A 53,225-nucleotide genomic window follows, 5' to 3' on the forward strand; every position below is an offset into this window, starting at 1 on the left:
CCCGACCACGGGTTCTTCGGCACCCTGACGACTTGCCCCGAGCGCGACCGGCGCAGCGTGGAGGTCTGGGTGCTGGCCGCGACCCTGATCGCCAAAGCGATCCGCGCCACCACCGAAGAGGAAATGATCGGCATCCGCGATTTTCTGGACAGCCGCATGGGTCGCCATTTCGCAGATGATGTCGTCGGCAACATGGTGGGCTGTAAGATCGACAGCGAGACCGCGATCAAATCCGCGATCCGCAGATGGCAGGACTGGCGCATCTCGCGTCAGACTGAGCGCGACGAGGGCATCCCCGAGGGCCTGCCCTATCTGACCGGCTGGGTTCAGCATTTCGCCGTCGCCGCAAGCATGGCCGAGAGCGACTGACGCAACCCCGAAATCCCCATCACGACAGGAGGCACAGATGCCCAAACTGACCGACACCCAGACCATCATCCTCAGCCGTGCTGCCACACGCCCCGGTAATCTGGCCATGCCACTGCCCGAGGGACTGCATGGCGCAGCCGCCAAGATGGCCGTCAATCGCATGATCACCAATGGCTGGGTTGAGGAGGTCGATGCCGACCTGCGCAAAGGCGAGCCGCTTTGGCGCGAAACCGGCGATGGTCACGGCACCACGCTGATCGCCACCGAAGCCGGGCTGGCCGCCATCGGGATCGAGCCAGTCGCGGCTAGCGCCGTTGCCAGCGCGCGCAAAGGGAAGCCGCAGATGGTTGCAGAGCTCGCGCCGACGACAGTGACCAGCGACACGCCGAAACCCGTCGCCATCCGCGCTGGCACCAAGCAGGCGCAGATCATCGCGCTGCTGCAGCGGCCGGAGGGCGCATCCATTGCCGAGATTGTCGAGGCGACGTCGTGGCAAGCGCACACCGCGAGGGGGGCAATTTCCGGAGCGCTGAAGAAGAAGCTGGGGCTAAACATCAATTCCACGAAAGAGGAAGGTCGTGGATCAGTTTACAGGATCGGGTAAGCGCCAAATTGTCAGGCGACGGCTGCAAAACCCTCTGGCCGGAACCTCACCATTGCGTCAGGGCCGCGCGGATCAAGATCGAACAGAGCGGGCCGTGCATTCAGATAGCTGCGCCAGGTCTTTTCCGGCAATGTGCTGATCTTGATCCCATACGCCACATGCATTCTCGGGGCGAGATCAGCAATGCGCATGCCAGCCCCCTTCTTGCTGTGTTCAGCAATCATGGCCCGGATTTTCAGGTCCATATCCGCGATACCTGATTGCGCTTTGGGCACCAGTTTCACTGTCGGTTTCGCGCCCAGTTCGACAAAACTCGAACAACTTGCCCTGAACATATGCGGCGCTTTCGCTTCACCAACACCGATCACCTTGGCACCGAGTTCGCGCAATCGCACCGCAAGATGCGTGAAATCGCCATCCGAGGACGCGATGATGAAGCGTGTTGCCGTTTTTGCATGAACAAGGTCCATCGCATCGATGGCCAGCAGGATATCGGATGCATTCTTGCCCGACCCGGCATGGACCAGCCTATACCCGATGGCACCGTGCCAGTCGGAGGCCCGCTGCGCGTCCAGATAGGCCCGCACGACAATCGGATCACCGTGCTCTTTACTGATGCCAAGGATGGCCGCGCCGTTCTTTCCGCTGATATTGTCGCCGTCCACAAGAACTGCCACTGGCTGGGTCATCTCACGCACCGTCTTTCGGGGTTTTCATCCCGTTACTGCAGGAATGCGCCCAAAATTCGGCGATATGCCGATTTCTCAGCCCTCAGACTCGTCGACTTCAACCCGATCCGCGACCTCGGGTGAGATCAGCCCGGCATGAAACGCCAGCAGGATCAGTTTCGCGTCCAGTGTGTCGCCTTCGTCCATCGCGGCCTCCACACGCTGATCCGCGCGCCCGGCTTCCTCGGAGCTGTTGCTGTCGGCGAATTGCTCATGCCCGAGGATGCAATAGGCCAGCAGCTGCGCGGCATCCGCGAAAGCGGCTTCCTGCGTTTGCGCGGCGGCATGCCTCTTCGTCAGCTGAATCACGGTCAGTTTGACAGGTTCCGGCACGATCAGAGGATGCAGGCCCGCAGCCCGGAGCGCATCATCCAGCGCGCGCATTGCGGTCGAGCGACCGAGGAACATGTCGAAAAAGCGTATCATGCCCACGTCAATATCAGGTCTCGCGCAGGGCGACATCTGCATTCTGGCTGACCACTGCATCACAAATGCGTCCAGCGTTCGAACAGCCTGCGCAGTGCGTAGCCCCGGATCAGCGAGATCGCGGTGAAGATCGCGCCCAGCGCCATGTTCTCACCAAGGCTGGGATGCAGCCCGAACCATGGAAACACCACGATCTGCGTCGCGACCGCCAGCGCATAGCCCACGGCGACATTGGTGATGGCCTCGATCAGTGACATGCGGCGCGACTGACTCACATTACCGGTCCTGTGATCTGTAATTCCTCACGGTGTACCTTGGCGGTCTCTGTCGCCTGCAGGTCATTGAGCACGCGTGCCGAGATCCTGCCGACATTCACAATGATGCAGGCGCTCCTGTTCGGCGTGATCAGGAGTTCATCGTATTCGGTGTGGCGCAGGAACTCACACGTGGTCTCGATGTTGAAATGGTCATCACTCGGGCGGATAAGCCAAAGCACCCCAGCGCAGTCGTCCGGCGCGTCAATGCTGCCCCGCAGAAACGGAGACAGGTGTTCTTGCACCTGCCCAAATGCGATGGACGGACCAAAGCCGAGCCTGCGCAAGTCCTGTGCCACCGCAATTGCGACTACGTCTCTCCAGCTGTACCAGCGCGCCTGTCCCGGCTTCGGCGTGTTTTCAGGCCGAAAGTCATTTCGAGATATGGCCTGGTTCAGGTCCGCGCGCGTGATCGGAATGATCCGTATGAGGTCGGCGTTTCGCCAGATCGGGGTGTCGATGATCATTACTGTTTTGTCTCGTTGCGATTTTCCAATTGCGCCTTTCGCCCGGTCGCCATCTCCCACCGCCGGACGGCGACGTCGCAATACACAGGATCCAATTCTACCGCGAAACAGCGCCGCCCGGTGCGTTCCGCAGCGATCAGCTGGGTGCCGGAGCCGCAGAAGGGCTCGAACACCAGGTCGCCCGGATCGGTGAATGCCACCAGCACCGCCTCGACCAGCGCCACCGGAAACACGGCTGGGTGCGATCCGGCCGCGCCCAGCCCGCCCTTGTGGCGCATGATGCGGAAGACGCTGTCCGGAATGCGGTGGCTCTGGATCGCGTTGCCGGTGCCCGTCTTGGCGTGGACCGTGCCGTCGGCCCCGCGCAGGCCGCCGCCGCCAAGGGTTTCGCCCGCGTGCTTGGATGGAACGGTCTTGTGCGGTTTGCGGGGCGCGCGGTTGAAATGGAAGATGAACTCGTGCGACGGGGCCAGGCGTCCATTCCAATCGCCTGGCAGGCCGGGCCCCTGATCCCACACATACCAGCCGAAGCGCCGCCAGCCCTGCGCGCGCATCCAAAGGGTCCAGTCCTCCCAATAGGGGATCCATTCGCCGTCGCGATGGACGAGGCCGAGGTTGACCAGTAGCTGAGCATCGGCGCTGACCGGCGCTGTGGCGAACACACCCTGCATCAGCGCATCCCAATCGCCCACCTTCTCCTTCGCCGCGCCATAATCGCGCTGCTGCGCATAGGGTGGGGAGGTGAAGAGGAGCGAGGCCTGCGCCCCGACCATCAGGCGCGTAACTACCGCCGGGTCGGTGGCATCGCCGCAGATCAGGCGATGGTCGCCCAGCGCCCAGATATCACCCGGTCGCGTAATCGGTTCCGCCGGGGGCTCGGGGATGGTGTCGGCCGTGTCATCGTCAATCGGCGTGCGATTGTCATCGGCATCGTGGAGCAGCGCGTCCAGCTCATCCTCGGGGATCCCGATCAGCCCGAGGTCGAAATCCTCGGCCAGCAACCCGCGCAGTTCCTCCAGCAGCAGCGCCTCGTCCCACCCGCCCATCTCCGTCAACTTGTTGTCTGCGATGCGATAGGCGCGGCGCTGCGCCTCGGTCAGATGGTCCAGCACGATGACGGGCGCCTCGGCCAGCCCCAGCTGTGCGGCAGCAAGGACGCGGCCATGGCCTGCGATCAGCTCGCCGTCGGCAGCGACGAGGCAGGGGACGGTCCAGCCGAACTCGGCCATGCTGGCGGCGATCCTGGCAACCTGATGCGCATCATGTGTCTTGGCATTGCGTGCGTAGGGTTTGAGGTGATCCAGCGGCCAGAACGCGATCTGGCTCGGGCGCAGCTGCATCGTCATGCCGCCAGCCGCTTTGATTTCAGGGTGGCGAATGTCTCGCCGGTCTCTGCCAGCACGGCGTCCTCGCCGGTGAAGGCCTGCCAGCGCTCGATGGCCACATCGACATAGGCCGGGTTCAACTCGACCCCGAGACAGACACGGCCTGTTGTCTCGGCAGCAATCAGCGTTGTGCCGGATCCCATGAAGGGTTCATACACCGCCTGCCCGGGGCTGGAATTGTTCAGGATCGGGCGGCGCATGCATTCGACCGGCTTTTGCGTGCCATGCACGGTGTCGGCGTCTTGATCCCGATTGGCGATCTGCCACAGCGTCGTCTGTTTGCGGTCTCCGGACCAGTGGCCCTTGCCCTTGGCGCGCACCGCATACCAGCAGGGTTCGTGCTGCCAGTGGTAATCGCCTCGGCTGAGGACCAGCCGGTCCTTGGCCCAGATGATCTGCGACCGGATCACGAAACCCGCCGCCAACAGGCTGTCGGCCACGGTCGCGGCGTGCAGCGCGCCGTGCCAGACATAGGCGACGTCGCCCGGAAACAGAGCCCATGCCTCGTGCCAGTCGGCGCGGTCGTCGTTCAGCACCTTGCCGGTGCGTCTCGTCTTGGCCGCGCCAGCCTGGTTCCGCCATGAGGGGTCATACTCGACGCCATAGGGCGGGTCGGTCACCATCAGCAGGGGGCGCACATCGCCCAGCAACCGCCCGACCACATCGGCGGAGGTGCTGTCGCCGCAGATCAGCCGGTGCGGCCCCAGCTGCCACAGGTCGCCCGACACCGACACCGGCGTGACCGGCAATTCGGGCACATCGTCCTCGCCCTCGACAGGGCCATCGCCGCCCAGCGCCTCGGGGTCTCGCAGCAAGGCGTCGAGGTCATCATCGCTGATGCCAAGCAGGGTCAGGTCGAAAGCCTCGGCCAACAGCCCCGCGATCTCGTCGCGCAGCATAGCCTCGTCCCAGTCGCCCAGCTCGGTCAGCTTGTTGTCCGCGATGCGGTAAGCGCGACGCTCGGCTTCGTCCAGATGCGCCAGACGAATGACCGGCACCTCTGTCAGCCCCAGCATCGTGGCGGCCAGCACCCGGCCATGGCCCGCAATCAGTTCACCATCGTCGGCCACCAGGCACGGCACGGTCCAGCCGAACTTGGCCATGCTGGCGGCGATCTTGGCCACTTGGTCGTCGCCATGCATCTTGGCATTGCGGGCATAGGGGCGCAGCCGGTCGATCGGCCAAGTCTCGATCTGGCTCGGCGCGAAGACGAGGTCCATGGGGCGGGGCTCGGAATCTGGGGAGGGAAAATGAAAAACGCCCGCGAGGGATATCCTCCGGGCGCAACTCTTCGATGATCAAGGGATAGGTCAAGGGGGCTAGAAAAGTCAAACCATTTTTGTGCCTGGAATCAATACCTTCCGGCAAGTCGCCGTACAGGTGGCTTCCTGAGGTGGCTTTGGTGGCCACTGGATTCCGCCGGATGGATTCCCTGGCTTCCAGAAGGAATCCACCTTGGCCAGCGGCGTGGTCGTATAAGCTTCTGATATTGAGTCAGAATTTTCGGCATGGCTAACGGGGTGGATTCCAAGTGGATTCCCCGGTGAAAAGGCCAGACGCTGGAAAACTTGCGCGCTCAGCCCCCCCGTATACGGATCCGGCCCAGGAGGAACCATGGGAGGGGTGACGTTCTACGGCCGAGGCTGTGTGGGAACTCTCGGCAAAAACCACTGTGCGGTGCGATGGGCTTGGAAGATGTGCTTTTGCTTAACTGGGCGCCCCCAACCCGCCACGCGCGTGCGTGTTAGAGCTTATCAGGGTGTTTTGACTGGTTTTGGGGCGATTTTCACTCCATCAGACGGGGATAGGCGCCATCAGCCGCTTGATCCCGACCAGGGCGATCATGCGCTTGATGTTATAGGCCAGCACGTTCAGCGCCATCTCGGTGCGCACGTTCTTCAGTCGGCGCATCAGGAAATGGGTGGTGCCCATCCAGGCCTTGATCGTGCCGAAAGGGTGCTCGACCGTGCTGCGGCGCAGGGTCATCGGATCAGTGGCACTGCGCAGACGGTCGCGCATTTCGTCCACCAGATGCTCGTATTCCCACCGGGTGACCCGGCGCTCCGTGCCCGTGGTGCAGCGTGATTTCACAGGGCAGTGTTGGCATTCGTTGGTCCAGTAGCGCGCGACCTGAAGCCCGTCCTCCTCCGCGCGTGTAGCGGTAGGTCAACTCGTCCCCTGTCGGGCAGATATAGACGTCGCGCTCGGCATCATATTTGAAGTCAGCCTTCACATGCATGCCCTTCTTGCGATTGCCCGAGGTCGCGGGGCGCGGCATGGTCACCGCAATGCCCACCTTGTCGCAGGCGACAATCTCGGCACCACTGAAATAGCCCTTGTCGGCCAGAGCATGCAGCTTTTCGCGCCCGAGCGCATCCTTGGCCGCCATCGCCATCGGGCTGAGCTGGTCACGGTCGAACCCCTTGTTGGTGACATCATGGGTGACGATGATGCGGGTTTCAGTGTCCACGGCGCATTGCGCATTGTAGCCCACCAGACCGCTGTTGCGCGCGCTGGTGGCCATGGCGCGAGCATCGGAATCAGTCAGGGAAATCTGGCCATCCGGCACATCGACCAGCGCCTTGTCCATCTCCTTGAGTTTCTTGATTTCCTGCTTCAGCCGCCCATATCGCTGCGAGAGGTGCATGACCTTCTCGGCCCGCGCCTCGCCTTTTTCCTGCCGGTCGATGCGCACCATCTCGGTGATATAGCGTTCGACATCGGCCTCCAGATGCGCAAGGCGGTTGGCGATCTTGCCCTTGGTGAAATTCTTGTCGCGGTTATTCTTCGCCTTGAACTTGCTCCCGTCGATGGCCACGCACTCACCCTTCAGCGTGCCGATCCGGCGGCACAGCTCCACAAATTGCACGCAAGTCTTGCGAATGGCCCCACCGTTGTCGCGCCTGTAATCGGCAATCGTCTTGTGATCCGGCACCAGCCGCCCGAGCAGCCACATCACCTCGGCATTGCGCCCGGCTTCCCGTTCCAGCCTGCGGCTGGACGGGATGCGATTGAGATATCGATAGATGAACAGCTTCAGCAGCACTGACGGATGGTATCCCGGTCGCCCTGTCCGCGCATGCGCCGCGCGCGTGAACTCAAGGCCAGCCAGATCAAGTTGGTCGACAAACAGATCGACCACTCGAAACACGTGATCCTCGGCGATCCAATCCTCAAGACGGTCAGGAAACAGCGTCACCTGATCCCGATCAACCCCTTCAATGAAACCTGACATACATGCACTCCCGCGATACAGGAAGCATACCACATCTGGGTGTTTTTACACAGCCTCGGCCCATAGCAGACCCGATAAGACTGAATTGCTGCGACTGCAATCCGGGTTTCGGACACTCGCTGCAGCTGAATACTTACGGCAGTCTCACACTGAGCGGCACTACATTCAGAATCCTCTTTTAGATAACTATCGACTCGGCGATTGGCTTTTGTCATGGGGGGCGAGGTCGTTTGCTGCAGAGCAGAAATACCCTAGTAAACAAAGCGCCCATCAAGTTTAACACAGTAGGCGTTCAGTACCCTGTGCCCATCGATTTCACGAACACCTGTTGAATACTCGGGGTTGTAATAGGTTGGCTGAGTATAATAGACGCCCGTTTGGTTTGGATGGTGAGAGTACTTTGCCGCATAAAGTGCCATCGCCAAGGAGACTGGCTTCGGTCCAAATGGAGCAAGTATTAGACCTTGTTCACCGTGTTCTCCTATGCCCAGTAGTGCTTGGTATACTTCAGGTACATTAATCCCATCAACCCTTGTAACTGAAAGCCGACCGGAAGCGGGGTTGGGGAAAATACCTCTGATGAAACGCCAATTCCGAGCTACCCGGTCAGCTTCAGCAGGAAAAGGAAACAGGAAATTCATTTGAGTCTCATCAAAACGCCCCGCGTCCACAAGATCAGGTAGACCCAGCGGCTCATAGCCAATACCAACGACAACTTTTCTATTATTTTCATCTCGAGGAGAGATGCGAAATCCTGGCAGAGCTTCCCAAGGGTCTGGGTTTTCAGCCAAAGGTTTCTGAGAATAAGTGCTAGGCTCTCCATAGGTGAAAACAATGTTTCGCGGCAAAGCAAACTCGCCAAACAACAACTTCGTAAGGAAGAAGTAAACCTTCTTTGGAAGTGAGGTGATATCAATAATGAGGTTTCTATTGCCAATCCTGTTCAGGAACTCACGCAAAACCCTCTCATAGCCTGAGAAAGGATCGATCAGGCCGTGCACGGTGATCGATTGATCTTGAAAGTCAAGGCCAATTATGAATGCTCGGTTGTCGGCTGTCTTTTGCTTAATTTCATTTGTCGATACAGATGGTGGGTCAATGATCTCGAATACGAGTTGTGGGCCTGAAATATCCAACTCATCAAGGCAATTAAAGACAGCTCGGCAACGATATTCGTGAGAGCAACACGCGATCAAAGACCACTCCGACCCGTGTTGGCTCTCTAGAAGCTGATCAAATCTGCCCCATGGCCTGAATTCGCCGTGACTTCCCAACATGCGTTTAACTTACTCTTCGAATGGAAACTGAAGCTGATCTGTGTCTCGCCGCTCTTGACGGGCGCGATGAATTGTTTTCGCTTCCACGCTGATTCCGCTCGTCACAACACCCGATTTCTCCATCCAAGCAGAAATTTCTCCAATCTTCGCGTAGTATGGTTCTTTTGTATGTGCAGCAGGAATCTGAAAATGTGGAGAAAGGATTGGCGAGAGATACCACTTTTCACTTTGACCACGAGATCGCGACTTAGGGGTGTGTGAGCGACTCTCCAACACTCCGAATGCAACACAGTCCGAAAGAAAGTCGTCTATAGCAGGTTCATCTTCAACACTCCTTAGTGGAAGCGTAAACCCGTTGTTCCCCGGGTATGACATGTTTCGATCATGAATCAACTGCTCCCTAAAAAAATTACCAAGCTCATTTATGAACCGATTGCGATCATCCCCTCCCTTTGGCTCCGCCTTGATTTTTCGAAACCAGTAGTCACTCGCTGAGTTGATCCCCAGCGTTTGGGTAAGCGGATTAATGTCATTTGGAAGGTTGAGTGGCCCATCATCGAGAGATCGTAGAAGCTCCGCCCAAACAAACTGGCACATGCTGAGAAAGGTCAGAATATTCCGACCTGCCAGATTCACGATATCGCCAGAGCCGTACCAGACCATTTTTTGTCCGCAGGATGAAAAGACCTGCAAGAGGGCTTGCTGTTTGCGCTCTTTCTTCCACCATTGGCGAGACGCCCAAGGCTCTTCAGCAACCTCGCCAGCCGATATCTCTTGCTTCTCCGAGTTCTGGCGAATCCACGCCTCACCCAATTTTGCAGAGATCGGGTCTCGTTTTGCGATGTCGATCAATACGTCCCTTATCTCTCGGTCAAAAGGTACGGTTCGTGAAACGACATTTGCCCTACTTTTCGTGATGAACTTCTCCACCTTCATTTCTGGTGTGGCGCGAGGACCAAAAAGTTGCCGGACGGCCCTCTTGGCTACATTGCTATAACCCGCTTCCAGCAATCTTCGTCGCAAGACATCGTCACAAAACTCCGGGAACAGTGAAACGCGATTCTCTCTTCCTTGAAGTAAATCGTCTAGGTTAACGACATTCACTTCTCTCATTTCTTCGACGGTCGCGCTTCCTCTGAGGCTATGGATACCTTTATCCAGAGAGTACAGCCTGGCGCCTACTCTGTAGGAGACACGATCATCCCTGTTTCCCAACATCTTCCAAATGACCCGTCTGAAAACAGGTCGTCTGGATTCGGATATGTCTTGTTCTAAATCCATCAGGTCTTCAAACTGATCGATCGTAACAAGAACAGGGACATCACCGGGGAGGATACCGACATTCCGGAGACAATCTGCTGCTACAGCGATCGGTTCTCCTGCTCCAGTTTTTGTTCGAGAGAACTCTTCTGGAAAGTCAGAATTATAGTTCAAGAAATTCTCATACTTCCTGATCCTGACTTCAATCACATTTTTGAGTCTTTCAAAAGTGCTAACGCCGTCAAGAGCGCCGTGCCAACAAGCGTCAACGGCCAGGCGAACTGCAAACTTGTCCAATAGCGTGGAGTGAGTATTTAGTCCAATCTTAGACGCCAATAGTTCTCCGTTTGACGAAAAGAGCAGCTCAATTTTCTCAAGCAGATCTGATACAATCCAATAATTTAGGAAGTCCGCAAAGTACAATCCAATAACTCTCTCATTTCCTTCGGGGACGCCCTCAATCGCTCTCTGTCCAAATAGAAGGGCACCGCTGGACCTGAGAGTAATGCTCGCGGACACGAAGCGTGAACAGTGCTGGGGCAGAGGCCACTCACGATCATTGTTGAGATACTCAATAAGCACTTGCGGTTCGAGCAAATTGAGTAGCGCGGATTTTCCAGAACCTTGCAGGCCACAAAGGACGACATTACCGGGTTCAAACAATCTTTGGACCAAGCTTTCTTTGAGGAGTACGGGGCTGAACAGACTCACAAATTCACTCGCAGAGATCGACTCCGTGCGGTACAAGCTGTTGAAAGGATTTAGAGAGTTTTGCTTCATACCGGCAACCGAGAGCTTCTCAAGAATAGTGGCTGCCAAGAGTTTTCTCTCCGTTTATGTATCGCTGGGACTGAGTTATCTGGACAGTTTGTGTAGGGTACTATGAAACCGCCAGTTTGTCGGTAACCAAATGGCCCGTACTCTTGCGGACCTCCTTCTATTAGCGGATGAATCTTCTCCAACAGTCTCCTAATCCTCGGGAAGTCTGGGTGCTCTCCTGCGACGGCAGTGGGTGAAATAAAGAACCGTTCGTCAAACTGCATTACTGGACTATAGCTAAAGTGATTCGCGGCATTGCTTCTGATGCGCGCTTCTCGATCGCCCTCAGGGCAGATAAACAAAGGACACAGCAAAACGTTGACGTCAGGACCCAAAGACACCGCGAGGTCTACGGCATCGAGCATTTGAGAACCTGAACCCACAAAGTCCTCAAGGAGAACCAAGTTCCTTCTGCGTAAATTGCCATTATTATCTTCGTCTAAAACTTCTCTACGGAACGTGGCGGCGTCCCAGTTCGTAGTGTTGCCTTCCCATTTATAGCGCAAAGCTTCAGTTTGGATCAGATTTGTCGTGCAGAACGCACGGATACCAAAGCTGTCCGTGACCTCAGTATATCTGGTCGCCGCTAGTTCAAATTCTAACAATTGATTGGCATTGCCTTGAAATGGATTGATGTTCGCCACCCTCATCAACCACTGCATAATGTGCTTACTGTAGGCGGTTCGATATGCTGCCTTTTGTTCTGCGCGTCCTATGAAAAAAAGGTGCGAAAGTAAGCGATACAAGCCTTTTCGGTCAGGGTCGTTGTTAAGGTTTCCAATCCAATAGGCTAAACGAGTCCCAAAATTTGCGTGGCCACCATGCTCCGTAACTTCGTACTCATGGAACAATTCCTGCTCCAAGTACTCCAAGTCTCGTTTTAGTTCCTCGATGCCATCTGTACCTTTAGGGTCTTCCAAGCACCAGCGTTGCAAAACTTCTCTGAATTCCACCCTAGTCACATCGCGGCCCAACTTTTACTGATAGCCCCCGCAACTAGCTTCGCAAATTTTGGGGGGACTGCGTTTCCGATCATCCGATACTTGGTTGTCTTTGTTCCATCAAATTTGAAAGTATCACAGAAGCTCTGTATCCGAGCCGCTTCACGCACAGTAAGCCCGCGATTTTGCTCTGGATGCAGGAAGTATCTCGGTTGTCCGAAGCGGGTGTCAACGGTTGGCGAAACGTCATCCCACTTCAGGCGACGGAACTTTCCATTGAACGTATTCCGAAGATCAATGAGATCTTCTATTCTTCTCAGGTAGCCTTTTTGCATTAGGGCTTGGACGACGTCATGGGTATCAGCCCCGAAAAACTGTGTGAGATCAACAAGTGACACTGGGTCAGCGTCTCCGAAATCTCGCGTTCGGTTTTGTCGTCTTAGCTTAACGATCGTTTCCAGAAGTTTCACCTCGTGACTGCTTACCGCCCCAAATACCTCCGGGATGTCCCAAGTGTGAACTGACGACAAACCACTCCTTACATTTGACAGCTTTTGCCCTGGCGCGATTTTTCGAGCGATCAGGGCGTCGGTCGAGTTTTCGAGTAGTGGTTCCGGATCGAAGTCACACGCTTCGTGAACACCGTTAAGCACGTCTCCGATTGAACGACGTTCTTGGCATGGAATCTGCAGAGAGATGTGGGCGGATGACCGTACGGCGAGAATTAATACTCGCACCCGTCTTTGAGCAATCCCATAGTCCGATAGCCTGTAGACCGACGATGATACTGAGTACCCGCCTCCTCTCAGCAGCTCGACAGTTTTGTCAAAGTGTTTGGAGTTCTTTGCACTCAACAATCCTCGAACGTTCTCAATCACCACCACTTTTGGCTTCGCCAAAGTTGCGATTCTCGCAACGTTCCAGACGTGATCGTTGCGTTTGTCGTCAGGATTGTTAGGGCCAGCAGTTGAGAAGCCTTGACAGGGCGGCCCTGCTGCAATGATATCAGCCCCCTCGAGAAGAGGAAGATGCTGTTCACCAAAGGTAGCCAAATCCATGCATTTGGTCTTTGTGCCGATGTTCTTGGCCAAGACATTTAGGGCAGCTTGATCGTGGTCGATGGCACAAACACCTTTCAAACCAGCGTCATGGAAGCCTTGGTCAAGACCACCACAGCCGCTGTAAAGGCTTGCATAGCTTATTTGTGTACCATCTAAGATGATTGTCTCTTTCCGTTGTCTGCTGATGAAGGAAGCTTCTGTCTTCAACAATAGCTGCTGAACTAGCTGATTTAAACAGCTATTTTCGAGTTCTTGGCTCTAAAATTTGGAGCTCGTAGAGGTCATAGGCTATCCGCATAGTCGGGTTTGCTAGCATTTGAAATCATAACTTCAGCGGGTGGAATGGGTCCGCTTTGGGCCATCAGTCTAAACCCTTCGCATCTGCGGCGAACTTCCGCTTTCCCGCCCGCTATCACTATCATCACAGTACTCTCCTATCGACCAAATTCAAAAAGCTAGCCAGATCTATCAGCCATGCCTGCTGCGGCTCGCGGTAGGTATCATGCAGCGCAGCTGGCAAGACCAGCTGAAGTTGCGACGCCTGCATCTCGTTCGTCTGCGCCTCAGAGATAGCCGGCTCCAGTGTCAGCAAATGCTTTGGCGATATCCTGTCGGCCTCTGCCAGCACCTGTCGCCATCGATCCTTGCAGCTGGTCTTGACGGCCAGCATAGTCAGTTGTGTTGCCGGAAACTCCGGGTCGGCATACTCAGCTTCACCTGGAAACAGAAAGTCTGCGGCGTTGCGTTTTTCTGTCGTGGCCTCGCGGCGATAGCGCACGTCATGTGCCCTCAGGATCGCCTCAACATGATGGCCGAACGCCCAGCCCGCGCGCGACTTGCGCCGGTTCTGCACCGACAGCGAGAATGACAGAAACCCATCGACATCGACCGTATCACCATCGCTGAAGCCTTCAGTCAGCCGCCCGGCTACGATGCGCCGCTCAAGGCTGCGAAACAGCGCCTCTTCATGCTCCATCCAGGCGATAAGCGCGGCATCAGGATCCCCACGCGGATCGATGCCCTTCAGTGTCTTGCGCGCGAATGCAGAAAACTCCGCAGTGCCAGGAAACTTCAGGCCATAGCGATCAACCAGCCTGTCCAGCGCATCTGGTTCAGGCTCTTCGGGCTCGATCCCGAGCTCGCCGAGGATGAATTTCGCCGCAAGGTCGATGTCGCGGCCGCCATCGGCTGGCAACGCGCGTTGATTGAGTTCGTAGCCGTCTGTCAGGCTCAGTCCGAACAGCCAGAGCAGTTTCTGTTCGGTGCTGCTCCCCGCCGGGCAAAGGATCGCCAGCACTCTGCGTTCAGCGGTCATGCACAGAAACAGCGTATCCCCGTCGCGAGCGCGGTGGACGACCGGTTCTGCTGCTGCCGGGTAATAGAGGCGATACTCAGGACCCCGGTGTCCCTTGCCGCGCCGGCTGTCATACCACGTGCCATGCAGATCGAGTCGGTCAGGTTCCTCCTGTTCGTCATCCATCCAGATGTAGGTGACCGGGACCTGCTCTTTCTCCGACGGAGTTCCCAGGAACACGCGAAACGCATCCACCCCCTGAAACTCGTGCCCGCGCGAAACAGCCGGATCGATTTCGGTGCCACGCAGCACTTTGGCGCCTGCGCCTTCGAAATACTGCGAGAGATAGCCACGTGCCGCCATTCAGTCCCCTTGGCCTGTGGCGGCGCTGTGCCCGCCCAGATCAAGTACACTCTCGCCCGAACGCAGCCAGTTCGCAACAGCTGCAATCATCGTTGCGGGCTCAAGGCGGCCCCGGCCTTTGATCGCACATTCCCAGACAACGCCAGTGCGCCATCCTGTTTCCTGCAGCGCGGCGATGGCGCGCTGATCACGGGCGATATTCGCCCCGATCTTGTCGCGCCAGAACGCTTCGCGCGTCTTTGGCCAGCGGAACAGGTCGCAGCTGTGTCCGTGCCAGAAGCAGCCATTGACGAACAGGACCGCCTGAAGCTTCGGAAACACCATGTCGGGTCTGCCGGGAAGATGCTTGCTGTGCAGCCTGTAGCGAAATCCCAGCGCATGAAGGTCACGCCGCAGCACGAGCTCTGGCTTCGTGTCGCGCCCGCGGATCGCTGCCATGTTCCGGCTGCGCGTTTCCCTGTCGTGAACGTCAGCCAACTTTGTCGAGCAGACGTGTTCCGGTGCCAGCCAGCTTCAGAATATGCGGTCGCATGATGCGCGACACCTCGGCGAAGACCGGAACTGCCACCGAATTGCCGAACTGGCGATAGGCCTGTGTGTCGGAAACGGGGATCCGGAAATTCTCGCCGTAGCCCATCAGGCGCGCGCATTCCCTTGGGGTCAGTCGGCGCGGATTGCGACCCTCTCCCTGGCTGACCAGAATTTCCGAGCCATCCTTGTAATAGCGGGCTGAAAGCGTGCGGGCGATGCTGTCGCCGTCGACCAGACCAAAGCCAAACCCGTTTCCTTTCGCGCGGTGCTTTGCTGCATATCCCTGCAGATAGGCCCAGAGCTTGTCGGTCAGCGTGTAGCGCGGGTCGACCGCTGCATCCGGCCCGACGGTAAAATGGCTTTCGGGTGCCTCAGAGCCATTCTCCGGATGCAGGATATCGCGCATGCGCCGATGGCCGCGTGGTGGAATGATCATGTCATCGAACGAGAACGGCACGTCCTCCCGAAACCCGACCATGACGATACGCTCACGGTGCTGCGGCACGAAATGCGCTGCATCGATGATCCGGGTATGCAGCTTGTAGCCGAGCTCGTCTTCGAGCGAGCGCTTGATCACAGCAAAGGTCTTGCCCTTGTCGTGGCTTTTGAGGTTCTTCACATTCTCCAGCAGGAAGGCAGCTGGCCTGTGATGCATAAGGATGCGCAGCACATCAAAAAACAGCGTGCCCTGCGTCTCGTTCAGAAACCCGTGCTTCCGATTCAGCGCATTCATTTTTGACACACCGGCGATCGAAAAGGGCTGGCATGGGAATCCCGCTACGAGCACATCATGCGCAGGGATGTCGTCTGCATTGACCAGACGGATGTCACCTGCTGGCTCGCGGTTGTCCGGAAAGTTTGCCTGATAGGTGGTCCTTGCAAACCTGTCCCATTCCGAGGTGAACAAACAACGGCCGCCTGCCTGCTGCATGGCCAGTCTGAGCCCGCCAATTCCGGCAAAGAGATCAATGAAGGTGAAATCACCGCCCGGGAGCTGTGCCTGCCGCGCGGCTGTTTCCTGGCGCAAAAGGCGCAGAACGCCCTCGCGCGGGGTTTCCTCGCCGCGCTTCCACCGATAGATGTGACCCTCGGAATATCCGAGTTTTTCGGCCGCTTCTGCGACGGGCCATCCTACCTGCTGCAGCAGTGTCGCGAATTCCGTCATATCAACCGTGGCTCCTGCTGGGGTATCGCCCAAGCCCTGGGCCGATTTCTGACATATTGCGCAGGTTCGTCCCAAATGGCAAGAACAATCCAAAAACATATGCTCATGATCGGCGATTTGTGTGAACTGCCGTAAGGCCGGGACGATGCTGTCATCTGAGGCCATTGCGCGGAGCACCTCCGGACGATTGGCCGAGCCATGGTTGCGATTTCGGCATCGCAGCCGAAATCTCCACATCCCGCAGCATCCGCCCCTCGATCAGCCCGTCCCGCACCCAGCCCAGCGCTTGCCACCAATCCTCATAGGCGCGCCGAGCCCCATCGATCTGCTTCTGATCCGGGGAGAACCGCACCGGACAGGCGCGCACCTCGACACTGCGCCATTTGCCCTTGATCAGCACGCGCTCGTGGCCGACGACCTCACTGGTGGCGCGATCCCCATGGCGATTGCGCTTCATGTCGACCGGCAGGCAGCGCGGCACTGCACCGGGCATCCAGTCCGGTGTCAGCCCGGCGCGCGCCAGTTCTGCCAACCGGATGGCCATGCGCTTTCCGCCCAGATTGTCAGGGACCCCGGCAACGGTTGCTGCGATCACCTCGGCATCTTCATGGACGTAGCAGCCGATCTTGTGCTGCCCGCCATCGACCTTGCAGCCCAGCGCGGCGCGTTGCAGCAGGACGTATTCGAGGCCGAAGCCGAAGCCTTCTTCTTCGATATCCGAGGGGGGCGGTAGCTCGAGCTGGGCTTTCTCAATGCGAAATGCCCATTCCAGCGCCTGCTGCACGCTCATGGCCCGTTTCGCCTTGCCGCGCGCATGCGCGCTGGGCGTGGACATGCGGGTCAGTCTGCGATCGATCCGGCTCATCGCACACCCCGCGCGCGCAGCCGCTCGACAGTCACCAGCCCCCGTTCCAGCATCGCGTCGCGGATGCTGTTGCTGATGGTGTTGGCGGGCAGGAAGCGGTCAGAATTGACCAGTTCGGCATAGAAGGCGGCTTTCTCGTCGGCGCTGGGCATGGGGCCAGGACTACGGTTTTTTTGCCGGGACCGGCCTGCGGTGTTCGCTGACCCGTTCATGGCAATCCTTGCGCCAGTCTGCTTCAGGCGCTGCGAAGCCCTCTGCATGGCGCGGTCGAGCGCCTTGGGCCCATCGGGTGGTTCAGGATGGGTGCGCCGCGATTCCCCGGCCACTTCGATGATTGCAGCCTCGTCGAGCCCCAGATCGTCGCGCCAGCGGCGGACATGCTCGCGCGGTGGCCAGCCTTGCCACCAGCCGGGCAGGCTCGTGGGGTCGAGGCCCAGCGCCTTGAGCAGCTCTTCGAAAAAATCATCCGGGATGGCCTCGCGCGCCCGCGCGTCCTCCTCCTCCTTTACTGGTTTACTTAAAGGTTCCCTTACAGGGTTAGTGTCCGGATTCCGGACACGGCTTTCGGCATTTTCCGGACACGGGTCGGGGGTAAAATCGGACACGGGTCGGGCCGCACACCCGTGTCCGGAATTGAGACACGGCTCTGCCATATCCGGTGTTTCAGCGTCGAATGGCCCAATATCTGCGACGCCTGCGGCATCATCTGCATGTCCATGTCCGGTTTCCGGACACGGGTCTGGCGCATGCGGTGTGAAGCCCGGCTCGAAGCCCAGAATGTAGCGGGTGGGCATCTGCCGCTTGGTGACGGGATGGATGCGCGGGACGCGACGCAGCAGGCCGGCCGCTTCCAGTTGACCGATATGCTCGTTCAGCGTCGAGCGGCTGATCTCGCAATCATGGGCCAGCCGCTCCTGCGAGGGGAAGCAGCCGTAATCCGGGTTGAACCGGTCGCAGAGATGCCAGAGCACGATCTTGGTGGTCGGCTTCAACCCGCGCTGCTTGATCGCCCAATTGGTGGCCTCGTGGCTCATGGCGCAGGCCTCCCAGATTGGCTGACCGCGCGCTGACCCGCTCCGGGCTGGACGACCCGTGTGGTGAAGCCATGATCGGCCAGCGCTCCCAGCGCGTCATCGAGGCTTCGCACCAGCGCCCAGCCGTGCCCCTGCGCCAGAATGGCATCGCGAAACGCCTCCTGATCCGGGCTGAGCCTGCCCTTGAGGGATTTCAGCTCCAGAAACAGCACGCGCCCATCGCAAAGCACCATGAGATCGGCAAAGCCCGGATGCACGCCCATGCCGACAAGGATGGCCTGGCGTTTCGCGCCGCGCGGGCCGGGTTCGGTCACCTCATTGGCGCAGTGGTGGATGATGGCCGTGCGGGGCAGCGCAAAGCGCAGGGCTTGCACGACTGACCGCTGCAGATCGGCCTCAGGTGTGCCGCGCCGTTTCATCGCCGGTCCTCCCGGTCGTGCCGGTGACGCCCAGCGCGCAGGGGCGATCTGGCATCGAGCACGACCAGCAGGATCCGCGCATCCTTGCGTTCTTCTTCGGTCTCGCCATGAAGGGCGAGCACATTGCAGGCGAGCCGGATCAGGTGATCGGAATGGTTCACCACATCGGCCACGACCACGCGCGCCTCGCGCAGCCGTTCGCGGGTCCAGTCCTGGCGCGCCTGTTCGCGCTGGCGGTGCTTGCGGTAGGGCAGGGGAATGGTCATTGACGTGCCCCCCGGCGCGTGTGGCCCTGATCAGCACCTTCGAGCTTTTCCAGCCAGGCCAGCACTGTGCTGCGCCGGTAGTAGATTTTGCGCCCGGCGCGCACGCAGGCCGGACCGCGACGCGCATTTGTCCAGCGGCGCAGCGTTTCCTCGCAGACGCCCAGTTCCTCGGCCAGCTGGCTGCGGCTGATCCAGCCCTGCAGCAGGCCGCCTTTCGCGCTGCCAGGGGATGAAGCGGGTGTCGGATCCGGTCGTGTCATCGGCGCTCTCCTGATTTGGGCCCGGGTCGGGCGATGTCGTCAGGCATCTCAAGCACAGCGTCAGGGGTGGCAGGGTGGCAGTGACCGGCAGTGACACAGGGGGGCGTTGCCACCCCCGTGCCACCCCTTGTTTTATTGAGTTCTCGTGATTTCTCGCCGCAACGCGGCAGGATTTGCAAACTCTGCAAAGTCATTTCTGGTGCTGCAGCACGCAGGCCGCCGCGCCACATTCGGGCACATTCGCCAGCTTACAGCGAAGCAGGCAGGCGCGGGCGCGCTTTTGGGCCACATTCAGGGGGTGGCAGGGGTGGCAGTGACCGGCAATGGCGTGCCGGTTTGCGTGCCTGCCTATGATTTCATTGAGGTTTTGATGGCTTCGGCCAAATCGGGCGACAAAGCCCCAGCTACGGCTGGTACCGCGCTCTTGCAGTTGGTGCGCGCGAAGCCGCAGCTTCGCGGCAAATCTCCATAAAACAAGGGGGTGGCACGGGGGTGGCAACGGGCGGCCAAGACACTGCCGGTGACTGCCACCCTGCCGGATTGGCAATCAGATAGCCTTGATAGTGTCGCGAATCTACGCGTCATGGACAGGGAAAGGAGATGCGCCGATGCCCAAGCGAGTGCGATTGACCGAGAAAGTCCTGCGCGATGCCATTCCTGTCGAGGGACGCGATTACCAGATCTTTGATGATGACATTCGTGGCTTTGCCGCCTGCATCTATCGGGGTGGAGGGCGCGCTTTCACCTTCGACTACCGCTATGCAGGCCGCCAGCGCCGCATGACTTTCGCGCGCTGGCCGGAATGGTCAGTTGCGGCCGCGCGCGAGCGCGCGAGGGCATTGCGCCGCGATGTCGATCTGGGGCGTGACCCATTGGCCGAGCGTGACCTGATCCGCGAGGCTCCGCGCATGCAGGATCTGATTGATCGCTATCTCAGCGAACATGTGGTCCGCCTGGCTCCGGTCAGCGTGGCAGACCAGAAATCCATGATGGAGAAGATGATCGCGCCGCATTGGGGGCGCAAGCTCGTTACGGAGATCACCCGCTCCGATGTCGAGAAGCTACTGGCAAAGGTTGCAGAGGGTCGGGCAAGGCCGCACAAAACCAAACCCAATAACCGCGCGCGCAAGCTGCAGGGTGCAAAGCCCACACCCGTGCGCGCCAATCGCGTTGGCGAGGTGCTGCGCAAGATGTTCAATCTCGCCATCGACTGGGGCATGCGTGAGGACAACCCGGCCAATGGCTTCTATCGCCGCCCCGAGACCCCGCGCGAGCGCTTCCTGACAAAAGAAGAGATCAACCGCCTCGCTGCGGCACTGGACGCAGATGAGGATCAGCGTGCTGCAGGTATCATCCGCATTTGCATGCTCACGGGCGCGCGCGTAGGCGAAGTGCGCCAGGCGCGGTTTGAGCAGTTCGATCTGGAACAGGGCATCTGGACGAAGCCTGCAGCCACGACGAAACAGCGCAAGCTGCACCGCGTGCCGATTTCTGAGGATGTCGCGGCTATCGTGCGGCAGCGCAGGTTGCTGGTCCCGAAACGCAGCCCCTGGCTTTTTCCCGGTGACGTGCCGGGTCAGCCGGTGAAGGAAATCCGTCGCTTCTGGATGCGGGTGCAGAAGGCAGCACAGATCGAGGATGCCCGCATCCATGATCTGCGCCACACATTTGCATCGCTGCTTGTCAGCGGTGGGGCCTCGCTCGAAATGATCGGCAAGCTGCTGGGGCACACGCAAATGCAGACCACATTGCGCTATGCGCATCTCTATGATGCCCCATTGCGCGCAGGGCTCGATGCTGTCGCCAGCATGGTGCGCCCGAAGCTGACTGTGGTGCCGAAATCTGATGATGATCGCAAATCCGCATGACGCCGGGTTGCACGTCAGGATTTCATCTTTTTCTTCAGCTCCTGCCAGAGCGGGGTGATCCGACGCCGGATCGAGCGTTCGTCGGGCACATCATCCCCATTGGAGTTCAGGACAAACCATTCCTGCATTTCGGCCACCAGCGCGCTTTGCGATGCCGGCACGCCATGTTCGTGCAGGTGGAGGGCCAGCGCCTGCAGCATACCCTCCCAGTCATAGGGTGAGCTCGATCCGCCTGCGGCGACCAGACGGCGTAGAATAGTGTTCTGATCCTCAAAGCGGTAGACTTGTGCGCCAGCGAGCAGCAGATCCGCGATATAGACCTCGACGCCATCTTCTGGTGCTGTCACCAGGCGCCAGTCGGGGTGGTCGGGCGGGCGCATGCGTCCAAGCCGGATGGTCTTCGGGGCCGTGCAGCAGCGGCGAAACACGGGCAGGATGTCGAAAGGAGCGATGACCACTTCGCCGGCCATGATCTCGTCCCCGACGCGCACAGGCGGGATGCCGGTCACAATGTCGATCTTGCCTTTGACGGCCAGGCCCGCAATGTCGGCGATGGTGCATTCCCATCTGACAGCAACTTCCTCGATCGTGAAATACTCTCGCTGTGGTAGTGTCATTCCAGTCAGGTCCTTATTCCATGTCTTGACAGCCCCATGACCGCAGGGTCATGGGCGGGTGTTCTAGCCAAGTCTGCCGGGTGTTCGCGTTAAGATTGCGAATCGCTAAAATGACTCGTGCTATGGTTTATTATGGCTTACCCTCTATGGCAGGAACTGCCGTAGTTGGAGCGATTTCATGTCATTTGGAAAAAGTCTGGATTTGATGCGTCTGGCCGAGATGGCGGCCGGTCGGCGCAAGGGGATCTGCGTGAACGATATCGTGAATGAATTCGATGTCAATCTGCGCACTGCCCAGCGCATGATAAGGGGTCTGGAGCTGGCATTTCCCAGCCTGGAGCACACCGACGGCCCGGATCGGCGGCGCTACTGGAAGCTAACCGATCCGCGCTTCATCCACATGCAGGGGGTGCGCGACACAGAACTGGCCGCGCTCGACAAAAGCATTCGTCGCGCCATGGGGGAGGGGGCAGAGCAGGATGCGAAGGCGCTGGCTTCTCTGCGCGACCGATTGATGGCCGCTCTGCCATTGCGGCAGGTCGCGCGCACCGAAATGGATGCAGAATCCTTGCTGATGATGCAGGGCTATGCCTGCAGACCGGGACCGAGAGTGAAATCGCATCCGGAGATAATGGGGGCGATATCGCAGGCCCTGAAAATCCCCTGCACGATTAAGATCGTCTATCGCAGCGCCAGAGACAGTGAAGGGCGCGAGCGGGAGTTAGAGCCCTGCGGCGTCCTGCTGGGGATTCGCCCCTATCTGGTGGCGCGGGATCTGGGCAACGGGCGCGCATTGCGCCGCTACCGCATCGACCGGATCGAGAAAGCGGGCATAACCATGCAGGCCTTCAAGCGCGATCCGGATTTCGACCTGAAAGCCTACGCTGCGCAATCCTTCGGGTCATTCCACTCTGATGCTGAACACACCTGCATCATCTGGCGTTTCGCGCCCAGCGCGGCCGGGGCGGCGCGCGAATTTCTGTTTCATCCGACGCAGGAGCTGACAGATGAACCCGACGGCAGCCTGCGCGTCGAGTTTACTGCATCCGGCTGGGTCGAGATGGCCTGGCATCTCTACCAATGGGGCGATCAGGTCGAGGTGATCGCGCCGGAACCGCTGCGAGCGATGGTTGAAGGGTATCAGCGCGGGGATCTGGGGGTTGTGCCTTGATGTGGGCGGGAAGGTTATGAGCAACCTTGTCGGCTCTTGGCGGATGGTTGCGCCTAGACGCGTCATTTCTCAAAACGGCCGTTCAGCCAAGGCGCAGCGACGGGACAAAAGCCCAGAGCGGACTTCCTTGTCCTTCTACGTCTTCAAGCATAAGCTCCTCACGGAGTATTGTACAATGAATTGCAGGAACACCGCATGGAACCAGCGACCAGTTCGCCTCTAGCTTTGCCTTCACTCGATGGAGTCTTCGGCTGGATAGTCCTTACCGTGCTGGGCCTCGCGACAGTCCTTTTTGTATGTGACTCGGTGGGTTTTCTTCCACGCTGGCTACAGCGATACGTCTATCGGAACCGGTCGGCACAGACGATTGACGTTCTCAAAGAACTTGGGTTTGAGGTCGAAAAAGTAAAGCGCGAAAACCGGGCAGCTAAAGTTACCGAGCGGCGATCAGCGGATCAGTTGGAACTGGCGGCGAAGAGCCTGACAGGACCAATAACAATTCGAAAAAGGTTGATGGTGGGCCGTGTAGATGCAGTGGAGACAAACTCGTTTATCGACCTCATGGGAGCGTCGTGTGAGCCGACAAAGGCGATCCAAGCCGCTCAGCTACTTTCAAGCCACTGGAGAAACCTGATCGGAAGTGCGGGAACACAGGACATTCCAGATTTTGACTTTGTGGTAGCACCCAAGGCCGGTGCGCCATTTATCGCGTATGAGTTTGCGAAGCTACATCAGAAACCACTGGTGCTGCACAACGAGCAGCCAAAGTTTCAATCCGACGAACCGGAATTCGCAGCCGTCTTCGATGCCGCTGACAAACCAAAGGCCGGCGCAAGAGCCCTTATGGTCGACGACAGCACCACTGGTGGGCGCAAGGCGGTGAACACGATTCAGCACCTTCGGGGTGCTGGATATGCAGTCTCTGACTTTCTGGTTGTGTTTGAGCCGCTAACGAAGAAAGTGATCGGACGAAACGCAGCCGAGAGACTATCTATCATGGATGTGCGCCTACATTCGATCATCAAGACAGAGTGACTAGTTTGAAGATTCTCATTACAGGAGCCTACTCGACTGGAAAATCCACGCTCATAGCCGTTGTGTCCAAGAGCCTTGAGTCCAGTGGAATACCAGTTTTTGTCTTATCCGACTCATCGCGCGAGATTAATTTCCCTCTTAATCGAGAGCAGGGGCACGACACCACACTTTGGCTCTTGTCCTGGCAGATTTCAAAAGAGCGTTTGTCAAAGAGCCTTGGTGCAAGTTATCGGGTCGTTTTTTGTGACCGCGGAGTACCTGATATTCTCGCCCACGACCTCGAAGCGCGCCGCCGGGGCCAAGAGCTTCAGAGTGAAATCGCCCTACAAGCAGCGCTAAACTGGTGCTGCAGTTATGATTTATCTTTCTTGTCCACGATTGATGAAACGATACCAGTGCAGGAGGACGGAGTGCGAGTGGCTGATCCAAGTTACCGACGTCTGATGGGAGAATTCGCTGCGCAAACCGCTGCGTATCTCACAACTTGTCAGACGCTACCTTTGGCCCTTGAAGATCGGGTAACTTTTGTCAGGTCTCGAATACTTAGCGCGTTAGGATATAGCGAAGGCGCCTAGTTCTTCGACGCTTCGTTCAACTTCTGCACAGATTTCAGACGGGTTTCTTAGCGAGCCGAAACGCGAAACATCAATCACGGTCCATCTTGAGATCATAGCTTGATCCGCAATGTGTTCGTAGTTTTCCCTCAGCCGTGTCTGTAGAGTATCGTCAGCCTCGTGAACATCATGTTCAAGGCTCGTGTAGTCTCGTTTGGGTTTTCGACTGACAAGACTGCGCGCAGCAGCCACGTCCAGCCGAAGCAACACATTCAGATTTGGCCTCGGAAGCGAAAAAGTCTCGAGTTCCAAGTCCGCCACCCATTCCATCATCGTCGAGCGATCGGCTTTGGGCACCTTTGCCGCCTGATAGGCAACATTTGATGCCACATAGCGGTCGAAGATTACGAAGTCGTTCTCGTTAATGGCCTTAAGAATATCGTCGCGGTATTCAAAGCGATCCAAGGCATAGAGAACAGCGGCAACCTGAGCCGTGACGGGCCGCTTTGTTTCGCCGTTGAGAAACTGTTTGAGGGCTCCCCCGGCGAGGGTGTCACCATACCTCGGGAAATCAATTACCGCCACGCTCTTAGATTTCGAACGAAGTGATGCCGCTAACGCATTGGAAATGGTGTTCTTTCCTACTCCGTCTCCGCCTTCTATAGCAATAATGAAGGCCGTCACGAACAAAGCCTCCGAAGCTGCGGGTAGTTGATTGCTAAGTTTCGGACGAACTCATCGCTTACACCGAATCCCTGCGCGGTCGACGAAATCCACCTGTGCCGCTCGGACGAAGGCCAGTAGGCGATTTTATCCGAATGCGCTTGGACAAACGTCCAGAGATCTAGAATGGCGAGCATCGGCATACTTGCGGTCCCGGGCAAGCGGACCCCATCCGTCAAAATAAGCTTCAGGTTCTCAGTGTGCGCAACAACTGTCCCGCCGACAGGTGCCTCCTCGCGCCATTCATAACGAAGGCTCAGCTGCCCCACGCGGAACTCGCCATTCATTCTGCTTTCAGGTACCTTTCCGACCAGTCCAACTAGGACCACATACGCAAACTCATCTCTCGCGCCCGGGGACAGCTCAGTGAAGTGGTCAGCAATAGTTACGGAAGACGATGTAAGTTGATCGAGAAGCATGCAATCCCTCCGCGCCTAGCAATTGTTCTGATACAGGATAGCGCATCTGAATGCCAGTTACCAAGGCGTGTTCCATCGATAAAGGACATGCTAGGGTCCGCACCGAATGATTTCTGGTCTCTGGCATGATTCGGGCTCCGGAGCATGTGCCGGTGTGCGGTGTATGAGCGTCGACTTCCGGAGAAGTCCAGGTCTGGTCCGGTTGCCACTGCGGGCAGTCTGGCGATGAGACTTTCGGTGAAGTGAAGCGGGCGAGGGTTTCAAGCGACATTTAGCGGCGCGCCACTGTCCCTTCGTCTTTGCTTTCCAGCATGCCTGATTTCTTTGGGTCTGCCGATGCTCTGTCCGCGGCGCGATCGACAGGTAGCTTCGGATGGCCGGACGACGACGATCTACCGGCGGTTCCGGGCTAGATGTATCGGCGGCGCAAGGGATGCCGTCCGGAGCGCCATGCCGGCAAGCTGGGCAGGGCGTCGCTCTGTGAGCGACTCGCCAATGGTGGCTATCGCGATTGCCAGGGATGCAATGCCGCGATGTCAAAGTCGGCTGTCCGCCCGGTGCGTTGATGATCAGAGGTAAACTGAAGTCGAGATGGAAGACTTGTTGTGATGGTTCTTGGGAGGGCAGGGATGCTTGCAACATCAACGCCACATCAACCCGCGAGTGCGCGTTTGGCGTTGGGTTTGTTGTCGGATGTGCCCGAATTGCAGTGAATGTGAGGAAAGAAAATTCGTGAAATCAAAGGCATATCTGGTAAGTTCATGTTTTTAATAGACTATCGAAAACTCAAAGGGCTGGGCTCATAACCTGAAGGTCACAGGTTCAAATCCTGTCCCCGCAACCAAAACTTGCAATAAGATCAATGCCTTGCGCCCCGAGCTGTTCGGGGCCTTTTGCTGTCCTAAAAGCGTGTCCGCATGGTGTCCGCTTTTGACGCTAAAGAAATTCGGTGAACCAAGAGCAGGGCAGCGACAACAGCACGGCATGTCCAGCAACGCAGCGCCACGCCACCAAGCCCCACAGACACCACACAGCAGCCCGCACCTACCCTCGCTGCGCTCGGCGCGTCTATCGCGCGGGATGTCGGGCCGCCTCAAACGTAGCGCCCAGATCAAACCCCGAGGGGGGAAGCTCGCCGCCTCCCCCCTTCTCGATCCCCCCTATGGCACTGCCCGATAGGAGCAAGGAAAAAAGGGGTAGGCACAAACGTAGCAACGAGCCCATACCGGACATTCATCATCAGGGTCGATGCTGCGATTGCAGCCTGCATTGCGGTTATTTTCTGAGAGTGCAAGATTGAGAACCATTTAGGGTGGCAACGCTGACCTTGCCGCTTTCGCCGCGCTTGCCCTGTGGTCATCCGATCACCGCAGCGTCGACGCACATATTGGGCAAATGCCGCTCAAGCGCTATCGGTGATCAGTAGTCGAAAGCGTCGAACAGCGATGAAACGTCGAATGAGGAGTCATATCCCGGTGCCTGCACGCCTTCCAATCCGAAGGTAAAGAAGTGCTTCCTTGCAGCTCGCCAACCGCGAACCAAGCTCGGAAAGATCGCCTCAACATCCTCGGCAGTTTCATTTTCGTCGCGCCACGCGGATTGATCAAACCAAGTTCCAAGTATCAACTCTTCGTTGGATGGTGTTGGGCAGTTTCTACGATACCTGATTCTAAGAATACGCCTGCGCTCTACGCACGCGCGACGCACAATATTGACAACCCAACCATCTAAATCCTTCAAAACCTGAGGATCTTCGATAAGGCAATAAAAGCCCATCAGGCCGCGCATCGTTTTTAGCTTTCCTTTGTGGTATAAGAAATCTTGAATATCCTGTTCTCTTAGCCCGCCGTAAAAGCCGCGGCGAAGCTCATAAACTAGACCCAACAAGTCCCAATCGTATTTTCTCCGCCGGTTAGCGCGCTTCGTATTGAAGCCGTGTGATAGAGAGTTGATGAGATAGATGTTGATGAGGCGAGAAACCTTTTGTTGAAGTTTGCGCTTGGTCTTATCGGGCATGGTCAAGCCGGAATCCCTGAAACCGTAACCCAAGTAGGTGAAATCGTTTATCGTACGAATTTCGTGTGGATAGTCGGAGATAACCGCGATCCCCGGAGACTTTCGTCGATTGATGATTAGTCCGCTATCCGAGCAATGCCGATCAAAACAACGCTCTAAGCGTTGCGCTTCCTCATAGCTGCCACAGATGGCAACTACGTCGTCTGCAAATCTGACAAATTTGCCAGACTCTGCCGACAGCTTTCTGTCTAAGTCATGATTGGCAAGGTTCGCTAGAAACAGAGATGCAGAGGAACCCTGAGGCGTGCCTTTCACCTTTCTTTTGAAGGTAGATGTTCGATGGGCTTCCGAATTCCCTAAGCGATGGTGAAGGAATGCTTCAAAAACGTGGCGCTCATGAGGCGTGAGGCTTACTGTGGCGCGATCAGAAATTTTTCTTTTGAGATAGCTGGCGGGAATATTGTCAAAGTATTTCTCAAAATCAATTTGAACCGCAAATAGCTTGCCATCCTTGTCAAAGTCACGAAGTGCAAGGATTGCATCGAAAACGTTCTTGTCTGGATGATATGCGTAGGAATTTGGTGAAAGTCTCTTTTTGTTCCGGTTAAGCGTCCGGCGAAGTAAAACATTCGCTACTGCCGCGTCCGGTATCCCAAACGCAGTAACTTCGCGTTTTGACCCGTCTGGCTTCGGAAGTTCGAATAGCACTGCGGGTTCGGGATCGTAGTTCCTATCAAGGATCTTGTGCCAAATTGCAGTGGCGATGGCGTTCGCATTGCGCTTGCAATGTTTAGGATCGAAGTGGCGATGCAACGGTGTACGCGCTCTCGTGGCAGGAACACCTGCCACACCTCCAGTCCTCCGCTCAAATTTCTCTCTGTACTTTTCTTCTTTTTCCGCCTGCTTTCGATCTTTGTCGATTGCTTTTTTACCAAGGCGCTTGATTTCTAACTTTATCTCGTTCCGCATCAATTCATCCATGAAATGTCGGTGAGGCGCATAGAGTAAGGGGAAACGACGATTGTGAACCGTCGATACCGTCCAGTAGTTCTCTCAAACCACCGTCGCCAAATCAGTTTCCCGAAATGGACGTCATCGACCCCATAAGGGCCGGGTAGGTCGCGCCTCACCTAGGCTCCACGCCCTCCAATTATGTTGATCAAAAGCCGCGAGGTGAGTCAATCATAGATTGCGGATTCAAAAGTCAGGTGGCTCTTCAAGTTCGTTCGGGTCGAAAGTCGGTGATTGAATCAGTTCACACCTAAAGTGAACGTCCGCTCCCCGCCTTCTATGTCGGTCATGCAGCAATAGCGAAGGGTCAGCGCGTGAACGGCTCGAACGTCTGCAAGGTCCCGCATCGCAGCCTGTCAGTGCTGGTGCTTCATTCTTTCACCCTACCATACTTGGCCCGCGCTTGCGCCAGCCTTTCCCGCGTCTGGTCTGGCTTGCGTTGCCACGCGCGCATGATCTGATCTGCGCAGCCCATGGCATAAGCACCAAGCCGATCCTGTGACACGCCATTCAGGCCCGCGCGTGATATCAGACAACCTGCGATTTGCCTCATAAGCATTTCGTCGCGTTCCTCGCGCACCATCTCTGAAATAATTGACTGGTCAACCATACTGCCGAGGTCCGCCATGTCATCGGCCAAGGCATTGCGAACAAGCACCCAAAGCGGATGATTCGGCCAACGGGCGCGGTTGCTATCGCTCGCCGGCACAGTGAACCGCACTTGTCGAAGCGCTTCTTTCAGGATTTTGGGCAGGCGCTCGCGCAAGTCGCCCCAGGTCGAGACGCCATGTTTATCCTTGAGGTGCGATTTGCCCGCCCGGATTTCGATCCGCCAGACAGCACTGTGTGCACGGCGTTTCATGTCCAGCGGAGGCAATCCTTGCACGGCAAGAGCGTCATTCCAGATTGGCACCCAATATTCCTTGCGCGTCTTGATGACTTCAGCTCGTTTGTCATAGAGCACCACCTGACGACCGGGGCTTTTGCCGACCGTGATTGTTTCCACACGACCCGAGCGCCCATTGATCTGCAGGATATTATCACTGATTTCCTGCACGCCACTACGCGCGCTTGCCACAAAATGCCCGCGATCCGGGGCAAGGTCCGGGGCCAACACATCGCAGGCCACGTCAACGCGGCTAATGCTTTCGGTTCCGGGCTGATAGTCCAGCCCGAGCCTTGCAAGCGTGTCCTCGATATGCGCCCGCGTCTTGGCCAGCCCGTCCATGGCGAGGGGCAGGGCACGGCACGACACACGGACGCCCCATTCATCCTTGCGGCCAGTGGGTTTTTTGAAGAACCAGATTGCGCCAAAGGGACCGCCTGCGCCGCTGTCACAGCGAAACGCATAGCCGCCCTTAGCGCCAGTCGGCGCAACGGTCATCATCAGCCCGTTATGCTGGAAGTTGCCGGTCAGGCCGTTTTGTGCGCTATTCGCGGAGACTTCCTGCGCGAGCGCGAGTTTGCTTGCAAGGTCTTCATTGATGGTGAGAGGGTAAGAGATATCAAGGCCGTCAAAGCCTTTGCGGATCAAGATCATTCTGGATTACCTGTGAGACTGTATTTGTAGAGGGGGGTGTTACAAGGACCCCCCATGCGGGCGCTGCGCGCCCGCGCCGAACACGCGCGCCGCCTGCTACCTGACGGCAGCGGCGCGCCCGTCCGGCGCGTACACTGTTTGCGGGGATCATCGGCATCTTGGCGGTGTAGCTTGATGCGACAGGAACCATTCGGTCAGCGTGTCGCGATCAAAGAGAACCTGCTTGCCGCACTTTATGCGCGGTGGGCCGATCCCTTCAGCTTGCCAGCGGCTAAGCGTGCGCGGGCTGACGCGCAACAGCGCGGCAGCCTCGGCTTTCGTCATGAAACGTGGGTATTGAATGGAGTCCAGCATATCGGAACGCTCCCGTTGAAGGCGGGGGCCATACGACTGCGCGCATAAGCACCCACTGTTGCGAGGGGTGCTAACCGGACATGCGTTCTATTTTGCTATGTGGTTCGGTAGTGTCTGGTGCGGCCAAACGACCGCGGATGTGTTTGGTGTTTGTTTTGTGTTTGGTTTGCTTGGTTAGCCACACTACGAAAAAACGAATCCCGCAGAGTTGTCAAATGATATTGCTATCTTGTCCCTGAATGTCCCTCAATGTCCGCAACCGGCCCGTTTGCCTTGGCTTGGAACACGGATGCGCCCACCAGTTCAGCCGCTGCAAGCAATGGATCATCGAACAGATGCGCATAGCGCGCCGTGGTCTGGGTCTGGGTATGGCCGAGCATTGCGCCGATCACCGGCAAGGATTGGCCTTGCGATGCGGCGATGCTGGCGAAGGTATGGCGCAGATCATGCATGCGGGTTTTGCCAAGCCCTGCCGCTGCCGACACTGCCGCCCATGTTCGCTTGATATCGGTCAACGCTTTGCCGTCCGCTGACGCAAACACGAATTCGGACGAGCGGGGGCGGGAGTTGAGAAGGTCTGTCACCATGGATGACACCGGGACACGATGTTCGCGCCTTTGCTTTGTTGTGGCCGCTGGCTTGGTCCAGATGCGCAGAGAGGGGTCGAACTGGTCCCAACGCGCGCCAAGAGCTTCGCCACGACGACAGCCCGTAAGGAGCATGAATTTCAGGACATCGCAGGACGTGCGCTGCGGGTGAGTGTCCAGCGCGGCCAGCAGTCGGACAATCTCATCTTGCGAAAGATACCGCGCGCGCTTGTGTTCGGTGTTGCGCTCGATGCGGGCGGCAGGGTTGCGCTCGATCCAGCCCCAAGTGATTGCGAGATTGAACGTCCGGCGTACGACCTCAAGCACACGATTGGCCCGGACTGGACGATCCACCGAAATGGCACGGTGCAGCGCCTCACAATCTGAGAAGGTAACATCAGCCACTTTCTTTGCGCCCAGCCGGGGCAGAATGATTTTGTCAAACATCGAGCGGATATCAGCTGCCGAACGCGGGGCCAGCTTCGGCAGGTTCTGTCTGTCATATCGGGCGAACAGATCGCGGACCGTGGGCGCGTTGAATTCGGTTTCGCGCACTTCGAGCGGATCAATTCCATTGGCAATCTGCAACTTGAATTCTTCCGCGCGCTTCTTGGCCGCGAGCACAGTCCATTCCGGGTAGCTGCCGATTGTGATACGCCGTTCACGACCCTTGAAGTAGTAGTTGAGAATGAATGACCGCCGCCCCGCTGCCGTGATACGGACACCGAAGCCCGAAAGCTTGGCATCATAGGTGATCCGGTTGCCGCGCTCAGGGGCTTGAAGCTCACGCACCAGCTTGTCAGAAACGCGGACAGGTTCGGGCCGTGTCCGCGCTGTGTCCGCAGAGTTTTGTGATATGTCCGTCTTTGATCGTCCCGGCATGTCCTGCAACGTCCCCTGAAATATAAGCTACATCAGAATGTTACGCCGAAAATATCGCAAACTCAATCATTTACGCTAGCCGCAAGATAAGTCTCATAACCTGAAGGTCACAGGTTCAAATCCTGTCCCCGCAACCACCTTTACCGAACCCGCATCAACACCACGCAGCACACCCGGTTGCGACGTGTCGATCATCGCGCTCAATGCGCCATCCAGCGCTAGTGTCACATCCCCCGCATCATCAATATTGACCGTCACGGCTTCGATCAGTCCTCTGATTGTATCCACTGCTGCTGGCCGGATGGCCGGATCACGCAGGCTTTCTGCCAGCTGTTCAACTTTGCGCCGGTATAGCTCCGAGAGGTTGGGGTGCAGCCGGACAGGGGAGGGGGCCGGTTCCGCGAGGCTGGTCTCTATCTCTGCCAGTCGTCCTTCCAGTGCCAGAAGCTTGTCTTTCAGCCCCGTCGTGCGCAGCCCATCGGCAATGGCGTCATATAGCCCTTCCAGCTTGCGTTTGATCTGGCTTTGCTCAGAGACAAGGCGTGCGCGGTCATCACTCTGCTGGCCTTTGGCCGCATTCATCTCAAGGGTAAATTCTTTCACGAAGGCCGCCACAGCTTCGGGCTGCATCAGCTTGGTGCGCAGAAGGTCAAGCACAGCGGTTTCGAGAGCGTTGCGCTGGAATGACTTGCGCTGATCGCAGGTGCCCAGTTTGCGGGCATTGGAGCACGCCACATAATCCCGCCCGACAGAGGCAAAACCACCGCCGCAGCAGCCACAGGTCAACAGGCCTGTAAGCAGATGTTTGTGGCGGCGTTTTTCCCAAAAGCGCGTGGCCTTGATATTCTGGACACGGTCTGTGTCCGTGATCTCGCCTTGCCGCGTCTTCACCCGCTTCCAGAGCGTGTCATCGATGATGCGCAGTTCCGGCACATCAGTGATGATCCACTCTTCCTTCGGATTCTGGCGCGACACGCGGCGGCCTGTCTCCGGATCTTTGATGTAGCGCAGCCGGTTCCAGACCAGTTTGCCGATATAGAGTTCGTTGTTCAAAAGCCCGGTGCCGCGTTGCTGGTGGCCTCGTATGGCCGTATCCCGCCACAGCTTGCCGCGCGGGCCTGGGATGCGTTCGTCGTTCAGTCGTCGGGCGATGGCCTTTGGCGATTGGCCTTCTGCAAATTCCTTGAACACGCGCTGGATGATCTGCGCCTCAGAGGGGTTGATCTCGCGCTCGCCCGTGACCGGCATCCCGTCATCGCCCAGACGGCGCACAACCTTGTAGCCATAGCTGTTGCCGCCGCCCGAGCGGCCCGCTTCCACGCGTCCGCGCAGGCCCCGGCGGGTCTTGGCCGCGAGGTCTTTCAGAAATAGCTGGTTCATCGTGCCCTTCAGCCCGACATGCAGTTCCGAAATCTCACCCTCAGCCAATGTGACAATCGCGACGCCCGCAAAGCACAATCGCTTGTAGATCGCCGCCACATCCGCCTGATCCCGGCTCAGCCGGTCCAGCGCCTCGGTCAGCACGATGTCGAACTTGCCCGCTTGGGCTGCATCCAGCAGCGCTTGCAAGCCGGGGCGTACCATCGACGCCCCCGAAATGGCCCGGTCCTCAAACCGTGCAACCACATGCCAGCCTTCCCGCGCAGCACGCGCCATGCACAGGCGCTCCTGATCCTCAATCGATCCCTCGCTCTGAAGCGCCGAGGAAAACCGGGAATATATCGCAGCGCGCATTAGCGTCCTCCAGCGCAGGTATTCCGCGCAACTTTGCCAGCGTTCTTCTTCTTTTGCAAAAGCGCGTTGAAAGCGCGTCCTGCATCGAGTGTCGTTGCCTGAATATAATGCTTCTCCGCAGTCTCAAAGCCTGAATGTGCCAAGACCGGTCGGATCAGTTTGGAGGCGGCTGTGTTCTCGCGCGCGAGCGTTGTCGCGGCCGCATAGCGGAAGAAATGGGGCGGGATGCGTATCCCTGTTTGCTTTAGGGTCGTCTCGGCAATGCGCAAACGCAAAGTGCTTTTTTGCATCGGAGCGCCTTTCTTCTCTACCCACAGGCGGTCATGCATTTGCTTGCCCCGCGCCATCAAAAATGGCCGCGTCTCGGTCAGATACGTTCTGAACACCGTTGCCGCAGGTTCAGAAATATCTGCTTCCCATGGAACTCCGGTTTTGGTCATGTCTTCGGACAGGGCGACAGTGATGCTCTCTGCCTCAACATATACGGATGTTCCGATCGAAAGTTCGTGCAATGCGCGCAGCCGGATCGGCATAAGGGCCAATAGTGCGACCATGGTGCCATCGCGCTGCTTGAGGGCGCGCTGCAAGGCGTTCTGTGTTGCCTGTGATCGCCGCCCTGCAAGATCAAGCCCGGCCTTTAACAGAACGCGGCTGGACAGGATGCGGCCACGTTTGCGCTCGGGCGTGCCGCCTTTTGCCAGACGCTTGAGTGCGCCAAGAAGCCGCTTATGGCGTGACCAATCCAAATCGGGGGCTGCAGCAGTGACGACACGATACACCCCGTCTACAAACATCAGCTGTGTCATTTTGGCGGTATGATCCAGCGCGGCCAGCCACGCGCGCAACCGGTCGATCGTTGCGCGCTGCACTGGCGGTTCCAGCAGGGCTTCGGGATCGCTACGCCGCAACCATTCGAGCCAGCGGCCATAGCGTGTGGCCAAAGTTTCGCGGCTGGTTTCGCGCAGATGTGCCAGCGCACCGTGATCTTCAAATGGATTGCCTGACTGAATCAGTGTTGCCCAGAGCACCTGATCTGCCGCAGGCCATGCGTGAATTGGCATGACAAGGCTCATTTCTGTGGCTCTTTCTTCTGCGCGAGCAATGCGCCAAAAGCATCCATGGCGCTGCGCGTTTCGAGGCCGGAATACATGTTGATCGTGTGGCTGGACGTGGAATGTCCAAGTATGCGACGGGCAACCTCATATGCGCCGGGATTCTCGTCGAGCCATATCATGGCCGCAAGATGCCGGAACAGATGTGCATTCATTTCGATACCAGTCCCCACGCGTATCCGCTTCTTCAACCGCGCCGAGAGTGCATTACCAGTGATTGGTCCCATCCCGTCCCGTCTTGGGAACAGCCAGACTGTTCCTTTCGGGCACAGCAGGGGTGCGCGTGTTGCGAGATGCTGCTTCAGCATCTTGGCAACGTCTTTCGGCAGTTCCATCTCTATCGGCGTTTCTGTTTTGGTGTCGTCCTCGTTCATGACCAGAAATAAACGGCCATCGCCCATATTCTGCAGGTGCTGCTCAATATGGATGCTTGCGATATTCTTGATGCGCAGCGGGAAACAGAGCAGAATGGCCACTGCAAGAGCATCTTCGCGGGCCAAGGCGGCATAGTAAGGCTTGGTGTTGCCAGCTGGTTTGGCGAAGATTTTTTCTGGCATGACCAACAGGCGCTGGAGGGTTTTGTCGTCCTGCAAAACGCGCAACCGGTCGCGGTTCTTGCGTGTCATGCCCTTTTGCTTTGGCATTGAGACCCGCGCTGCGAGCTGTGCGAGCTGTTTGCGGACATCGTCACCAAGATCAAGCTTTGAGGCCAGATTGCGCAGGAGCGCTGCCGTTTCTGCGATAAGCTTGTTCTTCTCGTTGCCGTTGCGCTCAAACATGGCGCGCAGGCCGATTTCGGCGCGTTTGGGCTCACACAGGGCCGCGACGCTCGTAATCTCTTCGGGCGGAACTCCGGCCTCCAGAAGCTCGGAAGCAAAACGCTTGAGTTGGCGCGTATACGCGGTGATTGTGTGTGGTCGCAGAGGGCGCGTTGGCTCGCCATCCGCAAAGGGATCTGGCTGGGCCATACGCTGCATAAGAGCTGTCAAATCTGCCATGAAACCGGCAGGCAGATCTGCATCCGCGCGCTTATAGACCTTCTGCCGACGGGGTTTCTCCAGCGTGGTCTGCGGCCAGTTCTCAATCCGCGTGACCGCCAGATTCCATGCATTGATCGCATTGATCCATCCCACTTCCGGCGATTTCGAGATTTCGTTGGCTATGATGGCTTCAAGGAAGCTGTCTGCGTGCGCTTGTGTAACCTCCTGTGGTGCAACACCGACGCGGTTGAGGTAATGCACAAATCGGGGCAGAGCGAGTGAGAGGGTCTTGTCTTTTGAGGCCAGAACACGCTCCCACAAGGTCCGCCATGCGGGCGACAGGTCATCAATATGGCGATGACGGCGTTTCACGATGCCAAAATGCGCCATGGCCGAGCGCGCATCGCTGACCGCATTCTGCCAAGATTTTGGCGAAAGCCCCAAGGCAGCAGGTGCCACTTTAACAATGCGGGGCTGAAGCCATGTGGGGTCGGCGGGAACCTCGTCAGGCGCGCGGTTCAGGCCATTTGAGACCCGGCGCAAGCCTGAAACCATATCCCGTTTACGCGTCGCAGGAAGGGTTTCTTCTGTATCCAGTTCAGTGATCAAGTGCGAGAACATTGGGGTCTCGGGAAATACGAACGCAAATTCGGTTTGCTTGGGGTCAACATGCTTCATCGGGTTCTCCTCTATATGGTCATGGGTGGAATCGGGTAGACGGGCGTGGACAGTGGTGGACATTCGGGAAGATAATAGCATGAATAGTCAGAAATTAGCGGTATGGGCCTCTTCCCGAGAACTCGGTAACTAACTGACATATATAGACATTTATGGACATCTGAGGTCACTCCCGGTGGGCGCGACGGTAGGCCCGATGCGCCGCAGGATCGATGCGCACCAAGCGGCCACCGGGGCCTACGCGGATAACTTCCAGCAGGCCCGTTGCAATCGCGCGGCGCACCGTCTTCTCAGAGCAGTTGTCGAGTTCAGCGACCTCGCGGACAGAAAGTAATGGGCCAGAAGTTGTCTTTAGTGAGGGTAAAGAACTGCAGGCTTTATTTTTGCGTACCATTGTTGGTTTCCTGTGAAAGATTTGGTGGTTGAGCGAGAAATTCGCGTGCAGCTTGACGGCCAAGAAGCCTTGCAATGGCGCAAACTGCTGTGGATTGCGCCTCTTCGTTTGCCCGAATTATCCCGGTTTTTTCCGCTTCTGAACGAGGAGCTGAGGTCATGGTAGCGGACTGCACACAGCTGCTCTGGAAATGGGATGCGTTGAAAATGCAAAACTGGCCTCGTGGCCCCTCAACAGCAAAACCTCGACAGAGCCCGAGGGTCGGAGGATAGCTTTCGTGTTACTGCGCCGCCAAATTTTATGCGCATCGCAGTAAGCGTGTGGCGGAATAGAAGGTTGGCGCTTCTGTTCACGAAGCGCATCTAATGTGGACAGCACGAAGCCGAACAGGGTCGGCGATCCACTATCACTGTGCAGATAGCAGATACAGTAAAGACATGTAGCTTTACGCCATCCATACGGGGCTGCGGTATCTACTGCTGAGCTCGCGACTATTTTAGTCGCTTGCGACCTAAAGCGCGAGCGGCAGATGTAAGTTTGGCATGTGAACACGTGAAGGCCTCCATGATAAAGGCCTAGGCACTGATATTACATAAAGACATTTCCTCGCGTGTGGCGAAGATATACGGGTGTCTTTAAGCTGTTAGCCTAGGTCACATGGGGTGCCTCCTTTCAATGTGCGGCGAGTATAGGGGCGGAAAAGAAGAAGGAAAGGGTTATTTATTCGAGTGAATTACCGCCTACACTGGAAAATAATTAACTCATGCTTTGTGATGATCTGGCCAAATGTGCTACAAACCTACCGGCGTGCAATGGTCCCCGAAATCGGGCATCGCGCGGATACGGATCAGAGCGAAGGGCCTTCCCCTGCATGTCGGGGGGAAGGAACGGGGGCCGGCTATTGTCTTGCTGTTTGAGCAATACATTGAACAGTTCTGTTTCAGAAGTTGGTATTGCCGATTTTGTTTGCTTTGCTTTTAAAAGCCCGACTAGCTTGGTGTTTCCTCGCGCTTTCAACAGGTGGTGCTAGATAGACATGGATAGGCGTCAATCGATCATCCTAAGCTTGCTTTCTGAGTATGTTCGCAGCCAGTCGCTGCGTCATTTGAGAGATCAACGCGCCTTGGCTAAGCTGTCGTCAGAGATGACCACTGCGCTTGACCGAGACAGCGCGCTATGGCGAAAATGGGAAGGGCCGCGTGATACCGTCTTATCTTCTGCCTTGGATTGCTGGATACCAAAGCCGGACCTCCTTGCCTTTTTGAACAGTCTGCCCGGGCCGCATCTTACCATGACTGACCTTGTACAGCGCATGCGGCACCTGATTGAGGTTGACTACATTGCTACGCCCGAACCGAAGCTGAAAGACGAGTGCTTGGAGATTTACCAAGCCGAGATCGCCGCAGGAACCGAAATGCCCGCTAGGCGCGCCGCAGACTTGATACATGCCGTGTTTACCCAGATATGTGGCAAGATCACCCGCGATATAACAGGGACCGGTATCTCTCAGAGGTCACAGTTTGTGTAGCACAGTGACGCGGTCACATCCCGATGCGGCAAGTGCGATGTCCAGCGCGTCGCTGACATCGCCCGCCCCATATTGGTGAAAAGCTCCAGCCGACAATGTAACGCGAGAAATCGTCCAGCACGGTGGACAGGTAGAACCAGCCCCAACCAGTCACTTTAAGATAGGTGAAGTCGGTCTGCCATATATGGTTTGATCGGGTGATCTTGTCCCTGAACTCATCGTTCGCGCTGGCCTTGAGCCGGTCGCGGGCACAGCCCTGGTCGTGTTTTGAGGATGCGGTTTTCAAGGGCTAGGTCGGTCACCACCGCCTTGAGGGCGAGCGTCTCGGCGCACAGGGCTTTGACATCCGTGCTGGTTACCTGGCTGATGGTGTCCACAGCCAAGCGTGTCTTCCCGGCCTCGAGAAATTCCTACGACCAGCTGAAATGCACGCTCTGGGCTATGCCCTCGTCGAGAAGGGCGGCCAAGACAATGCGAATCTTTTCTTCCGTACTGTGAATCTTACGCGTCGCGCGCCGGATGTCTTGGACGGCGTTTTCGGCCTCGGCATTCTTCGTCGCCATGGTTTGCCGCTACTATTGATCTTTTGGATCGATTGCTTGACGCTCAGAGCTTGCTCATCTTTGCTCTATGAACGCTACGATGATCCAAAAACCCTCTGTCCCAAAATTTGCTTATGTTGTCCCATGAGCGCTGACGTCAGACATAGGCCAAGTCAGGCATCCTGCATTAGTCTGCAGGCGCGTAAACAGAATAAGCTGCTGCGATCAAACGAAAGTTTGAGGCATAACATCTGTTGGATGTAAGAGGTTGCAAAAGATGTAATTAGCGTATAGGTTGTAATTTAACCGCATAGGTTGAAAAAATGTGCAGTTTCATGAGTACGCGGGCAGAAAATAGAAAGAAAAATTCTCGAGCGGAAAATGAGAAGGCAGGCAAAATGAAACGAGGAACTCTAACTCGGTTCGTTGGCATCTGGGGTATTTTTTTTATAACGCCCCCGAATGTCGCGGTTTCACAAACATCAACGGCAACCTTCGACGTCACGATCGAAATCGTGGCAGAGTGCGAAGTCACATCGACCCAGACACTCGATTTTGGCCCTGCGGGTGTATTGACTACCGAAATAGATGCAGCGTCCGATATAGAAGTAACATGTACTCCAGATGTTGCTTATTCTATTGGCCTGGATGAAGGTACTGGTGATGGCGCAACGACATCCGTGCGCAGAATGACTGGCGCAGGCGAGACGATAGATTACGGGCTTTTTCAGGATGCGGCCCGCAACGTGAATTGGGGTAATGCACCGCCGACCGACACAGTGTCAGCAACCGGAACGGGAAGCGCTCAAGTCTATACAGTGTATGGACGGGTACCGCCACAAGCCACCCCAAGCGAAGGCATCTACAGTGATACCATCACCGTAACCGTGACGTATTAGACAGAGGTCATGGCATGAAACGCATCGAAGCCGTCCTTTACTCGATTGTTTGTGTAGCTTTGTTGATCCCTGCGCTGGCCCGTGCCGATGGTTTGCGTGTCTCGCCAGTGACCTTGGCGGTCACTGCGCCTGGTGCTGCGACAACGCTGACACTACGAAATGACGGGCGCGACCTCAAGACAGTGCAGGCAAGGGTGTTTCGCTGGACCGAGCACAACGGTCGAGAGCGCATGGAAGTCACCAACGATGTTGTCGTTAGCCCTCCGATGACGCAGTTGCGACCAGGGGCAGAACAAACCTTGCGTGTTGTGCGCACGAGTACAGCGCCTGTAAGGGGCGAAGAAGCTTATCGCATATACATAGATGAAGTTCCCGACAGAACGCGGCTTCAGGCGGGGCAAGTGGCATTTGTAACCAGACTTCGGATACCCGCATTCTTCACCGACCCGCGAGCGACACCGCCGCAAGTTGGTTTTTCTCTGGTTCGAAGCGGTGGTACAACATTTCTTGAGGCGCGTAATACCGGGGATGTACGGTTGCGGCTTGGAAATGTTCGTTTAACACGGGGGAACAATGTCATCGTTCGCCGGGACGGTCTTATGGGCTATGCGCTGGGCAATTCAACGATGCGCTGGCCGGTGGGAGCGGCTTCGCAAATTGGAAATGCAAACGTAAACCTTGCTGCTAGCACGAGCTTAGGGACATTGAATGCCCCGGTCTCATCGCGATAGCCGGACAAAACGGGTACTGTGCTTCCTTGGCATCTCCTTGTTCGTGCAGACGGCTGCCACCGGTCTTGGCGCTGACGATTTGGCCCTGGAACAGGGGCGGATACTACATCTGGAAGTGTACCTAAACGGTTGGCCTTCTGGCTTTATCACCCGCTTTGTTGACCATAGGGATGGGCGCTTGCTGGCAGATGCCGAGGAGCTTCGGCGAACCGGTGTTAAACCGATTGTTGCCGGAAGGCGGGGGCGCGGGGATATACGGGTAGATCTAATTGAGAACCTGACGTTCGAACTTGATGAACTCGCACAGGCTATTCATTTTACCGCTGCGATGGAAAACTACGCACCGCGCGAGATAAATGCGTCGGAGCGTATTGATAACACTTTGTCTGATCAGACCGACACCGGCTTCGGCTTGGTTCTGAACTACTCTCTCGATACGGATTTGACGCGCAGTTCAGTGTTTTCTTATGGGATCGTGGGCAGTTTCGATACGCGAGTCTTCACACCTCTGGGGACGCTGAACCATAGCTTCACGCTGACATATCGTCAGGGTGAAACCTACCGATACCGGCGGTTGAATAGTTACTGGCGAACACCAATCCCCGGTCGGGCAACACAGCTTCAAATTGGGGATCTCTCGACGCGTGGACCGACGTGGGCGCGCTCTGTTCGGATGGGGGGGGTCGTACTTGAACGTAATTTCGAATTACGCCCTGATCTTGTGACTATAGCGTTGCCTAGTTACGAGGGCAGCGCAGAAGTCCCATCGACCGTTGATGTATATGCCGGTTCAATTCGCCGGTTCTCGACAAATGTGCCGTTTGGACCGTTCCAGTTAACAGATCTGCCATTTGCAACCGGCACTACCGATGCCGAAATAGTCCTGCGTGATGTCAGCGGACGCGAAACACGTGTGAACCAGCCGTTTTTCGTTTCGTCAGATTTGATGCGCCCTGGGGTTTTCGACTATTCGCTCGCGCTTGGTGTCCCGCGTCTGGGCATCGGCACGGCGACCGATCGCTACTATGGTGGTGTACATGGAGCCGGGACGCTACGTTTTGGACTAACGCCTGGCATTACGTTGCATGCTCATACTGAGTTCGGTAAAAACCTTAGAATGGCAGGGCTCGGCGGAACCTTCCGCCTGGGCACGATTGGAACTGCCAGCGCCAGCCTTGCGCATAGCAGATCGGATTTCGGGGCCGGTGTGATGGGCGAATTGTCCACATCTGTGGCGCTGGGTTCATATCGGGTGTCGGCGCGTGCGATGCGTAAGTCAGACGAGTTCTCCGATATCGCACGAAACACATCTGTTGCGTCGCCTCAGGGATTTGTCCCGCCAGCGCAAATTACGTCTCTGAACCAGATATCGGCATCCATGCCCGTGCTGGCAGACAGGGATGACGGCGGCAGCATTTTCTATGCGGACACACGACGCGCGGATGGTGAGCAGGATCGCAGCTTCGGGGCTACCTATTCGACCAGGGTCTTTGATAAAGGAACCCTCAACTTGTCGGCTATGGCAAGCTACGGCGCAACTTCGAATGCAGTATTTGGCGTTAGTTTTCATGTTCCGCTGGGTAAACACAGGAATGTCGGCACACGTTTGAACAGTCGGGACGGGCGAATGCTAGCATCTTCGTTTGTATCGGGAACGCCGGAAGATCGTGGCAGAGGTTGGCACTGGCGGGCGCAGGCAGAGAAGAATACCCACTCTGAATTTTCAGTCTCCGCGCGGCGTCAGACGCAATATGGCGCCATTGATATCGCATCCAGACAATCGGCCAAGCGACAGGCCGTAGGGGTCCGTGCGCGTGGCGCTGTGGTGTTTGCCGGGGGTGGCGTCTTCCTTTCCGAACGCATCGATGACGCATTCGTTGTGGTAAGTGCTGGGGCGCCGGGTGTCGACGTGCTGCATGAAAATCGTTGGATCGGGACAACAGGATCGTCGGGACGCATGCTTGTTCCTGGCTTGCGGTCCTATCAGCGGAACGCATTAGCAATTGATCCGACCTCGTTGCCGCTTGATGCAGATGTGCCCTATACGCGTGAAATTGTGCGGCCCGCACAGCGTAGCGGTGTGGTTCTAGATTTCGGGATCAATACAAATCCCGCGACTGCACTTGTTAATCTGGTCAGCCCACAAGGTGAACCGATTGAAGTGGGATTGGCCGCGACGCATGTTGAAACTGGCGAAAGCTACATCGTGGGCTACGACGGTCAGGTCTATCTGCGCGATTTGGAAAAGCATAACGAACTGGTTGTACATTTCCCGGATATGAGTACCTGTCGCGCCGCTTTCGATTTCACGCGCGAACCGGGCAATATCAATCAGATTAGCGGGGTGGTCTGCCAATGATTGCCAGATTGATCTGCAGCACAATCTGCGCTGTAGCAGCGATAGTTTTTGCTTCTACAGCGGCACATGCGCAAACCTGCTCGTTCAGCGCAACGGATATAAATTTTGGAACGGTTGATACATTGGGCAGCAATGCCACCGATGTATCCGGCACAATCACTGTCAACTGCTCAGCTTTATTAGGTTTATTGTCATCTATAAGCGGCAACATTAATATCGGAGAAGGAAGCGGTGGTGGCGATAGCGGTGCGCGTCAGATGACAAGTTCGTCAACCTCCACCAGCCTGAACTATCAACTGTACAAGGATGCTGCGCGGACTGTCGTGCTCGGTGGGGACAACTGGGTTAATGGTGAAAGCATTGACCTTTCCTCATTTAGTGTGCTGATCATTGGGGGCAGTGGCACCGCAAATGTTCCTTTCTACGGGCGCGTTTTCGGCGCTCAAGAAGGGGTTGCGCCCGGCAACTACCTGTCGAGCTTTTTTCGCGATCCGATAGATGTACGTGTGGCTTATCGAACATGCAACCTGCTGCTGATATGCACCAACCGCACCGCAACGCTCACATTTGATGTTTTGGCTCAAGTAGAGAAGAATTGTCTTGTCTCAGCAACTGATCTGGATTTTGGAACCGTCGGAGTTCTAAGCAGCCCGATCGATGCGGCAAGCCAAATCAGTGTAACCTGCACTGCGCAGACCGATTACCACATAGGACTTGATAATGGTTTGTATGGGATGGGGCCGCTGGATCGATATATGCGCAGCGCTGCGTCTGATGCTATCCGCTATGGCTTGTATCAGGATGCGTCGAGGAGCATCGCATGGGGAAGTCTCGCCGATGGCGCGGCACTTTCTGGCGCTGGCTCCGGCAATACGCAAACCTATCCCGTTTATGGTCGCGTGCCTTCACAGGATACACCCCCAAGCGGCACTTATGCGGACACAATTGTTGTGACGATCACCTACTAGTTGAAGCGGCGATACAACGATGTATTTTGCGATACGGCACGGAAGAAGTTAAGCTAGTGTTCGCCACCTGACAAATAGTTCCCGCGCCCTATGCGATGCTTTCATGAGAGGCGGCTATGCGGGGCTTTGCAGTTACAGCGGGCTTGGTACAAATCCGTGCACCGCAGGGCCGCAGTGCGGAGATCCTCCCTTCAATCTGTAGCGCTTTATGCTGGCCAAGTCCCTGAAAGATCAGGTCGTTGCACTGGCGTCAGCTCAATCGCCGTGCCGTGGGGGCGGCCCTTTGAGTCGCGGGGGCCGTCGGCCTTGACTCCGCGCTGGTCTAAGCCCGCACAGTCCCCGACACTCGTCACAGGGTATCTTGTGTCAGGTGGCGAACACTAGGAAGCTTCTGATCTAAGACATCCTTTATAGACAGTCCTGAGCAAAAACTTGGGGTAATCAAGCAGGGTAATCAAAATGGCCACCCTCACGTCGTCACGGTAAATGGGCTATTTTCTTACTCTTTTACGAAACAATTCAACATTCGGATGTGTTGTAACATTTGCTACATCTGCTTCGGGATTTGGCGCGGAAACATCCTTGAGGGAGCTATGACGGGGTGACACCTTATGGTTGATCTGCGTGGCCTTGGCGGCCTCACACACTTCATCCGTTATGAATGCCATCAGTTGGTATCTGTTTTCCAAGCCCGATTTTTGATATATGGATCCGAGTTGGGTTTTCACAGTTGATAGGACGCTGCCTCGAATGTCGGCGATTTCAGCATTTGAAAACCCTTTCACGACGAGAATAGCGACTTCCGTTTCTGCTTTTGACAACCCCCAATCCTTGGCATGTAACTCAACAAGGACTTCCTTTCCGGGTTCATTCTGGGTCGTGGAAAGTGTCTTGAATTTATCTTCTGGCACAATCAAGTGCCCAAAAAACTGCTGTAAAACAAAGAAAACAAAGCCAGTGAGGACAGCAAAAATCAGGTAGAGCAACAGCAACACTGGGCCGGTCCGCAGAAGCTCCTCCAAAAAGAACGTGGAGACAAGCGCTGTTTTCCCGAATGCAATGAGTAGTACAAGCGCTATTCCGATGTAAATTGATCTGATACTGTCCATGTGCTGTTCCTGTACTACGCCTGTTTCCGGGCCTCGATGGTTTTCTAGGTGTGTAAGCCTACCGCTGCCTGCCGTTAAAGTTAAGAAAAAACTCACCAAGTCAGGGGTATTTTGCAACCACAGGGTGTTTCTGGAGGGCGTGGTGCTCGTGGGCGGTTCCTCTTCGCTGAAGCAAGTTGTACAACTCGAAAGTGCCGTTCGGGCATGATGGACAAGTCACTCGCAATCCTGAGAATGTGCATTCACCGAGCCAAAATTTTTGTACGAGTAGAAAAGCATTGTCTGTCGGTCTTGAGAAATCTGTGTGTTATCCTGTTCGACCTTAAAGAATTTTGTTGAGTGTCAGTTAGCTTTGTCCTGCGTAATGTTTAAACCTGCCTGAGAGTTGCTCTGTGTTTGGCCAAGACGGGTCTGCTCTGACACGGCTCAAAGGACCTAGACCATTCAATGAGAGCGTTCGCGGTCGTAATTTTCCTCTAGGCAAGGAGAACTGGTGCCGTACAAAATTTGTTTTGCCGAGTGGCCGAGGACCAAAGCAATGCTGATATGCTCAATAACTCGCGACGGCATGCAGAGCGAACCATAGCTTAACGGCTTTTAAAGCGTTTCGGTTTTAAGCTGATACATATCCTGCGGCATGAAGGTAGTTCCAGCACTCTTCGGGAGTGAACATTCTGCAGATATCGCCGAGGGCTTTGAACAGATCGGTGAAGGTGCGTGCGCCGACTTTGCGCAGGTGTGCCTTGAGTTTTGCGAAAGCCTGTTCGCTTGGGCTCAAATCAGGTGAGTATGGCGGCAGGTAGAGGACCAGCAATTGGCTGCCCGGATCGCCTTGGCGGCTTCGACATTGCGGTGTGTGGCGAGGTTGTCTATGATGACCATTGTGCCAGGCTTCAGTTCCGGGACCAGCTCGTCGCAGTTGTATGCCGCAAAAGCGTTGCCATCCATCGCGCCCTTGATCACCCAGGGCGCGATCAGCCCCTGCGATGAATGTCTGCGTCCCCCATCGCCCGAACGGGGCGTCCATGCGCAACCGCTGACCGCGTGAAGCGCGCGTCCACGCAGCCGGGTCAGGTTTGTCTTGACGCTCGTCTCATCAATGAAAACAAGCCGTTCAGGCTGCTGCCGCATGGCAGGCATCCGTCGTTCCCACCATTCCCGCCGAGCGAGCCTTACCCGAACACGGTGCTGTTCAGAGGCCACCAGCGATTTTTTTATAGCTGAATCCAAGGCGCTTGAGCAGCGCAGCAATCGAAGAGTGATGCACCTGCACCCCTTCGGCCATGGCCAGCGCATCGCGCAGTTCATAAAGCGTGATGCGCTGGGTCTTGCATAACACGCTCTTCAATGAACGCCCGATAGGGCACAAGCTTTCCACGTCCAAGGGCTCGTCCCTGTTTCAAGGGCTAGGCCCCGCCGCGCTGACGGATAGCGCGCGCCCACCGAGACCCGGTTGCCGCTGAAACCTTCAGCCGTGCCGCTGCGGCACGACCACTCAATCCCTCGTCAATGTAGTGCTGAAAGCGCTCGCGCAGTGCGTTCGGTAAAGGTGCTGACATGTCCCATCCTCCTATACAGGATGAATCACATGGCTGCAGACTTGGGAAGCCTATGATTCAGGGTTTCACCGAAACGCTTTAAAACCAAAGTTGTATGCCATTGCAACCATGCGGCGATGTTCTGACAAAGAAAATTCGGGAAGATACAGCGCCTACATCGATGGTCGGAGGGCGCAGGGTGTCGAGGCGAGATTGAGAATAGGAACAGGAGTCAGGAATGCGTAAAGGATTAGTGATCGTGATGGCATCAGCGGTAAGTGTTGCACCACCGGCGTTCGCCTTGGATATAAACGATGTATTGGGAATTGTTGATCTGGGGGGAGAAAACGCAGGGTTACCACAAGTCGATGGCGGTGGCATTCCCCTAGACGGCCTTGCAGAAGTCAAACTGCTTGGGTCGACACTTGTGTCGTCAGAAAGCACGGAGCCGTTGTTAAATGCCGGCCTTCTGGATCCTGCGTCAGATGAAGGTCAGAGGATCGCCGATGTTAGGGTAGGTGGCAGTGATCTGCTGGATCTGGATGATGTACTGGGCACACTGGATATTGGCGGACTTCTCGGTGGCGATGGTGGATCTGGCGACCTTGTGGGTGACCTCGTGGATAGTGTCGCTGGGTTGACTGGCGGTGGCAATGAAGATGGCGGGTCCGGCGATCTGGTGGGCGGGCTGTTGAGCGCAGTCGGTAACACTGTCGGCGGGTTGACTGGAGGTGGCAATGGCAACGGGTCCGCCGGCTCTACATCAACTGGTGGCGGAAACGGAGGAGGATCCGGCGGTCTTGTTTCTGGATTATCCGGGGGAAGCAACAGCGAAGTTTCCGGAGGTCTTGTCGGTGGTGTAACAAACACAGTCGGTGGATTGGTCGGCGGGCTTACAGGCGGCTTGCTGAACTGAGGAGACCTCGGAAGAGAGGGCAGCGCTTCGAATGCTTGCGAAGCGCTGCCTTCAGCGTTGAGGAGCAGCTCAATAATCCCGCAGATTGTAAGATTTTTTCTACGTCTTGCATATCATATTCGGGCGTGCGGAGTTGCTTGTAGAATCTGTTGATTGTCACTGAGAACTGACCCATCCGGTTGTTATGTTCTGCGTGTCATGTTGGGGTCAATGCTGGTGTTTCCTTCCTCTTCTTTTTCGCTGTTTCTGAGCTGGCCTTGAAGCGATAGCTGTCGTTTCCGGTCTCCAGGAACGAGCCATTGTGGCGCCATTGATGAGGTGGATGGCTCCCTTTGTTGGTGATGTTCACAGCACCCAATATGGCACATTGCGATGCCGGAAGCGGGAGCCATCCACCTCATCAATGGCGGCCAAGCCTCACTGTCATAGATGCCGCGGCTTGGGATGCCTTCGAAGGTGAGGGGGAAATCCGCCACCGGTTCAAGGATGCCCCGAACGAACGCATGCCAATGGGCGTCGAACAGCATCTCATGTGTCTGCAGCAGATACGCCCGAACCAGAAAGGCGCGGCTGTGCGACAGCTTGATATGCGCCACCTGCAGCTTGATGCGCTCGCCGCCGACATAGGCCCAGTCCTCGCTCCAGTCGAACTGGAACGCCTCGCCCGGCGCAAACACCAGCGGCACGAAAGTGCCCCGATCGGTCGTATTTTGCGCACGCTGCCGTTCGCCCTTCCATTGGCGCACAAAGGCCGCGACGCGCTCGTAGGATCCGTCATATCCAGCCTTAACAAGCTCCTCAAACATGTCCTTCGCAGTGCGGCGGTCCTTACGCGCCTTGCGCTGGTTGGCCACCAGCCAGTCTGTCAGCCGCGCCGCGTATGGATCGATCTTGCTTGGGCGATCAGGTGTCTGAAACCGAGGCTCGACGATCCCCTCCCGCAGATACCTCTTGATCCCTCAGCCGTCGGTCTCGGACCGATGGCGACCAACGGCTTCGATGCGCGATACGCCCGTCCGCCGTGCAATCTCGCGAATGGGCATCTTATCCCGAAGCGCCCATTTCCGAATAATCCTCAAAAATCCCATGTCTATCACTCCTATCGCCCCCGACTGCTTCGTGCAGGGGCAAGGTTGCACATGGGTCAATTCTCAATGACAATTTCTGCTGTTGCCGGGTCAGTTCTCAGTGACAATCAACACGCTCGACCAATTCAGAGAAAATCGGCAGCAAATGTCAGCCTCGGAACACTAGTGACAATCAACAAATCAACATGAAAGACTTTTATGGTTCGGGAATCGCGGATACCAGATCTTCGATCACGTGCGAAAGAAGTTGCTGACGACTGCTTAGTTCCGATTTCCGAAAAATGGAGGACAGTTGCGACTTTACAGTCGATTCCGTTGTCCCACGCAATCGGGCAATTTCGCCATTAGAAAAGCCCTTGATCACTAAAATAGCTACATGACGCTCTGTAGGAGTAAGTTTCCATAATTCAAACTGGCGGTCGACATAATCATAAAATTGGCCAGCCGCCGCCTGCAATTGGTCGTTAATACGCGTTGCGCGCCTCGATCCGATGCTGAGAAGCACGACACTGCTAATAACACCAAATAGCAGCCCAAAACTTGACAGGATTTCTAGCAATTCTTGTACTTCCCACGGAACCCATAGAAATTCAATCAAGAGCAACTCTGACAAAATCTTTATGATGAAGAATCCAGCGCTTGCGATCTGCACAGAGAGCACAAGGAAAATGACAACCACGATCTGCCAGCGGAAGCCAAACATCATTCAATTACCAACGACTCGCTGTTCGTAGTCGTATCACGGGTTTGGTACAATCCTGATCCCTCCCGGATGGTTCTGCAAAAGCTCTTCAAGGGGCGCGACAGGGATTATCTCCACTTCAGAGGTAGAAGTGTGGTACGTCTCCAAGATCACATCGCGCAAGATGCGACCGTTTGTTCGGCTAACCACGATTTCGCGTCGATGGACATTGTTCTCAGCCCAGATCCGTAATCTGTTCAACCAAGTACTACTTACCTCGACAATTGTATACCCACGGCGATCAAGCGTCTCTAGAACCGTTATATAGTGATCGTGCCCGTCAAGACCTATTATCCGCTCCACATCTACAACGCTTAACCCGCGGTCGGTTTCCCCTGCTACCTCAACGGATGCCGCCAAAAAAATTAGAAGTGTAAGGGTGGAAACGTGCATCACACAATCCACTCCTGTATTAGATTACCTAAAGAGAGTTTAAGCGACACCATGAGAAGAAGCAAGCTCACGCAGCCTGAAACCTCAGCTTGTTATTGCCGACCGCACTTTCGATCGCCAGTGCAACCGATACACAATCGCAAGGCAACCGAACAGAAGCATCTGCGATCACACTGCGTACCATTGAAAAGTCGTGTCGGGCGAAGGAAGCGCTTCCAATAACAACGGGTGTCTCTGGAGAGATACGACGGAGTTCAATAAGTTCTTCGATAGACTGCGCAACACTGCCCAGAGTGTCGATATCCAGGACAAGCAATGACTCTGCACTTTCAGGCTCGATAATTGCGCGTTTCGCAGCTCCAAAACTTCCAACGGATTCAATGGACAGAGCAGGTACGGCAACTTTCGAGACCATCGAGAATAGCGTGGGCATTCGCCCCTCGACAACAAAGATATGACGCTTCTCGATTAAATTTGGCATCACGTAATCGAAGCTCACCGCAAAGCCGTCGGAGCGGTCTTGGCCCCTCTGTAGAGACTTTTCATCTACTTTTGCGTTTCCAAATCGCGCGAATAGGCGCGAGATGATCCCCTGCGCAGGCGCTGCTTTCTGAAATTTGTCTGAACGCGACCCATCACTAAATAACGTCATGTCTTTATTCCTTTGGTTTGTCCGCGCTCTTGGTTCTTCGGACCGGTAATAAGAAGAGGCAAGGCGCCGACGAGTGCGAAGGTGCTGCCACCAACAATGTAGGCAATCAAAACAACGCCGAGTGATTTCCCGAGTGCGAAAACAATAGTCGCACTTATGAATGCACCAGCAATCCCACACAGCATTAGAGGAACGACGGCGCTCGGTCGGAACATCAGCGCTTGATACTCACCGTGCGCATCTCTCTGTGTTTTTGCGACCATTTTTTTCTCCCTTGTCATGTGCCCAAGAACAGTTGCCGCGCGCTTGTTTGAGGCTAGCGACAATACTGCTCTGAGGGTTGGAGGTGGGAATACCCCGTTGGTCTGATTTCCCGCTAATAGTTCTATCGCCTGATGCGGTCTTTGGGGCGTGTTCGTCCTGCGCGTGCCGCTATCAACGCGCTGTAGTCTTGATTGGGTATATCGTTTCGGTTCACTGCGTTTCTAAATCTCACATGTGAATCTGTTTTCCCCTTGTGGCGAGATCGCTCGCTGATACATGGAAGGATATCGCTAAAAGTTCTGTTTCGACTTTTGAAGCGAACGTGATCCAGCTCCTTAATGACATGAATGAGATCGAGTGGTCGATAATCGAGCTTATTTTTGCTAAAGCATCCGCGCGATGCTGCGTTGGTTGTCAATCGGGATGTGCCGAACAGCTTCTATGGTGTCCCAGATGGCTTTCCTTGCACTTTGGGTCGACCAGCTAGTGATTCTTAATATCTACAACTAACGTTGCACTGTCGCGAATTAGGGTCTGATCTCTTTTTTCAGCCAGAATTGTTCTGGGATGCCACTGAAAGAGCCAGCCATAGAAAGACGCCATTGGTTTGGTGCGCATAGTACTTAGGGTTCACAGGCATACGACCTTGGTTCTAAATATAATAATAACAATGCGTTAGGGAAATACTTTCCTTTGTTCATATCACTTATCTGTGTATTCCTTGTCGCAGGGGGTGGCTGCTGAGGGGCATGTGTATGTTTCGGGGGCATTTGACCAGTCGATGACATCACAGTGCTCCTCGGCCAGCGAACTGACAACCCGGCAACCTTGGTTTTAAAGAACAGGAGACATCTGATGTCACGAAGATCACTTAACTTTAAGCGTGAACGCAGTCTGCCCAGAAATCTGTACTGGCTTTCCGTCGCAGTTGGTGCGAGCGCCGCATTGATGGCACAACCAGCCTACTCATTGAACCTAGGCGGGGCACTTGGAGGTGTGGTTGGGACTGTTACATCGACTGTAGATAGTACCGTAGATGCAGTCGGTTCCGTTACCAGCGGTTTGACCGGGGGCACTGTTACTGCCACGGGCACAGGAGAATCCACAGGAAGCACTGTTGGTGCATCCGTTGGAATAGGAAATGTGGGTGTTGATGCAACCGTCGGCGGAAACAGCGTTGCATCGGTCGGGGTCGGCACCAGCAGTGGTGATGGTGACAACGGTGACAACGGTGACAACGGTGACGGCGGCAACGGTGGCAATGGCGGCAACGGTGGTAACGGTGGTAATGGCGGCAACGGCGGCAACGGCGGCAACGGTGGCAATGGCGGGATGTCACCCGACACGCCGGAAATGAACGCGCTTCTCAATGCCCCTCGGTCTGCCGCAGCAAGCCGGTGTTCAGCCGCAGGGAACTACGATGTTCTGAATGGCGTGGCTGTTTTTGATCGCAACAATAGGTTCCTCGGAAATGTGGTTGGTGGATATACTGCAGGTTCGGATTTGACCCGCGTGCGAGTTGCAGTAAGCCCTCAGGCAGTCCAGGGTGGCGGCTGTGTTGAGTACTCGACAACCGGCGGTCGGGCTACCCCACAGGGCTTGGTTGTGAATACGACGCTGGAAGTGCTGAACTCAGCATTAATGCGCTGATATGAAGTGCGTATCGGTTTGGTGAAATCGCCAAACCGATACTCAACCGTCCAGTTAGCGCAACATCGCTAATATGGGAAGAAACGTAGTCCTGCTTTTTCAATCCTGACCTGCCCGGGGTCTTCGATATAAGCCGTTTCCATCCCATTGATTTTGCATATTCGTAAGATATAGGCTCTCGGCAGCATACAGTTAAAGCTTGCGAAACTGGTTCTACGGTTATCGAGCAGAGTTTCTGCTATCGTAAATATATCTGGTTGCTCCCGCAGGGGGCTATGGGAATTGAATTTGCTCAACCTGGTCCTGTGGTGGCAGGTCACGGCCTATGCGACTCGGATCAGAACGAGAACAGAATCTGCAGCAGGCTTGCGCGGATCAGCTTTTCGGCGGGATCGAGGGCGGGCAAAATCGGTGAGACGCTCCTCGAACTCGGCGTTGAGGCTGGACAGTGCTTCGTTAGCCACCTGCCTGATCTTGCGCAGCGGATGTCGCGGCGGGATACGCTCCGACTGATCAACATTGCTGAACAGCAAATCGCTCAACTCAACCGTCCCGCGTATTTTTACCCCCGACTTGGTCGTGCAGAGGGTGGATCATGTTCTCTAACCGCTACCGAGGCGGAACTAATTCAGCAGCCTGTTAGAAAGCAACTTTGGTATACGTAGCATTGCTTAGAATTGCTTGCTCAGTTCGGCATAAGTCAAATCCTGTCCCCGCAACCAAAAAACACAAACATATCAAATCCTTACGCCCCGTTTTTGCGCGGGGATTTTTGCGTTCCAAAACCCGTGTCCGCATGGTGTCCGCAAAATTCACCGTTAACAATATTGCTTGGATATTTGTTTGTTGCTAACGACGATCATGGAAGACGTTCTCGGTAAAGTTGAAGCTACTATCAGTGCGCACGCTGACGTTGTTTACGTCGCCTTAGGAAGCGCTGTGCTTTTGCTCTGCTGGTGGTTGATAGTCAGAGCGCCGAGGAAAACAAGAAACTGAACCGCCCCGGGTTTACCGGAGGGCAAAACTCTCGGAGAATTGCCCATTATGGAACAGAATCGAAAGAAGACCTCAAAGCCGTATTCACCTGA

At 56.2% G+C, this 53,225-nt stretch carries 53 protein-coding genes and 4 pseudogenes; 14 read left to right on the top strand and 43 right to left on the bottom strand.

The annotated features are described in order from the left end of the window. Positions 1-369, top strand: a 369-nt coding sequence (locus tag EV660_RS17140; RefSeq protein WP_134014098.1) for a hypothetical protein, incomplete at its 5' end; no start/stop codon positions are given. Positions 370-406: 37 nt separating this feature from the next. Further along, complete coding sequence (locus EV660_RS17145) at positions 407-973, top strand: DUF3489 domain-containing protein (protein ID WP_071480066.1); 567 nt, start codon at positions 407-409, stop codon at positions 971-973. 11 nt (positions 974-984) lie between these two features. On the opposite strand, the gene EV660_RS17150 is transcribed toward EV660_RS17145, so the two are convergent. From EV660_RS17150 to EV660_RS17240, 19 genes and pseudogenes are all read right to left on the bottom strand, one after another. Then, complete coding sequence (locus tag EV660_RS17150; RefSeq protein WP_071481955.1) at positions 985-1,662, bottom strand: NYN domain-containing protein; 678 nt, start codon at positions 1,660-1,662, stop codon at positions 985-987. 75 nt (positions 1,663-1,737) lie between these two features. Continuing rightward, positions 1,738-2,127, bottom strand: a complete 390-nt coding sequence (locus EV660_RS17155; protein WP_071481956.1) for a hypothetical protein — start codon at positions 2,125-2,127, stop codon at positions 1,738-1,740. A 59-nt stretch (positions 2,128-2,186) separates the two neighbouring features. After that, entirely contained in the window at positions 2,187-2,402 is a 216-nt protein-coding gene (locus EV660_RS17160) for a DUF7220 family protein (protein WP_071480067.1), read from the bottom strand. Then, entirely contained in the window at positions 2,399-2,908 is a 510-nt protein-coding gene (locus EV660_RS17165; protein ID WP_071480068.1) for a hypothetical protein, read from the bottom strand. Before EV660_RS17165 ends, EV660_RS17160 begins: the two co-directional genes overlap by 4 nt. Then, the gene (locus EV660_RS17170) at positions 2,908-4,254 is read right to left on the bottom strand and encodes a site-specific DNA-methyltransferase (RefSeq protein ID WP_071480069.1); all 1,347 of its coding nucleotides are present in this window, start codon (positions 4,252-4,254) and stop codon (positions 2,908-2,910) included. Before EV660_RS17170 ends, EV660_RS17165 begins: the two co-directional genes overlap by 1 nt. Next, on the bottom strand, positions 4,251-5,513 hold the full coding sequence (locus EV660_RS17175) for a site-specific DNA-methyltransferase (protein ID WP_071480070.1): 1,263 nt from the start codon (positions 5,511-5,513) through the stop codon (positions 4,251-4,253). Before EV660_RS17175 ends, EV660_RS17170 begins: the two co-directional genes overlap by 4 nt. 574 nt (positions 5,514-6,087) lie before the next feature. Beyond that, positions 6,088-7,528, bottom strand: a pseudogene (locus tag EV660_RS17180) (IS1182 family transposase). A gap of 251 nt (positions 7,529-7,779) precedes the next feature. Continuing rightward, positions 7,780-8,664, bottom strand: a complete 885-nt coding sequence (locus EV660_RS17185) for a hypothetical protein (RefSeq protein WP_134014101.1) — start codon at positions 8,662-8,664, stop codon at positions 7,780-7,782. A 150-nt stretch (positions 8,665-8,814) separates the two neighbouring features. Continuing rightward, positions 8,815-10,884 (bottom strand): ORC-CDC6 family AAA ATPase, encoded by a 2,070-nt coding sequence (locus EV660_RS17190; protein ID WP_134014103.1) that lies wholly within the window; start codon positions 10,882-10,884, stop codon positions 8,815-8,817. Continuing rightward, positions 10,842-11,858: a phosphoribosyltransferase-like protein gene (locus EV660_RS17195; protein WP_071480073.1), complete on the bottom strand. Its 1,017-nt coding sequence runs from the start codon at positions 11,856-11,858 to the stop codon at positions 10,842-10,844. Before EV660_RS17195 ends, EV660_RS17190 begins: the two co-directional genes overlap by 43 nt. Further along, positions 11,843-13,093, bottom strand: a complete 1,251-nt coding sequence (locus EV660_RS17200; RefSeq protein WP_157798885.1) for a DNA cytosine methyltransferase — start codon at positions 13,091-13,093, stop codon at positions 11,843-11,845. Before EV660_RS17200 ends, EV660_RS17195 begins: the two co-directional genes overlap by 16 nt. Before the next feature lie 214 nt (positions 13,094-13,307). Then, positions 13,308-14,543, bottom strand: coding sequence for a type II restriction endonuclease (locus EV660_RS17205; RefSeq protein WP_071480075.1), 1,236 nt, complete (start codon positions 14,541-14,543; stop codon positions 13,308-13,310). Next, positions 14,544-14,981 carry a very short patch repair endonuclease gene (locus EV660_RS17210; protein WP_232727341.1) on the bottom strand — a complete coding sequence of 146 codons (438 nt, stop codon included), beginning with the start codon at positions 14,979-14,981 and terminating at the stop codon, positions 14,544-14,546. A gap of 31 nt (positions 14,982-15,012) precedes the next feature. Beyond that, the gene (gene dcm / locus EV660_RS17215; protein ID WP_071481957.1) at positions 15,013-16,239 is read right to left on the bottom strand and encodes a DNA (cytosine-5-)-methyltransferase; all 1,227 of its coding nucleotides are present in this window, start codon (positions 16,237-16,239) and stop codon (positions 15,013-15,015) included. A 151-nt stretch (positions 16,240-16,390) separates the two neighbouring features. Beyond that, on the bottom strand, positions 16,391-17,104 hold the full coding sequence (locus EV660_RS17220; protein WP_071480077.1) for a hypothetical protein: 714 nt from the start codon (positions 17,102-17,104) through the stop codon (positions 16,391-16,393). Further along, on the bottom strand, positions 17,101-18,138 hold the full coding sequence (locus EV660_RS17225; RefSeq protein ID WP_071480078.1) for a helix-turn-helix domain-containing protein: 1,038 nt from the start codon (positions 18,136-18,138) through the stop codon (positions 17,101-17,103). The genes EV660_RS17220 and EV660_RS17225 overlap by 4 nt, the downstream gene beginning before the upstream one ends. Then, positions 18,135-18,557 carry a VRR-NUC domain-containing protein gene (locus EV660_RS17230; RefSeq protein WP_071480079.1) on the bottom strand — a complete coding sequence of 141 codons (423 nt, stop codon included), beginning with the start codon at positions 18,555-18,557 and terminating at the stop codon, positions 18,135-18,137. The genes EV660_RS17225 and EV660_RS17230 overlap by 4 nt, the downstream gene beginning before the upstream one ends. Next, the gene (locus EV660_RS17235; RefSeq protein ID WP_071480080.1) at positions 18,554-18,823 is read right to left on the bottom strand and encodes a hypothetical protein; all 270 of its coding nucleotides are present in this window, start codon (positions 18,821-18,823) and stop codon (positions 18,554-18,556) included. The genes EV660_RS17230 and EV660_RS17235 overlap by 4 nt, the downstream gene beginning before the upstream one ends. After that, positions 18,820-19,083, bottom strand: coding sequence for a helix-turn-helix domain-containing protein (locus EV660_RS17240; RefSeq protein WP_071480081.1), 264 nt, complete (start codon positions 19,081-19,083; stop codon positions 18,820-18,822). The genes EV660_RS17235 and EV660_RS17240 overlap by 4 nt, the downstream gene beginning before the upstream one ends. A 199-nt stretch (positions 19,084-19,282) precedes the next feature. On the opposite strand from EV660_RS17240, the gene EV660_RS17245 reads away from it, so the two are divergent. Together EV660_RS17245 and EV660_RS17250 are read left to right on the top strand one after the other, a co-directional pair. Further along, entirely contained in the window at positions 19,283-19,555 is a 273-nt protein-coding gene (locus tag EV660_RS17245; protein WP_100319050.1) for a hypothetical protein, read from the top strand. A 136-nt stretch (positions 19,556-19,691) separates the two neighbouring features. Then, entirely contained in the window at positions 19,692-20,951 is a 1,260-nt protein-coding gene (locus tag EV660_RS17250; RefSeq protein WP_071480083.1) for a tyrosine-type recombinase/integrase, read from the top strand. A gap of 14 nt (positions 20,952-20,965) precedes the next feature. Here EV660_RS17250 and EV660_RS17255 read toward each other — a convergent pair whose 3' ends face one another. Beyond that, complete coding sequence (locus tag EV660_RS17255; protein WP_071480084.1) at positions 20,966-21,568, bottom strand: hypothetical protein; 603 nt, start codon at positions 21,566-21,568, stop codon at positions 20,966-20,968. A gap of 178 nt (positions 21,569-21,746) precedes the next feature. Between EV660_RS17255 and EV660_RS17260 the strand changes: the two genes are divergently transcribed. The 3 genes from EV660_RS17260 (at position 21,747) to EV660_RS19130 (ending at position 24,349) form a co-directional block, all read left to right on the top strand. Continuing rightward, a complete protein-coding gene (locus EV660_RS17260; protein ID WP_100319049.1) occupies positions 21,747-22,739 on the top strand; it encodes a helix-turn-helix transcriptional regulator in 993 nt (330 codons plus the stop codon). A 195-nt stretch (positions 22,740-22,934) separates the two neighbouring features. Continuing rightward, positions 22,935-23,774: a phosphoribosyltransferase gene (locus tag EV660_RS17265; protein ID WP_071480086.1), complete on the top strand. Its 840-nt coding sequence runs from the start codon at positions 22,935-22,937 to the stop codon at positions 23,772-23,774. Beyond that, positions 23,771-24,349 carry an AAA family ATPase gene (locus EV660_RS19130; protein WP_369122185.1) on the top strand — a complete coding sequence of 193 codons (579 nt, stop codon included), beginning with the start codon at positions 23,771-23,773 and terminating at the stop codon, positions 24,347-24,349. The genes EV660_RS17265 and EV660_RS19130 overlap by 4 nt, the downstream gene beginning before the upstream one ends. Here the strand turns inward: EV660_RS19130 and EV660_RS17275 are convergent. The 10 genes from EV660_RS17275 to EV660_RS17320 all read right to left on the bottom strand — a co-directional run bounded on the left by EV660_RS17275 (position 24,326) and on the right by EV660_RS17320 (position 36,821). Further along, entirely contained in the window at positions 24,326-25,012 is a 687-nt protein-coding gene (locus EV660_RS17275) for a dTMP kinase (protein WP_071480087.1), read from the bottom strand. The two genes, EV660_RS19130 and EV660_RS17275, sit on opposite strands and share 24 nt — an antisense overlap. Further along, positions 25,009-25,470, bottom strand: a complete 462-nt coding sequence (locus EV660_RS17280) for a hypothetical protein (RefSeq protein WP_071480088.1) — start codon at positions 25,468-25,470, stop codon at positions 25,009-25,011. Before EV660_RS17280 ends, EV660_RS17275 begins: the two co-directional genes overlap by 4 nt. 1,419 nt (positions 25,471-26,889) lie before the next feature. Then, on the bottom strand, positions 26,890-28,467 hold the full coding sequence (locus EV660_RS17285; RefSeq protein WP_071480089.1) for a reverse transcriptase domain-containing protein: 1,578 nt from the start codon (positions 28,465-28,467) through the stop codon (positions 26,890-26,892). 400 nt (positions 28,468-28,867) lie between these two features. Then, on the bottom strand, positions 28,868-30,037 hold the full coding sequence (locus tag EV660_RS17290) for a hypothetical protein (RefSeq protein WP_071480090.1): 1,170 nt from the start codon (positions 30,035-30,037) through the stop codon (positions 28,868-28,870). A gap of 147 nt (positions 30,038-30,184) precedes the next feature. Next, entirely contained in the window at positions 30,185-30,391 is a 207-nt protein-coding gene (locus EV660_RS17295) for a helix-turn-helix domain-containing protein (RefSeq protein ID WP_071480091.1), read from the bottom strand. A gap of 224 nt (positions 30,392-30,615) precedes the next feature. After that, a complete protein-coding gene (locus EV660_RS17300; RefSeq protein ID WP_232727340.1) occupies positions 30,616-31,770 on the bottom strand; it encodes a tyrosine-type recombinase/integrase in 1,155 nt (384 codons plus the stop codon). A gap of 183 nt (positions 31,771-31,953) precedes the next feature. Beyond that, entirely contained in the window at positions 31,954-33,594 is a 1,641-nt protein-coding gene (locus tag EV660_RS17305) for a recombinase family protein (protein ID WP_071480092.1), read from the bottom strand. Continuing rightward, positions 33,594-34,667 carry a tyrosine-type recombinase/integrase gene (locus tag EV660_RS17310; RefSeq protein ID WP_071480093.1) on the bottom strand — a complete coding sequence of 358 codons (1,074 nt, stop codon included), beginning with the start codon at positions 34,665-34,667 and terminating at the stop codon, positions 33,594-33,596. The genes EV660_RS17305 and EV660_RS17310 overlap by 1 nt, the downstream gene beginning before the upstream one ends. Beyond that, on the bottom strand, positions 34,664-36,427 hold the full coding sequence (locus tag EV660_RS17315; protein ID WP_168800337.1) for a site-specific integrase: 1,764 nt from the start codon (positions 36,425-36,427) through the stop codon (positions 34,664-34,666). Before EV660_RS17315 ends, EV660_RS17310 begins: the two co-directional genes overlap by 4 nt. Positions 36,428-36,530: 103 nt before the next feature. After that, positions 36,531-36,821, bottom strand: a complete 291-nt coding sequence (locus EV660_RS17320; RefSeq protein WP_232727339.1) for a helix-turn-helix domain-containing protein — start codon at positions 36,819-36,821, stop codon at positions 36,531-36,533. 1,228 nt (positions 36,822-38,049) lie between these two features. Between EV660_RS17320 and EV660_RS17325 the strand changes: the two genes are divergently transcribed. Beyond that, the gene (locus EV660_RS17325; RefSeq protein WP_134014105.1) at positions 38,050-38,286 is read left to right on the top strand and encodes a hypothetical protein; all 237 of its coding nucleotides are present in this window, start codon (positions 38,050-38,052) and stop codon (positions 38,284-38,286) included. A gap of 13 nt (positions 38,287-38,299) precedes the next feature. On the opposite strand, the gene EV660_RS19040 is transcribed toward EV660_RS17325, so the two are convergent. Together EV660_RS19040 and EV660_RS18730 are read right to left on the bottom strand one after the other, a co-directional pair. Then, positions 38,300-38,572, bottom strand: coding sequence for a DDE-type integrase/transposase/recombinase (locus EV660_RS19040; protein WP_100319047.1), 273 nt, complete (start codon positions 38,570-38,572; stop codon positions 38,300-38,302). After that, positions 38,502-38,669, bottom strand: coding sequence for a hypothetical protein (locus EV660_RS18730; protein ID WP_168800336.1), 168 nt, complete (start codon positions 38,667-38,669; stop codon positions 38,502-38,504). Before EV660_RS18730 ends, EV660_RS19040 begins: the two co-directional genes overlap by 71 nt. A 494-nt stretch (positions 38,670-39,163) precedes the next feature. On the opposite strand from EV660_RS18730, the gene EV660_RS17335 reads away from it, so the two are divergent. The 4 genes from EV660_RS17335 to EV660_RS17350 are packed head-to-tail and all read left to right on the top strand — an operon-like array spanning position 39,164 to position 43,785. Continuing rightward, a complete protein-coding gene (locus EV660_RS17335; protein ID WP_198510651.1) occupies positions 39,164-39,727 on the top strand; it encodes a Csu type fimbrial protein in 564 nt (187 codons plus the stop codon). Positions 39,728-39,741: 14 nt separating this feature from the next. Beyond that, complete coding sequence (locus EV660_RS17340; RefSeq protein WP_071480097.1) at positions 39,742-40,458, top strand: fimbrial biogenesis chaperone; 717 nt, start codon at positions 39,742-39,744, stop codon at positions 40,456-40,458. Between the two features lie 43 nt (positions 40,459-40,501). Further along, the gene (locus EV660_RS17345; RefSeq protein WP_232727415.1) at positions 40,502-42,817 is read left to right on the top strand and encodes a fimbria/pilus outer membrane usher protein; all 2,316 of its coding nucleotides are present in this window, start codon (positions 40,502-40,504) and stop codon (positions 42,815-42,817) included. Further along, positions 42,814-43,785, top strand: coding sequence for a Csu type fimbrial protein (locus EV660_RS17350; RefSeq protein WP_071480099.1), 972 nt, complete (start codon positions 42,814-42,816; stop codon positions 43,783-43,785). The genes EV660_RS17345 and EV660_RS17350 overlap by 4 nt, the downstream gene beginning before the upstream one ends. A gap of 491 nt (positions 43,786-44,276) precedes the next feature. Here the strand turns inward: EV660_RS17350 and EV660_RS17355 are convergent, their stop codons facing one another. From EV660_RS17355 to EV660_RS18745, 5 genes are all read right to left on the bottom strand, one after another. Beyond that, positions 44,277-44,894: a helix-turn-helix transcriptional regulator gene (locus tag EV660_RS17355; RefSeq protein WP_071480100.1), complete on the bottom strand. Its 618-nt coding sequence runs from the start codon at positions 44,892-44,894 to the stop codon at positions 44,277-44,279. A gap of 613 nt (positions 44,895-45,507) precedes the next feature. Beyond that, positions 45,508-45,708, bottom strand: a complete 201-nt coding sequence (locus EV660_RS19135) for a transposase (RefSeq protein ID WP_425466543.1) — start codon at positions 45,706-45,708, stop codon at positions 45,508-45,510. Continuing rightward, a complete protein-coding gene (locus EV660_RS18740) occupies positions 45,669-46,025 on the bottom strand; it encodes a hypothetical protein (protein WP_157798880.1) in 357 nt (118 codons plus the stop codon). The genes EV660_RS19135 and EV660_RS18740 overlap by 40 nt, the downstream gene beginning before the upstream one ends. Positions 46,026-46,086: 61 nt before the next feature. Beyond that, the gene (locus EV660_RS17365) at positions 46,087-46,233 is read right to left on the bottom strand and encodes a winged helix-turn-helix domain-containing protein (RefSeq protein WP_232727338.1); all 147 of its coding nucleotides are present in this window, start codon (positions 46,231-46,233) and stop codon (positions 46,087-46,089) included. Positions 46,234-46,300: 67 nt separating this feature from the next. After that, positions 46,301-46,453 (bottom strand): hypothetical protein, encoded by a 153-nt coding sequence (locus EV660_RS18745; protein ID WP_157798879.1) that lies wholly within the window; start codon positions 46,451-46,453, stop codon positions 46,301-46,303. 217 nt (positions 46,454-46,670) lie between these two features. On the opposite strand from EV660_RS18745, the gene EV660_RS17370 reads away from it, so the two are divergent. Next, on the top strand, positions 46,671-47,348 hold the full coding sequence (locus EV660_RS17370; RefSeq protein ID WP_134014110.1) for a hypothetical protein: 678 nt from the start codon (positions 46,671-46,673) through the stop codon (positions 47,346-47,348). Positions 47,349-47,544: 196 nt separating this feature from the next. Here the strand turns inward: EV660_RS17370 and EV660_RS18970 are convergent. From EV660_RS18970 to EV660_RS17395, 5 genes and pseudogenes are all read right to left on the bottom strand, one after another. Further along, positions 47,545-47,652: pseudogene (locus EV660_RS18970) on the bottom strand (ATP-binding protein); the annotation flags it as partial. Positions 47,653-47,767: 115 nt separating this feature from the next. Next, a pseudogene (locus tag EV660_RS17380) lies at positions 47,768-48,436 on the bottom strand (IS21 family transposase); the annotation flags it as partial. Positions 48,437-48,632: 196 nt separating this feature from the next. After that, positions 48,633-49,142: a helix-turn-helix transcriptional regulator gene (locus EV660_RS17385; protein ID WP_071480102.1), complete on the bottom strand. Its 510-nt coding sequence runs from the start codon at positions 49,140-49,142 to the stop codon at positions 48,633-48,635. Positions 49,143-49,638: 496 nt separating this feature from the next. Next, on the bottom strand, positions 49,639-50,223 hold the full coding sequence (locus tag EV660_RS17390; RefSeq protein WP_100319044.1) for a hypothetical protein: 585 nt from the start codon (positions 50,221-50,223) through the stop codon (positions 49,639-49,641). Next, complete coding sequence (locus EV660_RS17395; protein ID WP_134014112.1) at positions 50,220-50,486, bottom strand: hypothetical protein; 267 nt, start codon at positions 50,484-50,486, stop codon at positions 50,220-50,222. The genes EV660_RS17390 and EV660_RS17395 overlap by 4 nt, the downstream gene beginning before the upstream one ends. Before the next feature lie 856 nt (positions 50,487-51,342). Between EV660_RS17395 and EV660_RS17400 the strand changes: the two genes are divergently transcribed. After that, the gene (locus EV660_RS17400; protein WP_134014114.1) at positions 51,343-52,137 is read left to right on the top strand and encodes a hypothetical protein; all 795 of its coding nucleotides are present in this window, start codon (positions 51,343-51,345) and stop codon (positions 52,135-52,137) included. A 343-nt stretch (positions 52,138-52,480) separates the two neighbouring features. Here the strand turns inward: EV660_RS17400 and EV660_RS17405 are convergent. Beyond that, a pseudogene (locus tag EV660_RS17405) lies at positions 52,481-52,697 on the bottom strand (transposase); the annotation flags it as partial. Positions 52,698-53,225: the final 528 nt, after the last annotated feature.

Source organism: Roseinatronobacter bogoriensis DSM 18756 (assembly GCF_004366635.1).
Classification (GTDB): Bacteria; Pseudomonadota; Alphaproteobacteria; order Rhodobacterales; family Rhodobacteraceae; genus Roseinatronobacter; species Roseinatronobacter bogoriensis.

Coding starts and splice junctions, on each gene's coding strand:
- EV660_RS17335 (WP_198510651.1), top strand. CDS start 39,164: ATGAGTACGCGGGCAGAAAATAGAAAGAAAAATTCTCGAGCGGAAAAT.
- EV660_RS17150 (WP_071481955.1), bottom strand. CDS start 1,662: ATGACCCAGCCAGTGGCAGTTCTTGTGGACGGCGACAATATCAGCGGA.
- EV660_RS17280 (WP_071480088.1), bottom strand. CDS start 25,470: ATGCTTCTCGATCAACTTACATCGTCTTCCGTAACTATTGCTGACCAC.
- EV660_RS17305 (WP_071480092.1), bottom strand. CDS start 33,594: ATGCGCGCTGCGATATATTCCCGGTTTTCCTCGGCGCTTCAGAGCGAG.
- EV660_RS17175 (WP_071480070.1), bottom strand. CDS start 5,513: ATGGACCTCGTCTTCGCGCCGAGCCAGATCGAGACTTGGCCGATCGAC.
- EV660_RS17225 (WP_071480078.1), bottom strand. CDS start 18,138: ATGAGCCACGAGGCCACCAATTGGGCGATCAAGCAGCGCGGGTTGAAG.
- EV660_RS17370 (WP_134014110.1), top strand. CDS start 46,671: ATGCGTAAAGGATTAGTGATCGTGATGGCATCAGCGGTAAGTGTTGCA.
- EV660_RS17165 (WP_071480068.1), bottom strand. CDS start 2,908: ATGATCATCGACACCCCGATCTGGCGAAACGCCGACCTCATACGGATC.
- EV660_RS17310 (WP_071480093.1), bottom strand. CDS start 34,667: ATGAGCCTTGTCATGCCAATTCACGCATGGCCTGCGGCAGATCAGGTG.
- EV660_RS17235 (WP_071480080.1), bottom strand. CDS start 18,823: ATGACCATTCCCCTGCCCTACCGCAAGCACCGCCAGCGCGAACAGGCG.
- EV660_RS17265 (WP_071480086.1), top strand. CDS start 22,935: ATGGAACCAGCGACCAGTTCGCCTCTAGCTTTGCCTTCACTCGATGGA.
- EV660_RS17255 (WP_071480084.1), bottom strand. CDS start 21,568: ATGACACTACCACAGCGAGAGTATTTCACGATCGAGGAAGTTGCTGTC.
- EV660_RS18740 (WP_157798880.1), bottom strand. CDS start 46,025: ATGCGGCAGCAGCCTGAACGGCTTGTTTTCATTGATGAGACGAGCGTC.
- EV660_RS17400 (WP_134014114.1), top strand. CDS start 51,343: ATGTCACGAAGATCACTTAACTTTAAGCGTGAACGCAGTCTGCCCAGA.
- EV660_RS17205 (WP_071480075.1), bottom strand. CDS start 14,543: ATGGCGGCACGTGGCTATCTCTCGCAGTATTTCGAAGGCGCAGGCGCC.
- EV660_RS17385 (WP_071480102.1), bottom strand. CDS start 49,142: ATGATGTTTGGCTTCCGCTGGCAGATCGTGGTTGTCATTTTCCTTGTG.
- EV660_RS17390 (WP_100319044.1), bottom strand. CDS start 50,223: ATGACGTTATTTAGTGATGGGTCGCGTTCAGACAAATTTCAGAAAGCA.
- EV660_RS17325 (WP_134014105.1), top strand. CDS start 38,050: ATGACTGACCTTGTACAGCGCATGCGGCACCTGATTGAGGTTGACTAC.
- EV660_RS17355 (WP_071480100.1), bottom strand. CDS start 44,894: ATGGACAGTATCAGATCAATTTACATCGGAATAGCGCTTGTACTACTC.
- EV660_RS17290 (WP_071480090.1), bottom strand. CDS start 30,037: ATGATCTTGATCCGCAAAGGCTTTGACGGCCTTGATATCTCTTACCCT.
- EV660_RS17210 (WP_232727341.1), bottom strand. CDS start 14,981: ATGGCAGCGATCCGCGGGCGCGACACGAAGCCAGAGCTCGTGCTGCGG.
- EV660_RS17295 (WP_071480091.1), bottom strand. CDS start 30,391: ATGCTGGACTCCATTCAATACCCACGTTTCATGACGAAAGCCGAGGCT.
- EV660_RS17315 (WP_168800337.1), bottom strand. CDS start 36,427: ATGTCCACCACTGTCCACGCCCGTCTACCCGATTCCACCCATGACCAT.
- EV660_RS17155 (WP_071481956.1), bottom strand. CDS start 2,127: ATGATACGCTTTTTCGACATGTTCCTCGGTCGCTCGACCGCAATGCGC.
- EV660_RS17240 (WP_071480081.1), bottom strand. CDS start 19,083: ATGACACGACCGGATCCGACACCCGCTTCATCCCCTGGCAGCGCGAAA.
- dcm (WP_071481957.1), bottom strand. CDS start 16,239: ATGACGGAATTCGCGACACTGCTGCAGCAGGTAGGATGGCCCGTCGCA.
- EV660_RS17350 (WP_071480099.1), top strand. CDS start 42,814: ATGATTGCCAGATTGATCTGCAGCACAATCTGCGCTGTAGCAGCGATA.
- EV660_RS17285 (WP_071480089.1), bottom strand. CDS start 28,467: ATGGATGAATTGATGCGGAACGAGATAAAGTTAGAAATCAAGCGCCTT.
- EV660_RS17250 (WP_071480083.1), top strand. CDS start 19,692: ATGCCCAAGCGAGTGCGATTGACCGAGAAAGTCCTGCGCGATGCCATT.
- EV660_RS17220 (WP_071480077.1), bottom strand. CDS start 17,104: ATGAGCCGGATCGATCGCAGACTGACCCGCATGTCCACGCCCAGCGCG.
- EV660_RS17230 (WP_071480079.1), bottom strand. CDS start 18,557: ATGAAACGGCGCGGCACACCTGAGGCCGATCTGCAGCGGTCAGTCGTG.
- EV660_RS18745 (WP_157798879.1), bottom strand. CDS start 46,453: ATGTCAGCACCTTTACCGAACGCACTGCGCGAGCGCTTTCAGCACTAC.
- EV660_RS17170 (WP_071480069.1), bottom strand. CDS start 4,254: ATGACGATGCAGCTGCGCCCGAGCCAGATCGCGTTCTGGCCGCTGGAT.
- EV660_RS17145 (WP_071480066.1), top strand. CDS start 407: ATGCCCAAACTGACCGACACCCAGACCATCATCCTCAGCCGTGCTGCC.
- EV660_RS17340 (WP_071480097.1), top strand. CDS start 39,742: ATGAAACGCATCGAAGCCGTCCTTTACTCGATTGTTTGTGTAGCTTTG.
- EV660_RS17260 (WP_100319049.1), top strand. CDS start 21,747: ATGTCATTTGGAAAAAGTCTGGATTTGATGCGTCTGGCCGAGATGGCG.
- EV660_RS17395 (WP_134014112.1), bottom strand. CDS start 50,486: ATGGTCGCAAAAACACAGAGAGATGCGCACGGTGAGTATCAAGCGCTG.